This window comes from Georgenia sp. EYE_87 (assembly GCF_023148685.1).
Classification (GTDB): Bacteria; Actinomycetota; Actinomycetes; order Actinomycetales; family Actinomycetaceae; genus Georgenia.
The window spans coordinates 1-57,671 of the sequence record NZ_JAHXNL010000001.1; the positions used below are offsets into that span (position 1 = coordinate 1).

Below are 57,671 nucleotides of genomic sequence, written 5' to 3' on the forward strand. Positions count from 1 at the left end.
CGAGGCCCTGCGCTGCCTCAAGAGGCGACTCGCCCGAGTCGTCTACAACACCCTGAAAAACAAGCACAACAACCAGTCGACCGCCGCCGCAACCGCCTACGCGGCAGCGGCTTGACATAGGAGAAACCCATGACCTCTTCGTTGATCACCGTCGATCTGCCCGACTCCGTCACGCTCGCCGACGGCGAGGGCGGACTGCCCGTCCTGGGGGTCTCGACCCCCGTCGCCACCGGTGAGGTCTACCTCCACGGTGCTCACGTCGCCTCCTGGACACCGGCCGGCCAGGACCCGGTGATCTGGATGAGCCAGGCGAGCATGTTCGCGCCTCGCGAGCCGATCCGCGGCGGCGTCCCGATCTGCTGGCCGTGGTTCGGCCCGGGTCGCGAGCCCGGCCTGGCCCCGGCCCACGGCTTCGCCCGCCTCGCCGACTTCACGCTCGTCGGGGCGGAGGACGCGGACGGCGTCGTCACGCTCACGCTGCGTCTGACCGACGCCGACATCTCCGGGCTCCCGGGCGCGGACAAGTGGACCAAGCCCTTCGAGCTCACCTACACGGTGACCTTCGGCGCCGAGCTCACCCTCGCGCTGTCGGTGCGCAACACCGGCTCCGAGGAGTACTCCTACGAGGAGGCCCTGCACACCTACCTCGCCGTCAAGGACGTCACCGCCGTCACGGTCGAGGGGCTCGACGGCGCCCGGTACCTCGACAAGGCCCCCGGTGGGACCGGGGAGCTCTTCACGCAGGAGGGTCCTGTGACCTTCACCGGTGAGACCGACCGCGTCTACCGCTCTGTCGGCACCGCCACCGTCGTCGACCCGGCGATGGCCCGCGCCATCACCGCGGCGAAGGAAAACTCGGCCAACACCGTGGTGTGGAACCCGTGGACCGCCAAGGCCGCCGCGATGCCCGACTACGACGACGCCGAGTGGCCCACCATGGTGTGCGTCGAGACCGCCAACGCGCTCGATGACGCCGTCACCCTGGCGGCGGGGGAGACCCACACGATGACGGCGCGCTACGCCGTCGCCGCGCGCGTCTGACGCTGCGTTAGAGCCGGATCCGGCCGTCACGGCGGATCCGGCCCGCAGTTCGACCGCCCTCATCACGGTCGCGCGATCCGCTCACACGAGGCCACACCACGAACACCCGTTCCGCTCACACGTCGCGCTCCGCTCCGCTACTTTTCGGACGATGTGTGACGCGTGGACAACCGCGTCGTGATGCGCGGGGAGGCCGGAATGGACGGAAGGTGGCTGGTCGACGAGCTGGCGTACCTGATAGCTCGCGGCGATGTGGCAGCGTTCGACACGTGGTTGACCGCGCTCTCGTCGACGGACCGGCAGCTTCTGGGCAACGCCGTCGAGGCGCGCGTGGCGCCGCGCATGCCGGAAGGCGGGAATCACCCGAAGGTGAGTGAACCGCGGGTGCTGCTGTGCGCGCGGGCGGTGCTGGCGCTCGCGCCCACCGGCAGCATGGCGGCCGACCGGATGTTCTGGCGCGCGGTAGCGATCGACCCGGTGGTTCTCCTGGCGACTGTGGTCTCGCGCGGCAATCAGTGGGCGGAGCAGTTCTTCCACGCGGCGCTCTCCGCCGAGAGCAGCTTCCCGTGGGACCGGCGAGAGGTGCCGGTCCTCTGCCTCCCGCTCATCCTCCATCTCGGGATCCGGCCGCCCGTCACCCCCGGGCTGATCCAGGCCTGGGGCGAGTACTACAGGATGTCGGTCGCGAAGTGGGACGGCACCTTCGTCGAACGACGCACCACGCAGGGGTTCACCCAGCCTTGGATCTCGGCGGACGGCGACATCCAGGTGCGCGACTACCGGGCCGAAGGTCTCGACTTCACAGCCGTGTGCCGGCTGGACCCGCTGTTTGCCCAGGTGGCACCTCACTTGGTCTCCCGCCCGTTGTTCGGACCGCACGAGGATCTTCGTCCGGTCGCCCAGCTCCCACCGGTGCTGGCGGCCCTGGTCGACGAAGGCGTCGTGGCGCGGGACGAGGCCGTCGACGAGGCGCTGACCCGGCTGGCGCGGAACCCGCGTGCCTCGGAGCAGCAGTACCTCGCGAACGTGCTGCGTGCGTTGCAGATCGGGCCGGCGGACCTTGCCGACCGGCATGCCCTGGCACTCAGCATCATCTCCGCCGGGCACGGGTCGGCCTCCGCGGTGATCCTGGGGCCGCTGCTCGAGTCCGACCTGGCCGACGAGGACCTGGAGGAGCTGGCATTCGTCGTCTTCGCCAGGAAGGAGAAGAAGCAGCGCACGCAGCTGATGTCCTACCTCGCGCGGGCGGTGAAGGCGGCGACGGCGGAGCAGAGCGCCGCCCGCGCGACCACGTCGGTCCACGCCCGGGAAACACTGGTCACGGCGCTCGGTGCCGCGACCGAGCTCGACGACCTGCGGGTCAGTCAACGTGCGGCCGAGCTGCTGGGTCAGCTGAGCGGCGGTGCGCAGCCGGTCCGGTCCGGCGCGTCGGGCCTCGACTTGCTGGATCTGTGGAACTCGCTCCCGCCGGCGTCCCCGGTCGGGCGGCAGCCGCTCTTCGGCGCGGGCGTGGAGGCGTTCACCGCGGCGTTCTCGGCGGTCGAGGCGAGGCCGGGGGCCGCGGGGGAGGAGGCGCTGCTCGCGTGCTACGTCGCGTCGGTTCCCCGCCACCGGCGGGAGATAGGGAAGTTCTTCGCCGGCCTTCGCCGAGAGCGTGCGTTCGATGCCGGGCTGGTCAGTCGCGCCCTCCTGGACCGGTTCCGCTGGAGCCAGGCGGACCATGAGCAGCTGATCCGGGAGCTTCTGGAGACCCTACCGATGCCTGGCGAGCCCCGGTCCCGGTCCTCCAGGTGGACAGGCCTCACACCCGCAGGTGCTCTTCTCATGGCCCGGCTGTCCGAGGCCCAGCTGCTGGCCCGCCACGTGCCGTGCCTGCTGAGCACGCCGAGCCTCGAGAACGGCGTGGTGACGGTCGAGGACCTGGTGGGCCGCCTGCGGGCGTACAGCAGCGCCCGCGCCCGCTACGGCGAGCTGGACCTGCTGCTCGCCCTCCTCCGGCTGGAGCCCGTACCGGCGGAGCGGGCGACGGAGCTGACCGGCTTTGCCGTGCCGAGGGCCACCGAACCGCGGGACACCCGGCTCGACGGTGTAGCCCTGGCGCATGCCTGGGTCGCACGGGGCGGGCTCCCACCGCTGCGCTCAGCACTGTGGGAGGGCCCACCCGTCCCGGACCCGTACGGCAGAGACATGGGCCGGATTCACGGCACGCCGACGGTCGTGCGCGTGAGCGGCCCCGCCGTGACCCTCCCCGTCCATCCGAGCTACTTCCCCTCGGCCCCTCCGACGCTGTTTCTCGGTGTCGGGGACAGCGAGCGACACGTCGTCACGACGTGGAACCTCACGGCCGACCTCGCTGCCTCGGCCGTCCCTTCGTGGAGGGACCTCTCCGCGGCCTACTGGCTGGAGAGCCATCGCGCTCACTCCAAGGACGGGCCGCGCCTGCTCGGCCAGGTCGCGCGGTGCACGGGAGCCGGCGGACCGGCCACGCACCTCGCCCTCGCGCACGGGCTCAGCGCCCCCGCGCCGGACTCGCGCCAGCGGGCCGTCGACGCCGCGCTCGAGATCGCCGGACGGGGCGCCTTCAGCGCCGAGCATCTCCGGGAGGCGACGCTCGCCCTGCAGCGAACCGGCGAGCTGACACCCGGCAGGTTCGCCGCCGCCTGCGAGCAGATCGCTCTGGCCGGCGCGCTCGGCGCCGTCTGGCCCGCCCTCAGCGCAGTCGCCACGGCGCTGATGGCGGAGGCGAAGGTCCGCACCGGGACCGCCGACGTGCTCGCCATCCTCCGCCGGCACTGCGCGGCCGTACCCCCGGAAGAACGGCATGTCGAGGGGCTCGAAAACTTCGTCGGTCGCCGGGGGAGCAGCAAGGCGCTGACCGAGGCCAGGGCACTCCTGGCGGTTCTGGGGGACCTGGGTCGAGCCGGCGTGCTCGTCAACGCCGGGCTGGCGACGGTGCCGAACGTCCCACCGGGTGCGGCGTCGTGACGGGCTACCTGGTCCCCTCGCGGCTCCTCGACCGGGGGAACGACCGCGAGCTCGCCCTCGCGACCGCGCTCGGGGTCACCCCGGGCGGCGTCGTCGACCATCCGCGGTTCTTCTCGGGATTTCTGGCCCGCCCGGAGGTGGTGGCGGCGGGTCTCCTCGCGCTTGCCGACGTGGCAGCCGCCCGGTACTTCGACCCCAACTTCAGCCTGCTCGCACTCGATCCTGTCATCACGGCAGGGGGCACCATGCTCCGCGCCGAGTCCTTCTCCGCGTGCAACGGCGTGTACGCCCGGCTGGACCTGGGCGGGGATTCGTTCGACACCGGCGAGATCGGCTTCGGCACGACCAACGTCGATCTCAACGACCCGCTGCGGTCGGCGCTCGCGGCGCTGCGCCGCACCGAGTTGGTGCACCTCGAGGTCGGCGCCGACGGGATCAACGTGGCAACTCCAGAGCAGGCGCACGTCGAGCGCAAGGTCAAGCTCCCCGACCGCTGGGTCCGCGGCCTCGCCGAGACGCCGGTGATCGCCGCGGCCATGCGCCACGTCGCCACCCTGGCGCGGCCCCAGGCGACCAGCCTCCTCGTCGGCCTGCCGGGTGGCTCACCCGGACCGACGCTCCACCTAGGACCGACGCACGGCGGCCTGCGCCCGGTACCACGCACCGCCGCCGGCGCCGTCCGGCTCGCCGGGAGCGGGCGTCTGACCGCCTACCGGCGCCTGCTCCGGTTCTTCACGCGCCTCGACATCTACGCGCACGACGGCGGGGCGAGCGCCTGGGTCTTCGCCATCCCGGGCGGCGCCCTGACCCTCATGCTCTCGCCGGAGCCCTACCGCGGCTTCTCCGGCGAGGGCGGACTTCTCCATGACCTCGCCCGGGCGGGTCGCGCGACGGACCAGGACGACGTCGAAGGCGAGCTGGTCCCGCTTCTCGCCTGGCAGCAACAGCTCGACCCGGACGAGCTAGCCACCCACGCCGGAGTCCCGGTCACCGCGGTTCGTCACGGGCTCGGCGTCGTCGCCGCGTCGGGCAGGCTCGGGTTCGACCTCACGGCGGGGACGTACTTCCACCGAGAGCTCCCGCTCGACGCCACGCGGGCGGAGAAGGACAACCCGCGGCTCAGGGCGGCACGGGCGCTGGTGGCCGAGGGCGCCGTCGTCGCCACGGCCGGTGGCTGGCGCGTGACCGGGTCCGGGAGCATGCACTCGATCCGAGGCGACGCCTCTCGACCGACCTGCACGTGCACGTGGTGGGCCAAGTACGCCGGCAGTCGGGGACCCTGCAAGCACGTCCTTGCGGCGCAGCTCCTTACCGGACGGTGAACGTCACCTGAACTCGTTCCGTAACTTGAATGATTCCAGAAAAGGTGTTTTGATGACACCATGTCCGTTACCCACGCAGAGCTCCTCCGCGAGGCGCAGCTGCGAGTGACGGCGCCGCGTCTGGCGGTGCTGGCCGAGGTCGCCGCACACCCGCACGCCGACGCCGAGACCATCCGGGCCGCCGTGCACGAGCGCCTCGGAACCGTCTCCACCCAGGCCGTCTACGACGTCCTCCACGCTCTGACCGGCGCCGGCCTGCTGCGCCGCATCGAGCCCGACGGCTCGCCCGGCCGCTACGAGCTGCGCCGCGGCGACAACCACCACCATGCCGTCTGCCGCCAGTGCGGCGCCGTGGCCGACGTGCCCTGCGCCGTCGGGCACGCCCCGTGCCTCACGGCGAGCGAGGACCACGGCTTCGCGATCGACACCGCTGAGGTCATCTACTGGGGCACCTGCCCCTCCTGCCTGTCCGGAACCGCATCAACGAAGGAGATCTCTTGAGCGAGACCAACGGCGCACACGCGCCCTCGACCACCCAGTTCGGCGCCCCCGCCGTCTCGGACCGCAACTCCCTGAGCCTCGGCTCGAACGGGCCGCTGCTCCTGCACGACGTCCACCTGGTCGAGACGCTCGCCAGCTTCAACCGTGAGCGCGTCCCGGAGCGCAACCCGCACGCCAAGGGCTCCGGCGCGTTCGGCACCTTCGAGACCACCGAGGACGTCACCCGCTTCACCAAGGCCGCCCTGTTCCAGCCGGGCGCCAAGGTCGACATGCTCGCCCGCTTCTCCACGGTCGCCGGCGAGCAGGGCTCGCCCGACACCTGGCGCGACGTCCGCGGCTTCTCGCTGAAGTTCTACACGCCCGAGGGCAACTACGACCTCGTCGGCAACAACACCCCGGTCTTCTTCCTGCGTGACCCGATGAAGTTTCCGCACTTCATCCGCTCGCAGAAGCGCCTGCCCGCCTCCGGCCTGCGCAGCGCCGACATGCAGTGGGACTTCTGGACGCAGAACCCCGAGTCGGCGCACCAGGTCACCTACCTCATGGGCGAGCGTGGTCTGCCCAAGACGTGGCGCCACATGAACGGCTACGGGTCCCACACCTACATGTGGATCAACGCCGCCGGTGAGAAGTTCTGGGTCAAGTACCACTTCCACACCGACCAGGGCATGGAGTTCCTCAGCAACGAGGAGGCCGAGCGCCTCGCCGGCTCCGACGCCGAGTACCACCGCCGCGACCTGTTCGACGCCATCGAGCGCGGCGAGCACCCCAGCTGGACGCTCTTCGTGCAGGTCATGCCGTACGAGGAGGCGAAGACCTACCGGTTCAACCCGTTCGACCTGACCAAGGTGTGGTCCAAGAAGGACTACCCGCTGATCAAGGTCGGCAAAATGACGCTGAACCGGAACCCGGAGAACTTCTTCGCCGAGATCGAGCAGGCCGCGTTCGCGCCGTCGAACACGGTCCCCGGCATCGGCGTCTCCCCGGACAAGATGCTGCTCGGCCGCGTGTTCGGTTACGCCGACGCCCAGCGCGCCCGCATCGGCACCAACTACCAGCAGCTGCCGGTGAACAAGCCGATCGTCCCCGTGAAGTCCTACACCTTCGACGGCAACATGACGTTCGAGCACTCCGGTGACGCCCCGGTCTACGCGCCGAACTCCTTCGGCCGCCCGTGGTCGGACGAGACCGGCCCGGTCGACGACGGCTGGGAGGCCGACGGCGAGATGGTGCGCAGCGCTTACGCGCTGCACGCCGAGGACGACGACTTCCGTCAGGCCGGCACCCTCGTCCGCGAGGTGTTCGACGACGCGCAGCGCGCGCAGTTCGTCGAGACCGTGGCCGGCGCCCTCGCGGGCGTTCAGCACGACGTCGTCCTGCAGAACGCCTTCCAGTACTGGAAGAACGTCGACCAGGAGATCGGCGACCGCATCCAGGCCGCCGTGCTGGCCGGCAAGGGTGACCCGCAGGTCGGCCTCGACAACGAGGTCGTCGAGGAGCCCGTCGCCGTCCGCTGACCGGCCCTGAGCGCAGCGCGAGACGTCAGCTTCGCGCCCAGCACCACGAGGCCCGGTGACCGTTCCGACGGTCACCGGGCCTTGCGCTGTTCAGAGGCGTTCGCGCTCCCAGCCGTTGCTCGCCCATGTGGTCCGGGCGCGCTGCCTGTCTGCCGCGAGGATGCCGTGCTTCACCCCCATGCGGATGATCCAGTACTGGATCAGCAGGCCCAGGATGGCAGGTATGACAAGGAGCACGAGGGTTAGGGCGCCGAACCAGGCGAACGGGTCCGGCGACAAGGTTGAGCTCATCAGCAGCATTGATGTCGACCTCCGACCGAATTAGCGTGTTGTGGTGGACGGTAGCGACCGTCGCCCGCCACGTCCGGAGAAGTGTGCTCAAGATTGCGCAGTGCCTTGGATCGACGACGGCGGTACGGTCGGTGACGGCACCGACGAAGGGATCCGGCATGGCGGAGCTCGTCCACCTCGACGTCGACGGTGGGATCGGCACCCTCACGCTCGACTCCCCGGAGAACCGCAACGCCCTGTCGGCGGGCCTTCGACGGGACCTGAGCCGGCACCTGGCGAGTGCGATAGCCGACGACGCCGTCCGCGTTCTCGTCCTGACCCACACCGGGACCGTCTTCTGCGCGGGCGCCGACCTCAAGGAGGCCCGCGGCGCCGACGCGGACTCGCAGGGCGTCGCCGAGCTGCCTGACCTGCTCGTCGCCCTCATGGGCTCACCCAAGCCGACGGTCGCCCGACTGGCGGGCACGGCTCGCGCGGGCGGGATCGGCCTGGTCGCCGCGTGCGACCTCGCCGTCGCCGCCGACGACGTTACGTTCTCCTTCCCTGAGGTCCGCCTCGGCCTCGTCCCGGCGGTCGTCTCGGTCCCGCTGCGCCGCCGCGTCCAGCCCCAGGCGCTGCGCGCGCTCTTCCTCACCGGCGAGGTCTTCGACGCCGCACGCGCCGAGCGCATCGGCCTCCTCGACGCCGCCGTTCCCGCCGACCGGCTCGACGACGAGGTCGCCCGGTACGCGGACGCACTCCTGCGTGGGGCCCCTCGCGCGCTCGCTGCCACCAAAGCGGTGCTCGCCGACCCACCCGACGACGACGCCCGCGAGCTCGAGGTGCTGGGCCGGCTCTCGGCCGCCCACTTCGCCTCGGCCGAGGGGCAGGAAGGTCTGTCCGCGTTCTCGCAGAAGCGGCCGCCGTCGTGGGCGCCGTCGAACTAGCTGGCGGAAACCGGACACCGACGGCACCGCGTCGCTAGGGTCACGCTGATGACCGGAGACAGATCGAGGCGCCCGTGAGCCGCAGGGACCGACGGGACGAGGCGCCAGACGAGCTGGACTCAAGACTGCGCTCGGCCGCCATGCACCAAGGGATCCGGATGGTCGAGGGCAGGCAGTTTCGCGAGGCCGCGCTCGAGCAGCTGCAGGTCAACCTCCCGGGCTTCCCTCCGGAGCGCTACGGCACGGAGCTTGACGACGCGCTGGCCCGGATCGACGAGGACCAGGTGGTGGTCCTGGTGCGACGCGAGCAGATGATCGCCGAGGCTCGCGAACGGGACCTGCTCAACGCGGTGTTCTCCATCTACTACTTCAACAGCCGCTACTCCCGACACGACTCCGAGGTCGGTCTCGGGCCGATCAAGCTCGCCGACGCTCTCGGGGACCTCTACACGCATGAGCAGCTCTCCGAGGCCGCCGCGCGTGCCAACGCCCTGATCACGGACGGCATCCGCATGGGGTACGGACACTTGGACTGGAACGCCGACATGGACCACCTGCGCCGGTCCCACCCCGGCTTCAGCGACCGAGCTCTCGGGGACGCCCTGGACTGGGGTCGCTTCTTCGGGCGTTGAGGCGGCCACTCGCCGCGGCGTGATGCCAACTACACAAGGACGTCCCTCCCGCGCATGCCATACCCTTGCGGCAGGCGGCCGGGTTGTTCTCCCGACGATGAAATTGCTCTGAGTGGAGGACCCCTGCTTACCGACGACGCCACTTCCGACGACCGCACCGGCCGCGCGCCCGGCGCATCCGGGCTTGACCGGGCTGCTCTGGCTGCCGACGAGCTCGCCCTGACCGGGATGGCGAAGGCCGGCATCGGTGCGTACCGCATGGATCTCTCCGCCTCCGTCGTCTGGCTGGACGGGCAGGCTTCCGCGGTGCTCGGGACCCCCCACGAGCCCGGGCCCCTTCGGGCCACCGCGCTGGCCGAGCAGATCCACCCCCACGACCTGCCACGGCTCAGCCGCGTCGTGACGACCGCCATCGCGGAGAGTGTCTGGTTCGAGGACGAGTTCCGCGTGCTCGACGGGCCCGACCGGTGGATCACGACCCGGGGCCAGGTGATCCGCGACGACGTCACCGGCCTCGTCATCGGCCTTGTCGGCGTCGTCCTCCCGTCGCTGCGCGCCGGCCTCCACCGGGCGGCCGAGCTGCTCGAGGCCCTGCCGACGGCGTTCTTCTCCCTGAGCCGGGACTGGCGGTTCACCTACGTCAACGCCGAGGCGGAGCGGGTGCTCGGGCGGTCCCGTGGGGAGCTGCTCGACGGCGACATCTGGGAGCTCTACCCGGCCGCGCTCGGCATCGCCTTCGAGACCTACTACCGCCGCGCCATGAGGTCCGGCGAGCCGATGAGCTTCGACGCGCACTACCCGCTGCCGCTGAACGCCTGGTACGAGGTCCGCGCCATGCCGACCTCCGAGGGGCTCTCGGTGTACTTCTTCGACGTGACCGAGCGGCGCCGGCTCCAGGAGCAGACCGAGCAGGTCGCCCGTCGCGCCCAGCTCACCGCGGCGGTGACCAGCTCGCTCGCGCAGACCCTCGACGCGGAGGAGGCCGTCGCCGCGCTCGCCCGGACCCTCGTGCCGGGCCTCGCGGACTGGTGCGTCGTCACGCTCGCCGATGCGGACGTCTCCGTCGGCGCTGCCGGACTCCCCACCCCGGCGACCATGCGCGACGTCGGATGGTGGCACGCCGACCCTGCCGCGCGGCCGCTGGTCGAGGAGTACTGCCGCCACCGGATGGGGGCACTGACCGACGAGTCGTTCCTCCTGCGCACACTGCGCACGACCGACGTCGTGCGCGTCCCCGACGACGCGGCCGCCCGGATCCGAGGCGTGCTCGTGCCCGGGCGGGCGCACGAGCTCATCACCGAGCTGGCCCCCGAGTCGGCGACCGTCCTGCCGCTCCGCGGCCGCGGCCGCACGCTCGGCGCCATCAGCCTGTTCAACGGCCCAGGCCGCCCCCCGCTCGATGGGCAGGACCTCGTCACCGCCCGGGACATCGCCTCCCGTGCCGGACTCGTGCTGGACAACGCCTACCTCTACGCCAGCCAGCGCGGCGTCGTCGAGGAGCTGCAGCGCTCGTTCCTCACCGCGCCGCCGCAGCTCGACGACCTCGACGTCGCGGTGCGGTACGTGCCGGCGGCGCAGGCGGCCAAGGTGGGCGGGGACTGGTACGACGTCTTCAAGCACCCCGACGGGCCGACCGTCGTCGTCATCGGGGACGTCTCCGGCCACGACCTGCAGGCCGCGGCCACGATGGGACAGCTCCGCTCGATGCTCCGCGGCATCGGCGCCACGACGCCACCGCACCCCGCCGCGCTCCTCGCCCAGCTCGACCGGGCCATGGACGCCGTCGCGAGCGAGTCGGTCGCGACCGCCGTCGTCCTGGTCCTCGAGCCAGCGGGACACGACGGCGACGTGGTCGTGCGCTGGTCCAACGCCGGTCACCCTCCGCCGGTGCTCCTCAACGGCGACGGCGCCGTCGTCACCCTCACCGGGACGAACCTGCTCCTCGGGTTGCGTCCCGGAACCGTGCGCACGGAGCAGACGCTGACCGTGGCGCCCGGGGACACGCTGGTCCTCTACACGGACGGGCTCGTCGAGCGACGGGACTCGGGCGGGCTCCGCGACGGCCTCGACCGGCTGCGCGCGACCCTCGGGGACCTGCGCGACGAGCACCGTATCGAGCGGCTGTGCGACCAGCTCGTCCGCCGCCTGCTGCCGGACGCCCCCGAGGACGACATGGCGCTCGTCGCCGTGCGGCCGCGGCCGGCGCGCTGACCGGCGCTAGGTAGCCAGCAGGGCTCGCAGGGCCATCTCGCGCAGCAACGCGGCCATCGCAGCCCGGCCGAGCCGCGCACTGTGCGGCGTGGAGTTGATGAGCCCGAACGTCGCGTGCGCGGCGGCGTGGGCGGTGGGCTCGTCGACGTCGGAGCTCACGGCACGCAGTGTCTGGGCCCATAGCTCGACGTACTCGCGCTGGAGCCGGCGCACGTGCTCCTGCTCCGTGCGGGGGAGGCGGTCGAGGTCGCGCGACTGGATGGTGATCAGCGCCGGGTGCTCCAGCGCGAAGGTGACGTGCCCGTCCACCAGCGCCTCCAGCGCGTCGCGCGGCGGCCGGGTGGACACGACCTCGCGTGCGCCGGCGACCAGCTCCTCGCTGATCCCGACGAGGAGCTCGCTCAGGAGCGCCTTCTTCCCCGGGAAGTGGCGGTAGAGCGCGGGGCCGGAGATGCCGACCGCGGCGCCGATGTCGTCCACCGACACCCCGCCGAATCCCGAGCGCGCGAAGAGCTCGGCGGCGGCGCGCAGGATCTGCTCGCGGCGGGGGACCGCGATGTCGGCCGGACCTGGAACGGTCATCCCGTCATGGTAGACAGCGAAGGTTAACGATGGCTAACCTCCGAGTGGGTCGACGACGACCACCGAGCCGTGGAGGTGCGCATGCCCGCCGGAGCGAGCCTCGGGCAGCTCGGCCTCGCCGAGCTCACCGAGGACCTGCGCGAGCGTCTCGCCGCCGCCCGCCTCGGCGGCAGCGACAGCGCCCGGAAGCGGCACGTCGACCGCGGCAAGCTGCTCGTGCGCGACCGCGTGGACCGCCTGCTCGACGCCGGGTCGCCCTTCCTCGAGCTCTCACCGCTCGCCGCGACCGGGATGTACGACGACGAGGTCCCAGCCGCCGGCATCGTCACCGGGATCGGGCGCGTGGCCGGGCGCGAGTGCGTCGTCGTCGCCAACGACGCCACCGTCAAGGGCGGCACGTACTACCCGGTCACGGTCAAGAAGCACCTGCGCGCCCAGGAGATCGCCGCCGAGAACCGGCTGCCGTGCCTGTACCTCGTCGACTCCGGCGGCGCCTACCTGCCCATGCAGGACGAGGTGTTCCCGGACCGCGACCACTTCGGCCGCATCTTCTACAACCAGGCCCAGCTCTCCGCCCGCGGCATCCCGCAGCTGGCCGCCGTGATGGGCTCGTGCACCGCCGGCGGCGCGTACGTCCCCGCCATGTCCGACGAGTCCGTGATCGTGCGCGACCAGGGCACGATCTTCCTCGGCGGGCCGCCGCTGGTGAAGGCGGCCACCGGCGAGGTCGTCACGGCCGAGGAGCTCGGCGGTGGAGACGTCCATGCCCGCCGGTCCGGCGTCGTCGACCACCTCGCGGAGGACGACGCGCACGCGCTGGAGATCCTCCGCTCCGTCGTCGCCACGCTGGAACGGCCCACGGAACCGTCCCTGCGCCAAGCACCGCGGGAGGAGCCGGCCGAGGACCCGGCGGGGCTGTACGACGTCGTCCCCACCGATACCCGCACGCCCTACGACGTGCGCGAGGTGATCCGGAGGATCGTCGACGGCTCGCGGCTGCAGGAGTTCAAGGCCCTCTACGGCGAGACCCTCGTGTGCGGCTTCGCCCGCATCTGGGGGTACCCGGTGGGAATCGTCGCGAACAACGGGATCCTGTTTTCCGAGTCCGCGCTCAAGGGCGCCCACTTCATCGAACTGTGCAACCAGCGCGGGATCCCGTTGGTGTTCCTGCAGAACATCGCCGGGTTCATGGTGGGCAAGGATTACGAGACCGGCGGCATCGCCAAGGACGGCGCCAAGCTCGTCACCGCCGTCGCCACGTCTGTGGTCCCGAAGCTCACCGTCGTCATCGGCGGTTCGTTCGGTGCCGGCAACTACGGCATGGCCGGCCGCGCGTACGACCCGCGGTTCCTGTGGATGTGGCCCAACGCCCGCATCTCCGTGATGGGCGGCGAGCAGGCCGCGTCCGTGCTCGCGACCGTGCGCCGCGACGGCCTCGAGCGCGCCGGCCAGGAGTGGTCCGCCCAGGACGAAGAGGCCTTCAAGGTCCCGATCCGCGAGCAGTACGAGCGCCAGGGCTCCCCGTACTACTCCACCGCCCGGCTGTGGGACGACGGCGTCATCGACCCGGTCGACACCCGCCGCGTCCTCGGCCTGGGCCTCGCGGCCGCCGCGAACGCGCCCGTGCCCGAGCCCGTCGCCGCGATGTACCGGATGTGAGCGCCGTGTTCACCTCCCTGCTGGTCGCCAACCGCGGCGAGATCGCGCTGCGGGTGCTGCGCGCCGCCCGCGCCGCCGGGCTGCGCACCGTCGCCGTCTACTCCGACGCTGACATCGGCGCCCCGCATCTGCGCGCCGCCGACACCGCCGTCCGCCTCGGCCCCGCGCCCGCCGAGGACTCCTACCTCTCCATCCCCGCGCTGCTCGACGCCGCCCGCCGCACCGGCGCCGAGGCCGTCCACCCCGGGTACGGGTTCCTCTCCGAGAGCGCCGCCTTCGCCCGCGCCGTCGAGGACTCCGGCCTGGTGTGGGTGGGGCCGCCGTCGGGGGTCGTGGCCCGGATGGGCCGGAAGGACGAGGCGCGCCACCTCGCCGTCGAGGCCGGGGTGCCGGTGCTCCCCGCGGTCGAGGGCGACGACGACGCAGCCCTGGTCGCGGCGACGGCGGATCTCGGCCTGCCGGTGCTGGTCAAGGCCGCCGCCGGGGGCGGTGGGAAGGGCATGCGAATCGTCCGCGACGCCGCTGCGCTGCCCGACGCGCTGGCCGCGGCCCGGCGAGAGGCAAAGGCGGCGTTCGGCGACGACACCCTGCTGGTCGAGCGGTACGTCGAGCGCGGGCGGCACGTCGAGGTCCAGGTGCTCGCCGACGCCCACGGCACCGTGCTGCACCTGGGGGAGCGTGACTGCTCCGTGCAGCGGCGGCACCAGAAGGTGGTCGAGGAGGCGCCGGCGCCCACGATCTCCGACGCGGTCCGCGAGAGAGTGACCAGCGGGGCGGTCCGGCTGGCCCGCGAGGTCGGCTACGTCGGGGCCGGGACCGTGGAGTTCCTCGTGGCGGGGGAGGAGGCGTACTTCCTCGAGATGAACACCCGGCTCCAGGTGGAGCACCCCGTCACCGAGCTGATCACGGGGCTGGACCTCGTCGCGCTGCAGCTGTCGGTCGCGCAGGGGGTGCCGCTGCCCCTGGCGCAAGGCGACGTCGTGGCGCGCGGGCACGCGATCGAGGCGCGGGTCTACGCCGAGGACCCGGCGAGCGGGTTCCTGCCCCAGGCAGGGACCGCGACCACGGTGCGGTGGCCGACGCGGGCGCGCGTCGACGCAGCCCTCGAGAGCGGCCAGGAGGTCACCACCTGGTACGACCCGCTGCTCGGCAAGATCATCACCCACGGCCCGACGCGCGAGGTCGCGCGGCGCGCCATGGTGGCCGCCCTGGACGACACGGACATCCTCGGGCTGACCACCAACACCGGCTTCCTGCGCCGGCTCGTGGCCTCCGACGAGTTCCGCGACGCCGCGATCGACACCGCCTGGCTCGACCGCACGCCCGGGGCGTTCCCGGTCCCTGCCGACGACGCCTCGCTCTGTGCGGCCGCGTGGGCGCTCGCGGACCGCTCGCGGAAGGTGGAGCCGGCGCACCCGTTCGGCGCCTGCGACGGCTGGCGGCTCGGCGGCCCGCCCGCCCCGGTGTTGCTCGAGATCGAGCACGACGGCGTCCGGGACGAGGTGCGGGTGGACCGCGCCGCGGGGCGGATGTCGGTGGGGGACCGGAGCTGGTCCGTGCGGGCGCTCGCGGCGCCGCTCGTCGCGTCGTGGCTCTTGGAGGTGGACGGTGTGACCCATCGCGTCGTGATCGACGCCGGAGGAGATATGGGCGCCGGTGCGGTCTGGGTGGCACACGAGGGGCAGGCCCGCCGGTTCACCGTGCCTGACCGGCGCACCGACGAGCGCGCGATCCTCAGCGACGGCCTGGTCACGGCGCCGATGCCCGGTCTGGTGCGGGACGTGCGGGTGCGGACGGGGCAGCACGTCGAGGCGGGCGACGTCCTCGGGGTTCTGGAGGCGATGAAGATGGAGACCGCACTGACGGCGCCGCATACGGGGGCCGTCGAGGTGCGGGTGCGGTCCGGCGACCAGGTGACGCTCGGGCAGATGCTCTTCACCGTGGGGGAGGAGCCATGACCGCGACGTCACGGCCCACGACCTTCCCGACGCCGATGGCGGTTCCGCTAGCCGGGCTTCCGGCGCGGGTGGACGTCTATGAGGTCGGCCCGCGCGACGGGCTGCAGAACGAGGCGGCCGTCGTGCCGGTCGAGGTGAAGGCCAAGCTGGTGCACCGACTCGTCGGCGCCGGACTGCGCACTGTCGAGGTCACCAGCTTCGTCCGGCCCGGGCTCGTGCCTCAGCTGGCGGACGCGGAGGAACTTCTGGCCGCTATCGACCGGGTCGACGGCGTGCGGTACCCCGTTCTCGTGCCCAACGAGCGCGGGCTCGACCGCGCACTGGCGAGCGGCGTCCGCGAGATCGCCATCTTCGGGTCGGCGACCGATTCGTTCGCCCAGGCGAACCTCGGCCGCTCCGTCGACGAGTCGCTCGCGATGTTCGCGCCCGTCGTCGCCCGTGCCACGGCCGAGGGGCTGCCGGTCCGGGCGTACCTGTCCATGTGCTTCGGCGACCCCTGGGAGGGGCACGTCGCGATCCCGCAGGTGGTCGCCGTCGCCACCCGGCTGATGGAGCTCGGCTGCACCCAGCTCTCGCTCGGCGACACCATCGGCGTCGCCACCCCGGGCCACGTCGTCGCCCTCCTCGACGCGCTCGGCGAGGCCGGGCTCGGCGTCGACCGCCTGGCGGTGCACTTCCACGACACCTACGGCCAGGCCCTCGCCAACACGCTCGCCGCCGTGCAGCGCGGCGTCACGACTGTCGATGCCGCCGCGGGCGGGCTCGGCGGCTGCCCGTTCGCCAGGAGCGCGACCGGCAATCTCGCCACCGAGGACCTGGTCTGGCAGCTCCACGGCCTCGGCATCGATACCGGCATCGACCTCGCCGCCCTCGTCGGCACCTCGGTGTGGCTGGCCGAGCACCTCGGCCGCCCCAGCCCTTCGCGCGCCGTCCGGGCGCTTGCGAGCTCATCCACCGCGGCCTCGGCCGCACCGTCCAGCGAGGAGTGACCATGCGTACCGCGTTCACCGAGCTTGTCGGCGTCGAGCACCCGCTCGCCGGGTTCAACCGCACCCCCGCCGTCGTCGTCGAGGTCTCCCGCGCCGGTGGGCTCGGCGTCCTCGGCGCCACCATGTACACACCCGAGGAGCTCGACGCCCAGCTGACCTGGATCGAGGAGCAGCTCGACGGGCGGCCCTACGGCGTCGACCTGCTGGTCCCCACCAAGACCACCCAGAGGGACGTCGGGGAGCTCGTCGCCGACCTGCGCCGCCAGATCCCCGAGGGCCACCGACGGTTCGTCGAGGGGCTGCTGGAGAAGTACGGGATCCCGCCGGTGAGCGAGGACGACGCGCTCGACCGCCTCGGCCGCATCGACGCCAGCCTCGAGACCAACATGGACGCGGCGATCGTCTCCGAGCTGCTCGACGTCACCTTCTCCCACCGCATCGCGCTGGTGGCCAACGCCCTCGGCACCCCGCCGCCGGCGATGCTCGAGCGCGCGAAGGCGCGGGGCGTGCCCATCGCGGCCCTCGTGGGCAAGCGGGAGCACGCGGAGAAGCAGCTGGCCGCCGGAGTCGACCTGATCGTCGCCCAGGGCACGGAGGCCGGCGGGCACACCGGCAACGTCGCCACGATGGTGCTGACGCCGGAGGTGGTCGAGATCGCCGGAGACGTGCCGGTCCTTGCCGCAGGTGGGATCGCGAGCGGGCCGCAGCTCGCGGCGGCGCTCGCGCTCGGCGCTGCCGGCGGGTGGGCCGGGTCGGTGTGGCTCTCGAGCCACGAGGACGCGGCCAGCCGGGTGATCAAGGAGAAGCTGCTGGCGGCTTCGAGCTCGGACACCATCGTCTCCCCGACCCGCACTGGGAAGTCCGCCCGACAGCTGCGGAGCGCCTGGCTCGACGAGTGGCAGGCGGAGGGGGCGCCGTCGCCGCTGCCGATGCCGTTGCAGTCGATGCTCGTGCGCGAGGCGTGGGAGCGGATCGACGTCACCGCCGAGAAGGGCAGCGAGCGGGCCCGCGAGCTGGAGTCGTTCTTCATCGGGCAGGTGGTCGGCAGCTTCCGTGACCTGCGGCCGACGGGGGAGATCGTGCGGGACATCGTCGAGGGCTGCGAGGCGCGCCTGCGGGAGATCGGTCGGCTGGTGGAGCCCGTCCGCCGCTGACGTGGCCTGGCGTTTCGCCGTCGCGATGGCGTTCGGGACCGCCGGGCGGCCCCGCGGTGGGACGATTTCTGCATGGACGTGGTCGAGACGCTGCTGCCCGGCGTGGGCATCAAGTACGAGCTCAGGACCCGTACCGACCTGCTCATCGGGATCGTGGTGAAACGGGAAGGACCTGTCGAGATCGCGGTGTACGACTCGGACGATCCCGACCAGGCGCGGACCGTCGTCCACCTCGACACCGACGAGGCGGACGCCGTCGCCGACATCCTCGGAGCGCCGCGGATGGCGCACCGACTCGCCGACCTCTCCCGTGAGGTGCCCGGCCTCAACTCCGCGCGACTGAGCGTGAGGCCCGGCTCCCCGTATGCGGGGAAGCCGTTGGGGGAGACGCGGGCACGCACGCTGACGGGCTGCTCGATCGTCGCGGTCGTCCGCGACTCGGAGATCGTCCCGGGTCCCGGTCCTGACGAGCCGCTGCTCGAGGGAGACGTGCTTGTGGCAGTGGGGTCGGAGGCGGGCCTGGAGAAGCTCAGCTCGCTCCTCAGCGTGCAGGGCTGAGGAGAATGCCGTGGAGGGCGCCGCCGTGCTCCTGCTGGAGCTCGGTGTGGTCTTCCTCCTGCTGTCCTTTCTCGGCATGCTCGCACGCGGCGTTGGCCTCTCCACCATCCCGCTGACACTGCTGGCAGGGCTGACCCTGGGTGAGGGTGGGGTCGCCGCACTGACGGAGGCGGGGCCGTTCATCGAGGGCGCCGCTCAGATCGGGCTGGTGCTTCTCCTACTCGCGCTGGGCCTGGAGTTTTCGTCCACGGAGCTAGTGGTGTCCTTGCGACGCCATGCGCCGTCGGGGCTGATCGATCTTGTTCTCAACGCCGCGCCAGGGTTCGTGGTCGGTCTGGTCATCGGGCTGCCCTGGGAAGGGGCGATGGCGCTGGCGGGCGTCACGTGGATCTCGTCCTCCGGCATCGTCGCGCGCCTGCTCGACGACCTCGGTCGGCTGGCCAACCGGGAGACGCCGGCGGTGCTGTCCGTTCTCGTGCTCGAGGACATCGCAATGGCGCTGTTCCTGCCGCTCCTCGCTGTCGCCCTGGCGGGCACCGGTCCGCTGCGGGCGGTCGCGGCGGTCGCGCTGGCGGCCGGGACGGTGCTGCTCGTGCTCGCCGCAGCGCACCGGCACGGCCACCGGCTCGGGAGGTTGCTCGCTCATCCGGACGACGAGCAGGTGCTGCTTCGGTTGTTCGCACTGACGATGTTGGTGGCGGGGCTTGCTGAGGCCGTGGGTGCCTCAGCCGCCATCGGGGCGTTTCTGGTCGGCATCGCCGTTCCGGCGTCGTTCGCCGACCGAGCTCGCACGATCCTTCGCCCGCTACGCGACCTCTTCGCCGCCATCTTCTTCTTTGCCTTCGGGCTCTCAGTCGACCCCGGCGGGCTGTGGCCGGTGCTGCCGGCGATTCTCGTGCTCGTGGTGGTCACGACCGGGTCGAAATTGCTTACCGGATGGTACGCCGCCCGACGCGACGGTGTGGCACGGCGTGGTCGTCTGCGCGCGGGCACGGCGCTGGTTGCACGTGGGGAATTTTCCATCGTGATCGCTGGCCTGGCCACGTCGGCCGGACTGACCGAGGTCGGCCAGGTCGCTGCCGGTTATGTGCTGGCTCTCGCTGTACTTGGACCCGTGCTCGCTCGAACAGCGGTGGGCCCAACTCCGGCGCGAGCAGGCCATGGATAACCGGTCAGCCGATTCCGGGGAAGACGACCGGGCCCCACGCCGCACCGACCGCAGCGCCGGCGATCATCGGCGGTCCGAACGGCACGTCGGACTTCAGTGTCGCCTTCCTCAGTGCGAGCAGGACGACCACGACGATTGCGTTGATGGCGAAGGCAGCGAACGTGCCGAGGAGAAGGTGGGACCAGCCGAACCAACCGAGGAAGAGCCCGAGGACTCCTGAAAGCTTGACGTCGCCGAGGCCGAGGCCGGCGGGATAGGCGTACGCCATTGCGAAGTACACGGTGAGCAGTACGCCTCCTGCGACAGCGGCGCGGCCTAGATCATCCCATTGCGTCTCAACCGCGGCGGCGAGGGTTAGCAGGACCAGCATGGCCGGGTACATCCGCAAGACGATCACGTCGGGGAGCCGATGTTCGGCGAGATCTATGACGATAAGCACGGCACATGCAGATGCCAGGGCGGAGAACGCCAGCACCTCGGCCCACGTCGTTCCGAGTACCGCAGCCCCCGCACCGCCGAGAGCCGCGAGCCCCACAGCGAGTGGCGAGAACCAGGGCGACGACCTGCGTACTGGAGCGCGGCGGAGGGAGTTCTTGAGAGCGAAGGCCCCGCCCGCGCTGGCGAGAGCGGTCGTGGCGGCGAGCAACACGCCACTCACGCGCTGAACGCGTCGACGATGTCCATGGCCGCCGGACCCATGAGGACGATGAAAAGCACCGGAAGGATGCACATCATCAGGGGGAAGATGACCTTGATCGGGATCTCCATGGCCTTCTTCTCGGCGCGCTGACGTCGCTTCCGGCGCATCTCCGAGGCCTGAGTGCGGAGGACATCCGCGATCGCGATGCCGTAGGCGTCGGCCTGGATCACCGCGCGGATGAACCGTCGGAGGTCCTGGACGTCGGTTCTGCTGGCCAGCGACTCGAAGGCCCGCCGACGGGACTGACCCATCTGGATGTCCTGCAGCGTCCGCACCAGCTCCTCGGCCAGCGGGCCGGTGCCGTTCTTGCCCGCGCGGGCCATGGCGGCGTCGAAGCCCAGCCCGGCCTCCACCGCGATGGTCATCTGGTCGAGGGTGTCCGCGAGCTCGAGCGTGATCTTCTCGCTGCGCTCGATGCCACGGCTGTACAGGAGCAGCTCGGGCAGGAAGTAGCAGACGATGGTTGCAAGGCTGCCGATCAATACCATAAGGGGGCTCGCTGACGAGCTGACCAGCAGCAACGTTACGAACGCTGCGAGAAGCGCGGCCACGGGCTTAAGGACGAGCAACCTATCTACGGACCAGGCGGCCGGGCGGCCGGCGCGCGCGTGTAGCTTCTCCAGCGAGCGCACCATCCCAGGAGCGGTCAGGCGTCGGGCGAGAGATTCGAGCCCCGTCCTGGCCTGAGGCGCGACGTCACCATCCTGTCCGAGGACGACGTGGTTCAGCCCTCGGTTAAGGTTGGACAGCGCGCGCTGGCGATTCCGGTCGGGTCCCACGACGAGTGTCCAGACCAACAGACCCAGCGCCACGCTGATGACGGCGATGCCGACGGCTACGGAGACCGGCACGAATGATCCTCCTCGTTCCGGATCCGTCAGAACTTAATCTGGACGACTTTGCGCATCCAGATTCCACCGACGACGAGGAGGACGACCGAGATGACGATCAGTATATATCCAATGAAGCTCTCGGTGAATTTCCCGATGTACTCAGGATTGGCGAAGGTGAGGAAGCCAGTGATGCCGAACGGCAGCGCCATCAGCACGTAGGCGGAGAGCTTGCCTTCCGCGGCGAGCGTCTTGACCTGTCGCCGGATGTCGTTGCGTTCGCGGATCGTGTTCCCGACGCCGTCGAGCACTTCCGCGAGGTTGCCCCCGACCTCCCGGTTGATCGCGACGGCCTGGGTCACCCAGACGAAGTCCTCGCTGCCCATCCGTGCCGCCGTCTCCTCGAGCGCGGCGTTCACCTCACGACCGAGGCGTGTCTCGTTGATGATTCGGGCAAACTCCTCCGAGGTTGGTTCTTCGGCCTCTCGAGCCACGGAGTCCAGAGCCTGGAGCATGCTGTGCCCGGCGCGCAGCGAACTTGCCATGAGCTGCAGGGAGTCGTCGAGCTGATCCGCGAATGCCGCGCGACGGCGGTCCGCCTTGACCGAGAGCACGATCCGGGCGCAGACCGGGATGATCGCGGCGAACAGCACGCCGAGCAGGAGGCCGCCGACCAGAGTGCCGAGGGCGCCGGCAACCAGGCTCGCGACCACGACGAGGAAGATAAAGTCCTGGAACCGGGTCTTGACGCCGGCCTGCTCGAGCACGGAACCAATCCCCGACGCACGTACGCCCATCAGCCTGCCGATGGCACTTGTGGCTACACTCGCGCCCAGGGCCAGCGCGCCCGACGACTCGTCGGCGTACGGGCGTCGACGGTCAGCCGGTAGCCGCACCGGTCGGGGGGCAAGCAGCAGGTAGACCGTGACGGCGATGGCTAGTACGCCTGATCCCAGACCGACGACGGCGGCCGGTGGAAGTTGGCCGATCATCGGAAGGTCCCGGTGGGGGTGCCGAACACCCGGGGAGACAGGTGAATCCCGAGCTCCTGGAATCGGTCGGTGAACCTGGGGCGGATTCCGGTCGGAACCGGAGTCCCGAGAAAGCGACCGTTGGTGTCCACGCCGGCCGAGTAATCGAAGAGGAACGCATCCTGGAGGGTGACTGTCTGCCCTTCCATGCCCTGGACCTCTGTGACGGCGGTGACGCGGCGGGTCCCGTCCCGAAGGCGAGTGAGTTGGACAAGGACATCGACGGCAGAGGCGATCTGCTCGCGGATGGCGCGCAGCGGCAGGTCCATGCCGGCCATCAGAACCAGGGTCTCCAGGCGCGCGATCGCGTCCCGTGGAGAGTTCGCGTGCACTGTGGACAGCGAGCCGTCGTGACCCGTGTTCATCGCCTGCAGCATGTCGAGACTCTCGCCGCCTCGGACCTCGCCGACAACGATACGGTCGGGTCGCATACGCAAGGAGTTTCGCACCAGGTCACGGATGCTGATCTCGCCCTTGCCCTCAATGTTGGGGGGCCTGCTCTCCAGCCGGACCACGTGCTCTTGCTGGAGCTGGAGCTCGACCGCGTCCTCGATCGTGACGATTCGTTCGTCGTTGGGGATGAACGACGAGAGCACGTTTAGGAGGGTCGTCTTACCGGTACCGGTGCCCCCGGAGACGATGACGTTGAGCCGTGCCTCCACGCACGCGTGCAGGAGCTCGGCCATCTCGGGCGTGAGGGTGCCGAAGTTGATGAGGTCCGCCACCTTGAAGGGATCCTTCGAGAACTTGCGGATGGTCAGCGACGAGCCGGAGAAGGCGAGAGGCGGGATGACGGCGTTGACGCGTGAGCCGTCGGGGAGGCGGGCGTCGACGAGCGGCGAGGACTCGTCGATGCGGCGTCCGACGCGGGACACGATGCGCTCGATGATGCGGCGCAGGTGCTCCTCGGAGGCGAATCGGGCATCGCTGCGGGTGAGCTTGCCCTTGTGCTCGACATAGACCATCTCGGGGCCGTTAACCATGATCTCGGTGATGTCGGGGTCGTCGAGCAGTCGCTGGAGCGGTCCGTGCCCCAGAACGTCGTCCTGCACGTCGCGGATGAGGCGCAGGCGTTCCTCGGCGGAAAGGGGAACCTTTTCTTCCTCTACCACCTGGTTCAGTTCGGTGCGCACGAGCTTGTGCAGCTGCTGCTCGCTAAGGGAGGTGTCGTTCAGGCGGGCACCCATGCGTTCGAATAGGGCGTTGGATGCGCGGTCCTTAAGTTTGGTCAGGGCGTCGCTACCCCTCCCGTCGGTCGGCGCAGAGGCGCCGGCGGTCGTGGAGGTCCCAGTCGAGGCAGCGCGCCGCCGATCAAGGGCCGACGTGAGCGACGGACGCGCCTCAGGGCTGTCCTGTGCGTCTGCCGGTACCGGCGGATTAATCGGCGCAGCCGGCGTAGGCATATCGGCAGATGGTGGGGCGACCACCGTCTCAGGTGACTGGGCGACGCGAAGGCGCTCGGACAGTTTCATCAGGCACGCACCCTCTTCAGTCGGCCCATCCCGGCGTGGCGACCACCGTTCTTGGTTGCCTCCGACGCGGTGAACTGGGCGACGATCTTCTCCAGCTTTCTGACCATGGGGTCTCTTCCGCTCTTCTGGAGCAGCGGGACGCCCTGATTGAGCGAGGGGAGGACGACCGGGGACACCGGAAGCTCGTGATCGACCGTCGTTCCGATCGTGGACGAGACGTCCGCGATGGTGAGCCCGCCGCGGGGATCGCAGAAGTTGATCACGACCGTGCGGGTGTCAGTCTCCAGGTCGAGCTCGGCGAGGATGTCGAACTCCTTGCGCAGCCCACGGACGCCCAGGACGTCCATGCTCGTAATAAGTATCAGGTCGGTGGTGCGGTCCATCGCGGCGAGGGTGTGCTCGGACAGGCCGGGCGCCGTGTCGACAACGACGTACCGAAACTGGGAGCTGAGCATCTCCAGGAGCCGACTGACCTCGTCGCCGCTGATGGTATCGGCGGCGGCGGGAGACTCCGGTGCGCAGATGGCGTACAACCCGGTGGGGTGCAGGGTGAGGAAGGTCTTCAGCGCCATCGTGTCGCGGCTGGCAGGACCGCGGACGGTGTCGAGCAGCGAGTAGTCCGGGGTGAGATTGAGCGCAGTGGCGACGTCCCCGAACTGGACGTCGAGGTCCACCAGGACTGTTGAGCCTGGTTCTGCGCGGGCAAGGCCCACCGCCAGGTTCGTCGCTACCGTCGTCTTGCCGACGCCGCCCTTGGGAGAGACCACGCTGAGGACACGGCCGGAAACTGGCGTGGGGGTGGGGGACAACGTGGCGCCGCCGGAGGGGCTTGCCGCCACGGTTGCGGCACGGTCCAGGGCGGCGCGAATTGCCATGACGTCGGACTGCGGGTGAAGCACGTCCCGGACGCCGGCGCGCAGGGCCGCCAGCCCAATCTCCTGCTCGGCATCACTGACGAGAATCACGGCGATCAGCGGGAACTCATCGCGAAGGCGTTCGGTCAGCTCGAGGGCAGGCAGAACAACGCCGCCGGGGTCGAGAACGACGACGTCCGGCAGGGGGGCGCCGTGGAGCATGGCGACGAACTGCCCGGGATTTATGGGAACCGGTCCGGGTGGTAGGAGGAGGAAGGCCCCGCCGGTCGCCTCATGGAAGCGCTGCTCGAACTCGGTTGAGCTAGCAGATAGGACGATGCGTGTCATTGGAAGACGTTCTCCCTCGTGACGGCACGAGTGCCGTCGGCGATAGCCTCGTCGTCCTCGAGCGAGAGCCAGATACTGGCGAACTCAGCCGCGTAGACCAACTTCTCGGCGTCGGGGGCGTTTAGCGCAAGCGTGACCATGATCTGCGACGTCGGGACGGCTTCGGCCGGTGCCTGAGCAGCTTCCGTCGCAGCCGCGGGAGCAGCCTCGTCGGAGTCTGCCTCCGGCGCAGGCGCGACCGCTCCTTGAACCCTGGTGACCAGGGCCCTGTGGAGGACCAGGTGGGTCTGGTTGCCGGCCGAGCCCGGCGCCGCCGCAGCTTCCTCATCCTCCGACTCGGCCGACTCCGCTGGGAGGGAAATGAAGACGCCTACGGCGTCCCCTTCCGTAAGGTGGCCGCCCAGCACTCTGACAGGATCCAGCTGGACGGTGACCTGGTGAAGTCCTGCGGGGACCTCGACCTCGGTCCGTGAAGCTGCCACCTCGGTGGTGACAAAGCGATGGCTGACGAGTTGCTCGCCGGGCACCAGCTCGCCCGCGGTGACCATGCCGGTCACGTCGTCGAGAGAGGTCAGGGCGCCCGGGGCGACGGCTGAGCCGGGGATGGTTTCCGTCGTCACAGAGTCGGTGAGCGCGTCTGCGCCCGTGCCCTCGCTGATCGGTGCCGAGACGACAAGCACCTCCACCGGCTCGAGAGCGGCGACGGCGCGGGCGTCAGCCTGGGCGACGTAGCCGAATAGGACGGCTCCCCCGACTACGGCTAGAAGAACGGCGGCGATGGCTGCCACGATGCGACGGTTCACAATAATCTTCAATCTGTGAGGTGCACGGACTTAGCGCCGAGGTCCGGAGCGTCTGGGTCGGACGAGGGGACGCCCGTAAGGTCGCCGACGTCAGTGAATTGGCCTGCGATGCACTGGCCGTTTCCGTTGTTGCATCCGCTGATGCCCGTGCCCACCTTGACCGTCTGACCGCCCTGGAACATCAGCCACATGCCGGAGACCTTGAAGCCCACGTAACCGTAGACGGTGTAGACGCCAGGTGCGCCGCCGCCCTCGGCGAAGTTGAAGACGGGCAAGGCGACGGTCTTTCCGATCAGGCTGGTGAGGTACTCCTCCGTGCACTCCGATGGACCGGGATTGCCAGGGTTGTTCGAGACGGGTTCGCCGACAGACGTGTACACGCTGCACACGCCCGAGTCGGAACCGTCCGTGATCCAGGAGAACCCGCCGGGCATCTTCAAGGCGCTGTCTGCACCTTCCGGTGTGCAGCTGTAGTCCTTCGGAGCACCGGTCGACGAGGGGTGGTCGAGGTAGATCCGTACGATTTCCGATGTGTTCTCGAACTGGTAGTGACCAGTGGTTTCGTCCACTGTGAATGTGCCACCGGCCGCCGTTACGAGTTTGTCGATCTCGCAGACGGAGAAGATGAGGGGGAGCGTGTCGGCGCCGCCGGCGACGTCCCAGGCCGCTGTGGCGCTTGCGACCACATCGCTCGCGTCGAATCCGAGGGCCGGCGCCAGCCAGTGCTCGCGGTTACTCGAGGTTTGAACGGTGACAGTGCCGGCACTTTGCTGAAAAGTGACAACGGGCTCTCTGGTGTCACCATCATTCTTGTTGGCGTCGGAGAATTCCCGCGCAACGGCGGTCGGGTCTGCGGCACAACTGCCCACGGCGCAGTCCTGTGCAATCGCGAGCGCGCCGGCGTCGGCGCCGAGCTGGAGTTGCTGACGGTCCGCGTGCAACGCGGCAACGTCGATCGCGATAGCTCCAAAGCCGAGCAGCGGGATCATCAGGAGCGCAACCACAACCGCGACCGCGCCTTTGTCACCTCTCAGCCGTTGCATCGCATCGTTCCTTTGCCCGTAAGTGTGACGTCGGGGAAGAAGATCAGGTCGACCGGGTGCTCGATCGACACTGTCGCCGGCTCTGTGGAGCCGTCGCATGTCGACGGCTTGACGGTGATTTGGTCGTCAGTAAGGACTACGGTCGTCGCCGCGTCCCTGGCGGACTTCTTCGCCTCAGTCACGTTGCTGTGAAGCGCCATGGTGCGCACGCCAGCGCGGGCGGCGTCGGAAAGTGTGGTTTGCACATGGTAAGCACGGCCAAACTCGGTGATGCCGATGATCAGCAGCAAGAGAATGGGCAGGATGAGCGCGAATTCGACCGCTGTGGCTCCTCGGTCATGGCGTCGAGCGTCCACGTTTCCGCCTCCGAAAGTAACGCCGATGCGGCGATCACGTGGCCGCCGCATCGGCGTGGACTGCTGCGAAGTCGGTTTGATCAGGCGGCGGGGGCCTCTGCGTTGGCTCCCTCGATCTCGGTAAGGACGCTGTCGAAGAGGGTGTCGAGCTCGTCGCCGAGCAAGCCGACGGTGACGATGATCGCAACTGCGATGAGTCCCACCATCAGGCCGTACTCAACGGCGGTGGCGCCCTTGTCCCTGCGGCCCTCGAAGCGGTCGCCGATGGCGATGAACATGGTCGTGAAGAATGCGGCTGCACGGTTCATTTCTGAACTCCCTATGAAGGTTGGTCAGCTCCGGAGGGGGTCCAGAGCCAGGGGACACACGTCCGGAGCAGGGGGATGAACCGGCGTGCTCAGTGAGATTCGCAGAACTTTTCGGATCCCGCAACCACTTTGGGCGTGTGAACTTGCGGATGAGGAACGGTCTGCTACGGACCTCACCCTCTTCTCACCCTCTATCACCCGCTCCGATCCGCCCGAAACCCGTGCGAATCCGCCGGTTCAGTAGGCAGACGAGGCTGCCCACGCTCTGCTATGAAGGTGTGTGGAAGGCCCGTGTGTAACGAACGCAACAGCGCCGTTATTGGGACATAGGGCCCTCTGGTCCCGGGGGAGACGCCCAGATCTGGGTGCCGAGGAGAAGTGCCGATACCGAAACTCCACCCGGGAGGGCCTCATGAGCGACTCCGCCGACCTGGGGCTTCGCGCGCTGAAGAAGCAGATGACCCACGAGGCCATCGCGGAAGCGGCGCTGAAGCTCACGCTCGATAAGGGGCTGGACCACGTCACCATCGACGAGATCGCTCGCCAGGCGTTCGTCTCGCCCCGCACGTTCTCCAACTACTTCTCCTGCAAGGAGGAGGCAGTGGTGGCCGCGGACGACCATTACACCGATGACGTCGTGGCCGACCTGGCCCGCCGGCCGGCGGACGAGCCACCGCTCGACTCGCTGCGGCACGTCCTGGTCGACCTCGCTCGGTCCCAGTCGCGTCAGCAGTTGCGCGCGTACGTCGAGCGGGTCCAGCTCGAGGACCGGTACCCGACGCTCCGTCCCTTCCGGATGGCGCAGTACGAACAGCTCGAGGAAGCGCTGCGCGGGGCGATCGCGGAGCGTACCGGGACGAAGGTCAGTACAGACCTCTATCCGTGGCTGGCTGCCGCCGCCGCGGTCAACATCATCAAGACCACCACCCGGCTGTGGGCGAAGCCCACCGCGGCGAGGGTCCGTCTGATCGAGAAGATCGAGGACGCCTTCGACCAGGTCGCGGCCGGGCTGCCAGCGCCGACCCCGAGAACCGGAAGCAAGAAGTAGGCAACTACAAAGCCCCTGACCGCGTTTCCGCAGGTCAGGGGCTGTGTCGTCGCTGTCTCAACGAGTGTCCGGAGGGGGACTCAAACCCTCAATGTCGAAGTCAGATGTATAGCCATGGAGGCCGACTAAACGGGATGTTTCCGAGGTCCACGGACAGTGCACGTAAACGAGGATCGGGTGGAGGTGGGCTGAATCGGTTGGTCGGGAGCGCCGCAAACAGCGCCACGGCACTCCGACGACGTCGATACGGGCACGCTGCGCTCTCGGCGTGTCGCGATGACCCGGCGTCCCGTTCGTGGTCGCACTCCCAGCGGCGGAGCTCAGCCGTTCCGTCGTGATCGCGAGACGAAGAGTCCTTCTCAGCGCTACACCGGGGGCCGGACGAGCCATTGGCCAGTCCCGACCGGGATCCCCGCGGCCTTCGTTCCTGTGCTGATGACCGCACGGTTGAACAGACCCTGGTCGGCGACGACGGTCTGCCCAGTCATGAGCGTGTTGCGCCGAGAGGCCAGGAACGCGTACAGCCAGCCGTACTCCTCGGGAGTAGGCAGGTGCTGGAGCGGTGCGAGCATCCGGAACTGCTCCAGGAAGTCCTCCTTGGGGATGTCCGACTGCTTCACCTTCTCCAGGCCCAGGGCGGCCGGTCCCTGGAGCTGGCTGTTCGCGATTCCCGACGGAGCCACACCGTTGACCCGGACCCGGGGTGCGAACTCGAACGCCAGCTGGTTGACCACGCTGCGGACGGCACCCTTGCTCGCCGAGTAGAACAGCCCACCGCCGTCGGCCGCGTATGCCGCCGTCGACGAGGTCAGGACGATCGCGCCGTCGTTCTCCTCGAGCAGCTCCACGAACACCCGGGCAGAGAGGATGTACCCCTTGACGTTGACGTGGAAGAGCTCGTCGAAGAGCGTGTCGATGCGGTCGACAGGTGTCTCCCGCAGCGGCAGGTTGCCGTCGAAAATGCCCTGGCAGCCGATGAGCGCATCCAGCCGGCCGTAGCGTTCCACGATCGCCGACTTCAGGGCCTCCAGGTCGGCGACGCTTCGGACGTCGCCCTGACGGACGAGGACCCGGTCCCCGAACTCTGCGACGAGCTGGTCTACCTTCTCCTGTGCGATCTCCATGATCGCGACCTCGGCGCCCTCCGCGAGGCACTGCCGGGCGACGCCAAGGCCGAGGCCTGAGCCGCCCCCGGTGACGAGGACGACGTGGTCATCAAGTAGTTGCACTGCTTCTCCCTGTTGGGTGGTGTGCTCGGAGTGACGTCGCGGGGGTTCGTGCTCCCGCGCACGCGACCTGGGCGGTGTGGTGGTCAGGCGTGGGCCGACTGGAGGTTGCCGCCGGCGAGTTCGAGCGCGTCCGCCCATGTCCCGCGACGCTCGAGGAGCTTGCGGTAGCCACGCAGCGACCTCTCGCGACCGGAGGAGAGCACGCTGTGGAACTCGCCGTCACTGCCGTAGAGCACGAGGTACTCACCCGAGGCGAGCGATCCCTCGGCGACGAACGCCTCGTCCTCGGGCAGCCGGCGGCCGTAGCAGTGGAACTTCCGGTCGTACTGGTCGGTCCAGTAGTACGGCACTGACGTGAAGGGGGTGGCGGTCCCCGAGAGGATGCCTCCGGCGACGTGCCGGCCCTGCTGTCCGGCGCTTGTCCAGTGGTCTATCCGCACCCGAGCCCCGAGCAGCGGGTGGTCGTAGGCGGCGACGTCGCCAGCCGCCCAGACCCCGGGCACGTTGGTCCGGCCAGCGGCATCACAGGCGACGCCGCCGTCCAGGACGACGCCGGAGCCGAGCAGCCACTCGACGTTCGGCTCGACGCCGACGCCGGCGACGACGAAAGGCGCGCGGTGCGTGGTGCCGTCGGAGAGGCGGAGCGTGTAGTCACCGGGTGCCCCCTCGACAGCCGTGACGAGAGCCCCCAGGCGCAGGTCCACGCCGTGGGCGTCGTGCAGGTCCCGGACGTCGGCTGCCACCTCGGGGCCGACGACGTTGTCCAGCGGCAGTTCCGCGGCTCCGAAGAGTGTGACGGGGACGCCGCGTCGCCTCAGACTCGCGGCGATCTCCAGGCCGATGAAGCTCGCCCCGACGAGCGTCACGCGCCCGTACCGGGCTGCCCCGTCGCGGATGTGGACGAGGTCTGCCATGGTCCGCAGCACGGGCAGCGGCGCGCCCGACGTCGTCAGCAGCGGCCGAGGTCGGCTGCCCGTAGCGATGACGACGGCGTCCCACGGCAGGGCCGCACCGTCGGAGGTCACCACGTAGCGCCGGTCGATGTCCAGGCCGGCCGCGGCGTGGCCGAGGCGCAGGTCCAGCTCGTGCGCGGCGTAGTGGTCCTGCGGGCGTAGCTCCACCGCTGCCGGCTCGCCGTCTGCGGCAAGCAGTTCCTTGGACAGCGGCGGCCGGTCGTACGGGACGGTGCGCTCGTCCGACAGGATGGTGATGGAGCCGTCGAAGCCGCCCTGCCGCAGCGCGTCCGCCGCGCTGAGACCCGCCACGGAGGCGCCCGCGATGACGACGTTGCGGAGCGTGGAGAGCGTGGAGCTCATGGCCCCTCCTCGACCGGGGCCAGCGAGATGGCTTGTGCGGGGCAGTTGAACACGGCCTCCTCGAGGTCGGCGAGGCCCTCGCCGGACGCGACGTCCCGGCGCAGCACCGCCACCGGGCTGCCCTTGGGCAGGTCGAAGACGTCGGGCAGGATGCCCACGCAGATGCCGTAGGCGCGGCACTTGGTGGTGTCGAGGCGGACGGCTACCTTCTCGGCGTTCTTCAGGTCGGTCACAGGAACACCGCCAGGTTCGGGGTGCCGAGCGTGGTCTCGGTCGTGAGCGCCCGGCGCGAGAGCAGCCGCGGTCCGTCAGCGGTGAGCCGGACGGTGTCCTCCCTCCGGACCGGGATGAGGTCGTTCCACGTGTCGATCCCACGCTGCCGGTAGAGGAGCAGGGCGCTGGCGACACGCACGACGTCGGCAGCCTCCGTGCCGTGGATCTCGATGCTGCCCACCACGCGCAGCGTGCGGGAGGGCGGCACCTCGGAGTAGGCGAGACCGGTGTTGAGCCGGTCGATCCGTGTGCGGATGTGTGCCTTCGTGTCCTTCACGCGGATGCCGCGCTGGGTAAACTCGTGCGAGCGCGGCTCGGTGGCCTGGCGGACCGGCACCTCGTAGACGAAGGCGTCGTCGAGAAGCTCGTACCAGTCCTCCTCGCGCCCCTCGTCCAGCAGGCGTGCCTCGGTGGCGAGGAACTGGGTGATGAGTGCACGGAGCTCGGGGTCCGACGCGACCGCTGCGGTGGTGGTGGTCTCGGTGGTGGTCATGGGTCAGTTCCCCTCGGTCGCGGTCGGTGCGGCGCCCTCGCCCCGCATGACCTTCAGCCAGTGGCGGTAGAAGGCGAGCTGCACGTGCTCTCCGTAGCCGGTGTTGCGCTTGATGCCCGGTCCGGTCCACGTCGGGTCGGGGGACTGGTCCACTGCGCTGTTGCGGCCCTGCTGGAAGTTGAAGGACATGCCGGCCTTGCGAGCCCACGGGCTGGCGCCGGCCTTGGCGATGCCCTCCCAGGCAACGGTGTCGTCCTGCTCGAACACGCCGGCCGAGCCGAAGACGAACTCGCCGGTGACGTAGTGCTCCTCGACCTCCTCCTCCGACATGAAGTCCCAGACGAACTGCCAGCTCCACAGCTCGATCTCGCCCGGGCCGACCGGTTGCCACTGCCGGAAGCTGGTGACGACGGACATCGGACCACCCGGGACGGCGGGGGTGTTGAACCGGATCATGCTGAGGTTGGGGAAGATCGTCCCGACCGTCGGGGGCTCGTGGTTGACCACGTGCAGCTGGGCCTCGTCGAGCCCGGACAGGTCAAACTGCGAGGTGATGTGCTCGGGGTAGCCCCAGAGCACGTAGCCGGGGTGGATCGCCTTCGTCCAGGCGTGGCCGGTGAAGTTGTGCCCGTTGCCGAACTCGTACCGGCGTGCGATCTCGCAGGACATCTGGAGTCCCTGGGAGACGTGAATCTCCTCGGTGCCCCAGTGCAGGACGTCGAGGTGGTAGACGTCGCCGGAGAAGTTCTCGGCCGCCGTCTTCCAGTCGGCCTTGACCAGGTAGCGGTCCGGCGGGCCGGCGACCCGCATTCCCTTGGGGTGGAGGCCGACGATCGCGTCGAGCATCCAGCCGGCCCCGCCCAGGTACTCGTCCAGCGGGGGCACGTCGGCGTTGAGCGAGGCAAAGATGAAGCCCTGCCGGGTGTCGACCTTCGGGGCCCGCATGAGGCTCCAGTCGTCGGGGTCGAGCCGTTCGCCGTAGGCGTCCTGCAGGTGCGGGGTCCCGATCAGCTGACCCTTGCTGTTGTAGGTCCAGCCGTGGTACGGGCACTTGAAGAACCGGGAGTTGCCCCGGTCGGTCTGGCAGACCTGGCTGCCGCGGTGCCGGCAGTAGTTCGACAGGACGTTGATGCCGCCCTGGCCGTCGCGGGTGACGATCACCGGGTCGATGCCGATGCGGCGCTGGACGAAGTCACCTGCGTTCGGGATCTCGCTCTCGTGGGCGACGAACACCCAGTTGTTGGTAAAGATCCGGTCGATCTCCGCCTCGAAGACCTCCTGGTCGTTGAAGATGTCGACCGGGACAAGGTCGTCCTCGAGCCCCGCCTCGACCTTGTCGAGGATCTCGTCGAGGCGGGTGCTGGTCGTCGTCGGACGGAAGGATTCGGTCTGGGTCATGTCCCGCTGTCTCCTTTGACTGGGTAAGGGGGTACGTCGTCGGGCCTACGGGTGGGGGATGGGCCCCGTGACCGGTGCGGCGGTTGCTCCTGGGCTCTTGACAATATGAGGGGGTCACATGCGGCGGAACGAAGGAATCTGGATGATGCGCATTGATGGGGTCGATGAGTCCGACGGTCAGAGGCTCGCGGGGGCGGTGACCAGGCGGAACGGCTGGTTGAGCAGGGCCTCGACGTAAGCCGCCTGTCCGGGCAGGTGCTCCCGCAGGTTGGCGGCGAAGTCGTCGAGGGTGTCGGCGGTGATGGCCATCTCCGTAGTGAGGATCCCGTGGGAGACGTCCTGGACGAGTTTCGTGCGAGCGAAGCGAGCGGCCGAGACCGCGGCGAGCGACTCCTCGACCACGCGGTCGCGCCGCAGCTCGTCAGCGAGGACGACGGCGTCCTCGAGGGCCATGGCGGCACCCTGGGTGAGGTTGGGTGCCGAGGCGTGGGCGGCGTCGCCAAGGACGATGATGCGGCCCTTGTGCCACGGCGCCGGGAGGTGCACCTCGCTGATCGGGCTGTACACGACACCTCCGTCGGGCAGCTGGTCCCGCAGGTGCGCGACGAGGCCGCCGTAGCCGGCCAGGCGTTGGCGGAGCAGGGCAGGCAGATCGGCCGGTGCGTAGCGGGCGTGCTCGGGCTCGGCCGTGACGTGGAGCAGGTACATGTGCTCGTCGGACAGGGGGATCACGCCGGTGTTGGAGCGGTCGCCGTGGAAGAGCATGGTGTGGGTGACCTCGGTCGGGCGGGGGAGAGTGACCCGCCAGACCGCGAAGCCGGTGTACTGCGGTTCGGCCGCGTCGCCGAAGAGGCGCCGGCGCACGGGGGAGCGGATCCCGTCGAAGGCGGCCACGACGTCGTAGCGCCCCTCCCGTCCGTCGTTGAAGGTCACGCTCACGCCTTCACCGTCGTCGACCACCTCTGCCACCGTGGTGCCGTACGTGAGGTTCGCGCCGGCCCGGTCGGCGGCGTCGCCGAGGATCTGGTGCAGGTCCGCCCGCGCGAGCGCGTTGTTCGGTGGCACACGGTCGGTGCCGAGCGAGCAGGGGGTGACCAGGATCTGGTTGCCCTGCCAGTCGAAGTACTCGTTGCGGTCGAACTGGTAGCCCGCGGCGAGGCAGTCCTCGAGCACCCCGAGCACGTCCAGGGCGCGCAGGGAGTTGCCGGGCTGGTTGATGCCCACGCCGACCACCTGATCGGCGGGCTTGATATCCACGACGTCGACGTCGATACCCTGTCGCCGCAAGGCTACGGCGGCCCCCAGGCCGCCGATCCCCGCACCGATCACCAAGCAGTTGCGAACAGGCGTCATTGCCATCCTCTCCTTCGCCAGATGCTCGGAAGATAGGTGCGGCCGCAGATTCGCGGAAACAGATCCTGGCGATGCGTCGCATCGACCGGATCGATGCACGCCGCTCGAGGAGGAGTCACATTGTCGGAGAAGCTGGCCAACGTCGATCTCAACGTGCTCGTGGCGCTGGACGCCCTGCTCGCCGAGCGGAGCGTCACGCGCGCCGCGGAGCGGCTGATGATCGGCCAGTCGGCCATGAGCTCGACGCTGGCCCGGCTTCGCCGACTCTTCGACGACCCGCTGCTGGTGCGCCAGGGCCGTGTCCTCGTGCCCACGCCGCTGGCCGAGTCGCTCGTCGTTCCGGTCCGTGAGGCGCTCTCGATCGTCGAGTCGGTGCTCGCGGTGCGCACGGACTTCGACTCGAGGACCGACCGGCGGACCTTCACGATCAGCGCGAGCGACTACATCGCGCTCGTTCTGCTGAGGCCCCTTCTGGAACGCCTCAACGACGAAGCTCCCAACGTGCGGGTCAACATCCTGCCGATCAACCCCGTGGGATTCACGGATGCGCTGCGCCGCAACGAGGCCGACCTGCTCATCCTGCCGCGAGAGCTGCTGGGGACCGACGTCGGCTACCCCCACAAGACGCTGTTCTCAGATCGCTATCTCGTCGCCGCTGACCGAGACCATCCCGGGGTCGGCGATGCGATCTCCGTCGAGGAGTTCAGTGCGCTGCCGTACCTCGCCTACCGTGCAGGCCCGATGATCGGCCTGCCGGAGAACCAGCTCGACCAGCAGCAGATCCCGCGGAACCTCCAGGTCACCGTGCAGTCCTTCGTGGTGGCGCCCTTCCTGCTGCGGGGCACCGAGCTGATCATGCTGATCCACGAGCGCCTCGGCCGCCTGCTCGCCGACGAGGCGCACCTGAAGCTGCTCGACCCGCCGGTGCCGATCGTGCCGCTGCAGGAAGTCATGGTGTGGACGTCCCGGCACACCGCCGACGCCGGCCACCAGTGGCTCCGGAGCCGCCTTCTCGAGCTGGCCGGAGAGGTGCCCGCCCTCGCCTGACGCTCGCCGCCGCCTCACATTGACGGCGTCGATGCCGCGCATCGCGAAACTCGGCTTCCGGGCGGGGCCGGCTCACCCCTAGCGTCCCGTCGGGAGGGTGCGGCCGACGTCGATCGCACCTCTCACCCGAACCTTCGCAGAGAGGCGCCTTCGTGTTCGAGATCTTTCCCGACAAGTACGTCTGGAACCTGTCCGCCAACATCGCGCTGAGCAGTGGCGGGGAGATCGAGGAGATCCTTGAGGCTTGCCGCCCGCTGCTCGCCGCGGCCGCGCGGGGAGAAGAACCGGGGACCGAGGACTTCTTCGCGTCCTGGTGCGCCGTCGCCGACCGGCAGGTGGAGATCGCGGACGAGAACGAGGCGGCCGGACGCGCGCTGAGTGCAGGTGCCCGCCTTCGTCGGGCAGCCATCTACTACCAGGTCGCCGAGCGCATGCAGGCCCACGACTTCGCGCCGCGGACCGAGGCGTACCGCAAGATGCTCAACGCCTTCGCCCGCTCGGTCCGCCTGGGGAAGGACAACTGCGAGCTCGTCGAGGTTCCGTACGAAGGCACCACGCTCCCTGCGCTGTTCGTCCGCGCCGAGGGCGCGGACGGCCGGGCACCGGTGATGGTGCACTTCAACGGCCTGGACAGCACCAAGGAGATGATCTACTGGTCCGGAATCGGCCAGGAGCTCGCGCGGCGGGGCGTCTCCACCCTGATGGTCGACCACCCCGGCACCGGTGGGGCGCTTCGGCTGCGGGGCCTGACCGCCTTCCCGGAGAGCGAGCGGTGGGGTGCGGCGTGCGTCGACTACCTCCAGGAGCGTGACGACGTCGACCGTGCGCGCATCGGGGTGATGGGCTGGTCTCTCGGCGGCTACTACGCGCCGCGCGCCGCGGCGTTCGAGAAGCGGTTCGCCCTGTGCGTGGCCTGGGGGGCCAACTACAACTGGGGCGAGCTCCAGCGTCGTCGCCGGGAGCGCGAGGGGGAGAATCCCGTCCCGCACTACTGGGAGCACGTCCGGTGGGTCTGGGGCCAGGACTCCCTCGAGGACTTTATGAACTTTGCGCCCCGGGTCAGCCTGGAAGGCGTCGTCGAGAACATCACCGTGCCGTTCCTCGTCACCCACGGCGAGAACGACCGGCAGATCCCGCTCGAGTACGCCCACGCCCAGTACGACAACGCCGTCAACAGCCCGAAGCGGGAGTTGAAGATCTTCACCCGACGGGAGGGCGGCGTCGAGCACGTCAGCGCCGACAACCAGCCCGTCGCCACCAACTTCATCGCCGACTGGGTGGCCGAGACTCTCTGACAAAGGAGCACCATGTCGACCCCCAGACGACTCACGGCGGCCGGCCGCGCCGCCGCACTCGGTCTCGCCGCACTCGTCCTCGCCGCCTGCAGCTCGAGCGCGGGCACCGACCCGACGGCCACGCCCGCAGCGACCACACCACCGCCTGCCACGGAGGAGGCTGAGCTGGTGCCGGTCACGATCGGCACCCTCCCCATCGTCGCGACGTCCGCCCTGTGGTACGGCGTCGACGAGGGCATCTTCGCGGAGCACGGGCTCGACATCACCGTCGACACCGGAGTGGGCAGCGAGGCGATGGTCGCCGCCGCGCTCGCGCACGAGGTCGACTTCGTCACCCTGAACTCCGTAGCTGTGATGGCCGCCCTCGACGCCGGCGTGCCCATCCAGGTCGCCTCCGGCTTCAGCCAGGCCGTGGAGGACGGAGACGAGGACATCTCCGCCGTCCTCGCCAGACCGGACTCCGGCATCGCCGACGCGGGCGACCTCGCCGGCCGCACCGTCGCCGTCAACACGGTGAACTCGGCGGGCACTCTGACCATCGAGGAGGCTGCGCGCGCGGCGGGCGGCGACCCGGACGCGATCGACTTCGTCGAGATCCGCTACCCGGACATGCTCCGCGCACTCGAGGCCGGTGACGTCGACGCCATCTGGGAGGTTGAGCCGTTCATCACCATCGCCGAGGGCAACGGCGCCGAGGTCGTCTCCTGGAACTTCGCCGAGTCCGCTCCCGGCCTCTCGACCCAGATCATGGTGACCGCGGCCGATCAGGATCCCGAGCTGCTCGAGCGCTTCACCGCAGCGTTGACCGAGGTGCTGGAGGCGGCGGGGAACGACGAGGGCGGGCTGCGGGAGATCCTCACCGACAAGCTCGAGATGGATCCCGCGCTCGCCGAGCAGGTGCGAATGGACCGGTTCTCCACCCAGATCAACCTCGAGGCGCTCGGCACCCTCGCGGGTCTCGCGCACGACGACGGACTCGTGTCCGAGCCCGTCGACCTCGCACTCTTCGACACCACGCGCTGAGACCGGGTCGGGCGGTGGTTTGTGCCGCAGGGTCTGCGGGTCGGAGCGGCCGGCGCGCGCCGACCCGGCAGGCAGCCTGAGGCGTTTTCGCGCCCTCCGGCGCCGTCCATGCCGGAGCGCCGATTCATTGACCTGATCGATCCGATCTATCCGGCATCGGCTCTTTCTCCGCCGTCGCCACCTGACCCACAGTTGAGAAGACCGCTCGAGGACGAGCGCACCTAGACAGCCCTTGGAGGCACTCCCGTGGAAAAGCTCCTGTCCCACCTCGCCCATCTCGAGATCGCGAGCCCCGACGTCGAGGCGTCGGCCGCGTTCTACGAGCAGCACTTCGGCATGAGGGTCGTCGACCGGAAGGACGGCGCCGCCTACCTGCGGTGCTGGGGCGACTACTACGCGTACAGCCTCATCGTCGTCGAAGGCCCCGAGCCTGCCTTGACCCGCATGGCCTGGCGGACCGAGAGCGCCGAGGCGTTGGAGGTCGTGGCCCGTCGGGTCCAGGATGCCGGCGTCGAGGGCACCTGGACCGACGGCGGCACCGGGTACGGCCGGGCGTTCGAGTTCACCGGCCCGTACGGACACCCGATCCGCCTGTTCTGGGAGCTCGACCGGTACGTGGCCGACGCCGCGCACGCCTCGATCTTCCCCGACCGACCCGAGCGGCGCTCCAGCCACGCCGGCGCTCCGCGCTTCCTCGACCACGTGACCATCGCGGCCACCGACGTCGACGGCTTCGCCGCCTGGCACCGCGACGTGCTTGGCTTCCGGCTCATGGCCCGCACCCAGCTCGACGACACCAACATCAGCGTGTTCTCGGTGCTCACCACCAACGAGAAGTCCCACGACCTCGGCGTGGTGCTCGACCACTCCACCCGGGCCGGCCGCGTCAACCACATCGCGTTCTGGGTGGACACCCACGAGGAGCTCCTCATCAGCGCCGACGTGCTCATGGAGAACGGCACGCCCATGGAGTCCGGCCCCGGCGTCCACGGCATCGGCGAGCAGCAGTACCTGTACTTCCGTGAGCCGAGCGGCCTGCGGGTGGAGCTCAACTCCGGCGGATACCGCAACTACGTGCCCGACTGGGAGCCGAACACCTGGACCCCCGGCCTTGGCGGCAGCAACTTCTACCGCAACGCCCCCATCCCGCAGTCCATCTTCGAATCGTTCCCGCCCGCGGACGGCCTCACCGCCACCGAGGACGGCATCCACCCGGACATGCGTGCTGCCCTCATCAACTCCTGAGCAGGGTCGCGTGACGCTCCCCGCCCGCACGCCGCGGGCGGGACAGCACCCTGTCGCGGTCCACTCCACGCCACCGTCCGCCGGTGGGGCCACCGGTGGGCCGACCGACCTCGCACCGCGCCGGGGTCGACGGCGGAGATGGGAGGATCGCGCGGGTGGACCTGAACCGGATCGACCTCAACCTGCTCGTCGCACTGGACGCGCTGCTTGCCGAGCGAAGCGTCACCCGTGCGGCAGAGCGGCTCTCGGTGGGGCAGTCTGCGATGAGTGCGACCCTGGCCCGGCTCCGCCGGCTCCTCGGTGACGAGGTCCTCCAGCGTCGGGGCCGCACGCTGGTGCCCACGCCGCTGGCGGAGGCCCTCGTGGACCCGTTGCGGGACATCCTCGCGCGCACGGAGGCGCTGCTCAGCGCGCGCGAGCAGTTCGACCCCGCAACCGCCGAGCGGACCTTCACCATCACCGCGAACGACTACGTGGTGACCATCTTCCTCACGCCGCTGCTCGTGCGGCTGGCCGAGGAGGCTCCCGGGGTGCACGTCAACGTGGTATCGATCCGAGACGACTACGTCGACCGGCTGCGCCGGCACGAGACGGACCTGCTGATCATGCCCAAGGAGGTCTTCCCGGGGCACACGCGGTACCCGCACCAGGCCCTCTTCGTGGACCGCTACGTGTGCGCCGTCGACGCCGACAACCCAGACATCGCGGTGGAGCTCGACCTCGAGACCTTCTCGAGGGTGCCCTACCTCGCGGTCAACATCGGCCAGCTCCCCTCCTCCGCCGAGCTTCGGCTAGATGCCCTAGGCATCCTGCGCAGCATTCACGTGACGACGCAGGCGCCGCTTGCCGCGCCCTTCATGCTGCGCGGCACGCGGATGCTCATGATGATCCAGGAGCGCCTCGGCCGGCTCATCCGCAGCCAGGCCGGGATCCGTCTCCTCGAGCCGCCGGTCCCGCTCGGACCGCTCACGACGGTCATGATCTGGGGCCAGCACCTCGATGCCGACCCTGCGCACGGCTGGTTGAGGGAGCGTGCCGCCGAGGTCGCCGCAGAACTGCTCTCCTGACGCCGAGGCACCACCTGACCGATGTGCCACGACTTCCTTAGTGCATCGATCTGATCGATTTGACCCATTGCTAAGTATTGTTGGAGTGGATCGAAGCGCGCTCCTAGTGTTCCAAGCAGAGCAAGGCGCCCCGGGCATCTCGCCCTCGCCTGCTGACGACGACATCACTGCAAAGGAGCACCCAGTTGAGTGCGATCACCGAATCACTTGCCGCCCCGACGGAGCAGCACGACGGCGGTTGGGTCGTCGGCACCGACGTCGGCGGGACCTTCACCGACCTGTGGCTCCGCGGACCCGACGGGCAGTCCTTCGTGTGCAAGTCCCCGACGACGGCCGACGTCGTGACGGGAGTCGTGGACGCCGTACACCTTGCGGCCCGGACCGCGGCCCTGACCACCGACGAGCTGTGCCGCCAGGTCACTCGCTTCGGTCACGGCACCACCGTCGGCCTCAACGCCCTCCTCACCGGTCGCACCGCCAAGGTCGGCCTGGTCACCACCCTGGGCTTCGGCGACGTGCTGGAGATCGGCAGGCTGCGCCGCGGCACGGCGGGCCTGCAGGGCCTGGATCTCGGCAACTACTTCCTGCGCGGCCGCACGGCCCCGCTGGTGCCACGCGAGCTCGTCGTGGAGGTCACCGAGCGCGTCAACCCGCAGGGCGAGGTCGTCACCCCGCTCGACGAGGCCTCGGCCCGGCGCGCGCTGGAACACCTGCGCGACGCCGGTGTCGAGGCCGTCGCGATCTGCCTGCTCTGGGCCACCGAGAACCCCGCGCACGAGACGGCCATCGCCCGCCTCGCCGCCGAGATCCTCCCCGGCGCGTTCGTCTCCGTCTCCCATGACATCGCACCGAGCGTGGGCGAGTACGCCCGCGCCTCCACCACGGTCGCCAACGCCGCCCTGGGCCCGATCGCCGGTGGCTACCTCGGCACCCTCGAGGACGAGCTGCGTGCCCTGGGCATGACCGCCCCCATCATGATGACCACCTCCGCCGGCGGCGTGGTGCCGGCCGCGACGCTGACCGCCACCCCGGTCCGCGGCCTGCTGTCGGGGCCCGCCTCCTGCGTCGTCGCCGGCCAGGCGCTGGGCGCCCGGCTCGGCCGCCCGAAGATCCTCACCCTCGATGTCGGCGGCACCAGCTTCGACGTCGGCGTCGTGGTCGACGGCGCACCTCTCCTGCGCGAGGAGGTCACCTTCGGCGGGGCCGACATGCGCGTCCCCAGCGTCGACATCGCCAGCATCGGCGCCGGCGGCGGCTCCATCGCCGCCGTGCGCGACGGCATCCTCAGAGTCGGGCCGCGCAGCGCCGGTGCCGTTCCCGGGCCGGTCTGCTACGGCAAGGGCGGCATCGAGCCCACGACCACCGACGCCGACCTCGTGCTCGGGGTGCTCGACCCCGACCGATTCGGCTCGGGCGGGATCCGCCTCGACGTCGAGGCCGCCCGCACCGCGCTGGCCGAGCAGGTGGGCGAGCCCCTCGGGCTGAGCCCGATGGAGGCCGCCCGCGCCGTGCGGGAGGTCTTCGACGCCGCCATGGCCGACCTCCTGCGCGCGGTGACCATCGAGCGCGGCCACGACCCGCGCGAGTTCACCCTCGTCGCCGGGGGCGGCTCCGGTCCGTCCCACGCCTGGAAGCTCTGCCGCGAGCTCGGCCTGGACGGCTTCGTCGTCCCCGCCACCGCCACGGCGCAGTCCGCCTTCGGCGCGGGCACCTCCGACCTGCGCACGACGGCGTCACGCACCAGCTACCAACGCCTCGCCCCAGGCGTGGAGCCCACCGACGAGCACGCAGCCGAGCTGACCGCGGCCCTGGCGGACGCGCGCGAACGGGCGCTCGGCACCATCCCGGACCCGGACCTCGCCGAGGTCAGCCACACCGCGGCCGTGCGCTACCGCGGGCAGGCCCACCACCTGGACATCCCGGTCGCCGACTCGCCCGACGCCGCCGCCGTCCAGGCTCTGCTGGCACAGTTCGAGACCGAGTACGAGCTGCTCTTCGGCAAGGGCGCCGGCTTCCGCGAGGCAGGCTTCGAGATCCTCTCGGTCCGTGCCGTCGCGGGCCTGCGCTCGACCACACCGACCTCCTCCAGTTCCGGTGAAGAACTGACCGTGCGAGAGGTGCGCCCCGTCGTCTTCGACGACGCGCACGCCCTCGAGGACACCGTTGTCTATGGCTGCGACTGGCCCGCCCCGGACCAGCACATCGCCGGACCGGCCCTCATCCAGCTTCGCGGGTGCGTCGTCGTCGTCCCGCCGAGCGGCAGCGCCACCACCGACGACGCAGGCACCATCCACGTGAAGGTAGGACAGGCATGAGCACCCTCGACCTCTCGCCCCAGGCGCCCACCACGACCGATCCGGTGATCGCCCAGGTGGTCCGCAGTCGCCTGGTGGCCATCACCGACCAGATGCGGCTCGCGCTGCAGTCGGTCAGCGGCAGCCCCACGGTCACCGAGGCCAGCGACTTCTTCACCGGCCTGTACCTGCCCGACGGCTCCTTCGCCACGATGGGTCACCAGGTCACGTTCGAGGCGCCGCCGGTCGGCTCCCTCATCCGGCACCTGCTGGCCTCCGGCCGGAAGCTCGGCGACGGAGACCGCATCATCGGCAACGACCCGTTCGTCGGCGCGCTGCACCAGAACGACGTGCAGATGTGCGCGCCGCTGTTCGTCGACGGCGAGCTGGTCGCGTGGGCCGGCGTCATGGCGCACGAGACCGACGTCGGCGGCATGGACTTCGCCTCCTGGTCGCCCAAGGCCAAGGAGATCTGGCAGGAAGGCCTGCGGATCCCCGCCGTCACCCTCGTTGACGGCGGTGAGCTGCGCGAGGACGTGCTCGAGATGGTCCTCTCCGCCTCCCGCCTGCCCGCCCAGCTCGGCCTGGACATCAAGGCGTTCATCGCCACCCTCAACGTGGCGGCCGAGCGGCTGGTCGAGCTGTGCCACCGCTACGGCACCGACGTGGTCCAGGGCGCCATGGCCGCGATGGTCGACGACGCCGAGCGAAAGCTCCGTGCGCGCCTGCGGACCATGCCCGACGGCGTGGTCCGCACCCGGGACTTCCTCGAGCACGACGGCCACACCGACAAGCTCTACACCGTCGACCTCGTGCTGACGAAGGAGGGCGACCACCTCACCCTGGACTTCTCGGGCTCCTCCGAGCAGGCGCAGGGGTTCGTCAACTGCTCACGCGCCGGCCTCGTCGGCGGGGTCGCCGGCTCGCTCATCCCCACCCTCGGCTTCGAGATCCCCTGGAACGACGGGCTGCTCCGCCCGGTCGACGTGGTCGCCCCCGACGGCCTCGTCTGCACGGCGATCCCGCCCGCACCCGTCGGAAGCGCCACGGTGGAGACGGTCTGGGTGGTCAGCAACGTCGTCTCCGCCGCCCTGAACCGGCTGCTCGCCGCCACCCCGCAGTACGCGCACCGTGCGCAGGCGGTCAGCAGCGGCACGATGGCCACGTTCAACCTCAGCGGCAAGAACCAGTTCGGCGAGACCTTCGGCCTCCACCTCATGGATCCCCTTGCCGGCGGCTTCGGCGCCTTCGCCGCACACGACGGGCAGGACGCCGCCGGTCCGATCAACGCCCCCTGCCCGTCGATCGCCGACGTCGAGGTCAACGAGCTCGTCACGCCCCTGGTGTACCTCTACCGCCGCCTGGCCCAGGACACCGGGGGAGCGGGCCGCCGACGCGGCGGTCTCGGCGCCGAGGTCGCCCTGACCGTGTCCGTGCCCGCCGCCGAGGCCCTCGTGATGACCCACGGCGCCCAGGTGCCCAACTCCACCGGTCTGTCCGGCGGCCTGCCCGCCGGGCTTATCAGGCAGTCCTTCGCCACCGGCATCATGACCGGCTCCGCCGACTCAGCCCGGCTGGCCGGCCTGCTGACCGGTCGCACCGAGCAGGACTCACGGTTCGTGGACCTGGGCTCCAAGCCCGGCGCCTTCCCGATCACCGACCGCGACGTCTTCGCCGTCACGTGGCAGGGCGGCGGCGGCATCGGCGACCCGCTCGACCGCAACCCGGCCGACGTCGTGGCCGACGTGCGCCGCGGCGTCGTCTCCGCCGCCGCCGCGAAGGAGACCTACAGCGTCGTCCTGACCGACGGCGGAACCGGGTACGACGACGCTGCGACCGATGTGCTCCGGCGCGGCGAGCGCGCCGCCCGCCTCGGCGTTCCGGTCGACGCCGTGCCCGAACGGGGCCGGCCCATCGACCCGGAGCTGCCGCCCGCCGGCCTGCGCGACGGGGAGACCTGGCTGCCGCTGTCCGACAGGCTCCGCGCCATCCGCGGCACCGACGGCGTCTGGCGGGTGGAGACAGTCGACGGCGCCGTGCTCGTCACCGGCTCCACACGGTGGCGCAGCGGCGCGAAGCCGGTGCCGCTGCCGCTGCCCGAGCGGGTGGGCTCGCACCTGCACCGCGACCTCGCCGTCACTGGCTGGCTCTGCCCCCTCAGCGGGCACCTGCTCGCCGTCGACATCCACCTCGCCGGCACCGAGCCGGCTGACGACCTCGACCTCGACCTCGCCCTCGGCAGCGCCGCCGAGCGGCTCGCCCTGCGCGCCTGAAAGGACCCCATCATGGCCACCACCACCGCCGCGGACATCAGGCCGCGCAAGGTCATCGTCACCATCGCCCCCACAGGCGGCATGGCGTCGAAGGAGCAGAACCCGAACCTGCCCACCCAGCCCGAGGAGATCGCCGACGACGTCGCCGCCTGCGTCGAGGCCGGCGCCTCCGTGGCCGCCATCCACGCCCGCCGGCCCGAGGACGACCTCGCCACGTGCAGCGCAGACGTCTACGGCCGCATCAATGAGGCCGTGCGCCAACGCACCGACGTCGTCATCAACATCTCCACCGGCGGCGGCATCTCCGGAGACATGATCAAGGAGAACTCCCAGGGCCAGCTGCGCATCGACTTCGCCGAGCGGCTGCGTGGCCTCGAGGCCCCGCACGTGGAGATGGCGACCTTCGACGCCGAGTCCTTCGTCATCACCACCGGCGGTCGCGAGATCATCAACCTCACCACCCCAGCCCAGTGCGACGAGCTGGCCGCGCGGATGACCGAGCTCGGGATCAAGCCCGAGTGGGAAGTCATGAGCACCGCCCACATCCGCCAGGACCCCAGCCGCCTGATCAACGCGGGCTTCGACGCCCAGCCTTACTGGGTCAACGTCGTCCTCGGCCTCGATCGCGGCTTCCAGGGCGCGCTGCCCTACACCCCGCGCATCCTCCACCAGATGGTCGACGAGCTGCCGGAGGGCGCCGAGCTGTGCGTCTCCGCGGTCGCCGCGAACCAGCTACCCGCAATCACCCATGCGGTCCTCCTCGGCGGGCACGTGCGCGTGGGCCTCGAGGACAACCTCTACTACCGCCGCGGCGAGCTGGCCACCAACGTCCAGCTCGTCGAGCGTGCTGTGCGCATCATCCGGGAGCTCGGCCATGAGGTCGCCACCCCCCAGGAGGCCCGGCAGATCCTCGGCCTGAAGAGCCTTGCGTCGGCCCAGCCGGTCCCGACGTCCGCCCGCTGACACGCCGCGCGGACGCCCACGCCCGCCGTCCAAACCCTCCGACGTGCCCGGTCGCTCCAGCCGCCCCTCCAACTTCCTCCGTGCCCGGTGGACCGAAAAGGACAACCCATGCGCACCACCCACACCGCGGCCAGCGCCGCAGCCGCCCTCTTCCTGCTCGCGGCGTGCTCGGGCGGCAACCCGGCGCCCGCCACCCCTGCGGGCACCGCCGAGGCAGCGTCGACAGCCGCAGCGGCCGACAGCGAGCTCGAGGCCGTCACCGTCGGCGTCATGCCCATCGTCGACACCGCGGGCATCCGCCTCGGCATCGAGCAGGGAATCTTCGCCGAGCACGGCCTCCAGCTCGAGCTCACCGAGTCCGGGCAGGGTGGCGCCGCCACCATCCCCGGAGTGGTGAGCGGCCAGGTCCAGTTCGGCTTCTCCAACACCCCGGCGCTCCTGAGCGCCCATGCCCAAGGACTGAACCTGCCGATCGTCGCGCCAGCCGCGAGCTCGACCGGGGTGGCGGGTGAGGACACCGCCTCGGTCGTCGTCCCCGCGGACAGTGACATCGAGGACGCGGCAGACCTCGCCAGTCGCACCGTGGCGGTCAACACGCTGAGGAGCATCGGCGACAGCACCGTCCGCGAGACGGTGGAGAAGGACGGGGGAGACCCCGACGCCATCGAGTTCGTCGAGATCGCCTTCCCCGACATGCTCGGCGCGCTCGCCCAGGGCCAGGTGGACGCCGCCTGGGTCGTCGAGCCTTTCTCGACCATCGCCCAGCAGCAGGGCAACCGGGTCCTCGCCTCGAACTACGTCGAGACCGACCCCGACCTGCTCATCGCGGCCTACTTCACCTCGGCCGAGCTGATCGAGTCCGACCCTGAGCTCGTCGAGCGGTTCACGGCCGCCATCACCGAGTCCCAGGCTTTCGCTGAGGCGAACCCGGACCGGGTCCGGGAGATCCTCGGCACCTACATGACGCTCGAGCCCGCCGTCGCCGAGAGCCTCGTCCTGCCCCGCTTCACCGACACCACCGCGACCGAGGACATCGAGTTCCTGGCCGAGTTCGCCCACCGCCAGGGCATCACCGACACCAAGGTCGACGTCGACTCCATGCTGCCCTGACCACGCCACACCCGACTACGGAGCCCTCATGACGTCCACCCCGACTGCCCCGCGCCTCGCGGCAGCCACGCTCGAGCCCTTCTTCGCGCCAGCCGGCGTCATGGTCGTCGGCGCCTCCGCCACGCCGGGAAAGCTCGGCGCCGTGATGGCGGAGTCCCTCCGCGGTCACGACGCGCCGCTCTACCTCGTCAACAACCGCGCCGCGGGCATGCACGCCACCATCAGCGACGCCCTGGCGGCGGCCGACGGCGAGGTGGACCTCGCGGTGATGTGCGTCCCCGCGCCGGCGACGGCGCAGGCGCTGCGCGAGTGCGCCGCCGGCGGGGTGCGCGCGGCCCTGGTGTGCGCCGGCGGCTTCGGAGAAGCCGGCCCGGCCGGTGAGGCCCATGAACGGGCGATCGTGCACGCTGTCCGGGAGACGGGAATCCGCCTTCTCGGGCCCAACACTTCCGGCTTCTTCGTGCCCGGTAGAGGGTTGCGGGCCAGCTTCGTCCCCGGCGTCGCGGCGGTTCGACCGGGCCCGGTGGCTGTGGTCGCCGCGAGCGGCGGGGTGAACCACGCGCTGGCGTTCCGGCTGCAACGGGCCGGGGTAGGCGTCAGCCTCGCGGTCGGTCTGGGGGCCTCGCTCGACGTCGGTGCCGAGGACGTGCTCGAGCACCTCGTCGGCGACGACGGCACGCGCGTGGTGGCGCTGCACCTCGAGACCGTCAAGGACGGACCGGCGCTGCTCCGGGCCGTCGAACGGCTCTCCGCGGTCAAGCCCGTCGTAGCCCTGGTGGTCGGCCGAAGCGACGTCAGCGAGTTCGCCACCTCGCACACCGGCGCACTGGCCACCTCCTGGCGCACCACGCGCGCACTGCTCCGGCAGGCCGGCGCCGTGCTCGTCGACGACGAGGAGGCGTTGGTGGACGCCGTCACCGCGTTCGCCGGGCGCCGGCTCACGCCGTCACCGGCCCCCGGCGTCGCCCTCATCACCGCGCAGGCGGGGCCGGGTCTCCTCGTGGCCGACGCCCTCCAGAGCGCCGGGGTGGCTCTGCCCCGCCTGTCCTTGCAGACCCAGGCGGCCGTCGCCGAGCATCTGCCTCCCATCACTTTCCAGGCCAACCCGGTGGACACCGGCAGACCAGGACCCGGGTTCGATCGGGTCGTCGCTGCGGTCGCCGGGGATCCGGCCGTCGACGCGGTGGCGGTGTACGGACTGACCGAGCCGGTGGTGGATCTGCCCGCCGCCGTGGCGCAGTCGGGAGCGGCCGACGTCGTCCCCGTGCTGGTCGGCGTGGACGGGCCCCAGGACGACCTCGATCAGGCACGGGCGTCCGCCGCCGAGCTGGCGCTGCCTCTGATCGCCGGGCCCACCGCCCTGGCGCGCGGGCTCGTGGCCCTTGTCGAGGACGCCAAAACACAGTACGCCCGCTCGGTGGGCGCGGAACCGGCGGCCGAGCCGTCACGGCTGACCGGGCCCTGGGACGAGATCCGGGCGAAGGAGCTTCTCGACCAGATCGGTCTCAGGACACCGCCACGACGGCGCTGCACCACCCGGGCGCAGACTCACGCGGCGCTCGAGGCGCTCGGCGGCGCGGTGGCCGTCAAGCTGGTCGACGCCGCGGTGCTGCACAAGACGGAACTCGGCGGAGTCCACCTGAACATCCGCACGGAGGCCGAGATGGACGGCGCGCTCGACGCCCTCGAGGCCGTGGGGGCCCGGGAGTTCCTCGTCGAGTCCATGGCACCGTCCGGCATCGACCTCATCGTGGGCGCTCGACGCGACCCCGTGTTCGGACCCGTCGTCCTGGTGGGAATCGGTGGCACCGCCGCAGAGGTGATCGCCGACGTCGCCATCCGGTCGGTGCCCCTTGGCGAGCGCGTAGCAGTCGGCATGGTGGACGACCTCCAGGGCCGTGCACTTCTCCTGGGGCACCGGTCCGGACCAGTGGTGGACCGCACGCAACTCGCCAACGTGGTCATCGCGCTGGGCAGCGTCCTCCGAGCGACCCCAAGCATCGCCGAGATCGAGGTGAACCCGTTGCGGCTGACGGCGTCCGGCCTGGTGGCGCTCGATGCAGTGGTCGTCCCGCGCGGGGACGTCACCACGGAGTAGCCGGACCGAGCTCTCCCTGGTCAGCCCTTGTCGAAAGCACAGGAACCTGTCAACAACTGGTGGCACCGGCTACGCTCACGCCGTAATCGGGTCGGACCTGGCGGTCGGTGTCGTAGACCTCGGCGTGGAAGACGGCTCGGAGGCCGAGCCACTTCCCGGCTGGTCTAGACATGGCCGGGAGTCGATGGGCCGGAGGTGACCATCTTGGCGCCACGACCGCGTACGACAAAGCCCCTGACCGCGTTTCCGCAGGTCAGGGGCTAGGTCGTCGCTGTCTCAACGAGTGTCCGGAGGGGGACTTGAACCCCCACGCCCGATAAAGGGCACTAGCACCTCAAGCTAGCGCGTCTGCCTATTCCGCCACCCGGACAGGTGGTGCTTCGCCTCGCGAACTCGGCCCTTCGGCGTCGTCCACCCGGCTGGGCAACGACGAAAAAGATAGCACGGTGGAGAGACGCCCATCGACCACGAAGGGCCGCTCCGGCGTCGTTCGTGAGCGAAGCCACACCTCAGAACACCGGCTTGCCCCCGGTCACCCCGAGCACGGTCCCGGAGACGTAGCTGGCTTCGTCGCTCGCCAGGTAGACGAACGCCGTCGCCACCTCGATCGGCTGCCCGGGACGGCCGAGCGGGGTGTCCATGCCGAAGTCCTTCACGCTGGGCTTGGTCGAGGGCTGCAGCGGCGTCCAGATCGGTCCGGGCGCCACGGCGTTGACGCGGATGCCGCGCGGGCCGAGCTCGGCGGCGAGGTTCACGGTCGCGTTGTTGATCGCGGCCTTGGTCGAGGCGTAGTCGAGCAGCGTCTCCGACGGCTGGAACGCCTGGATGGAGGCGCAGTTGATGACGCTCGCCCCCTCCTTCAGGTGGGGGAGCAGCGCCTTGGTGAGGAAGAAGATGGAGAAGATGTTCGTCTCGAACGTCCGGCGCACCTGCTCCTCGCTGATCTTCTCGAGCCCGTCCTGCGCCATCTGGTAACCGGCGTTGTTGACCAGGATGTCGATGCCGCCGAGCCCCTTGACGGCGGCTTCGGCGAGCTCGATGTTGGCCTGCTCGGTGCGCTGGTCGGTGGGGCACAGGACGCACGTCCGGCCCGCCGCCTCCACCTGCTTCTTGGTCTCCTCGGCGTCGTCCTGCTCCTCGGGCAGGTAGGCGATGGCGACATCGGCGCCCTCCTTGGCGAAGGCGATCGCCGTGGCGCGGCCGATGCCGGAGTCGCCGCCGGTGACCAGGGCCTTCTTGCCGGTCAGGCGCCCACGGCCGGTGTAGGAGGTCTCGCCGTGGTCCGGGACCGGCTGCATCGCGTCCGTGCGGCCGGGCCACTCCTGGTGCTGCTCGGGCAGGTTCTTGATCGACTCGGTGTCCGCGTTCATGCTTCCCAGGCTGGTGCAGCCCGCCGCGCTCCGCACGCCGGGCCGGGACGTCGGCGGCACGCAGTACGGTCGTCTCCCATGGACCGCTTCGATCTCCGCTCGGCCGACCGCACCCTCGTGCTCTCCGCCCCCACGTCCGCAGACATCGACCGCATCGCCGAGATCTGCGTGGACCCGGAGATCCAGCGGTTCACCACGGTCCCCAGCCCGTACACCCGGGGCGACGCCGCTAACTTCGTCGCCGGCGTGGTCCCGGAGGGCTGGCAGAAGGGCGCACCCACCTGGGCGATCCGCGCGGTGGCCGACGGCGAGAGCCGGCTCGTCGGCATGGTCGACCTGCACGACGTCGCCCACGGCCGCGGCGAGATCGGGTTCTGGATGGCGCCCGACGCGCGCGGCAACGGCCACCTCTCGCGGGCGATCGGGCTCGTCCTCGACGCGGCTTTCGGCCGGCTGGGACTCGTGCTGGTCCACTGGCGCGCCGACGTCGGCAACTGGGCCTCGTGGCGCGCGGTCTGGCGGCACGGCTTCCGCAAGGAGGGCACGGTCCGGGGCCTCAACGTCACCCGCGGCGAGCTCAAGGACGCCTGGGTCGGCTCCCTGCACAAGGACGACCCCCGCAGCCCGGTGGCGCCGTGGGACGGGCCGGAGACGACGGCGGAGCCGGCGGCCGCCGTCGGGTCGCCGTCGTCGCGCGACCCGGAGGCGCTGGTGCGCCAGTTCCACGACACCTACGCCCTCCCCGTGGTCACCGACCCGCCGAGCGTGGACCGCGACCGCGTCCACATGCGCATGGCGCTGGTGGCCGAGGAGCTCGCCGAGCTCGTCGAGGCCGTCTACGGCGAGGCGGCCGGCGCCGAGATCTCCGCGGCGTTCACCCGCGCCGTGGCCGCCGACGACGGCACGCGTGACACCGTCGAGGCGGCGGACGCCCTGGGGGACCTCACGTACGTCATCTACGGCATGGCGTTGGAGTGCGGTATCCCGCTCGAGGACGTCCTGGCCGAGATCCAGGCCTCGAACCTGTCCAAGCTCGGCCAGGACGGCAAGCCGATCTACCGCGAGGACGGCAAGGTCCTCAAGGGGCCGGGCTTCTTCCCGCCGGACATCGCCGGCGTGCTCGCGCGGCACGGGTACCGCCCGCCCTCGCGCGGCTGACTGCCCGTCCTTTCGGACGAAGCGGGTGACAGGCGGCACAATGTCACGCATGTCCGACGTCACGGCCCTGGCCGACACCCAGCTCGATCCCGCCAACCCGTTCGCGACGCCGTCGTCGCTGCCCTACGGGCTGCCCGACTTCGGCGCCGTGCGGATCGAGCACTTCCGGCCCGCCGTCGCGGCCGGCATCGCCGCGCAGCGCGCCGAGTGGGAGGCCGTGGCCACGGACCCGACGGTGGCGGACGTGGTCAACACCCTCGACGCGCTCGAGCGCTCGGGCGAGCTGCTGCGCCGTGTGCTGGTCGTCTTCCACACGCTGGCGTCCTCGGTCGGCGGGGACGAGATCCACGAGATCGAGTCGGAGATCGCCCCGCAGCTCGCCGCCCACGGCGACGCGTTCTGGCTCGACCGCCGCATCTACGCCCGGCTCGAGTCGCTCGCGAGCGCCACCCCGCTGCTCGACCTCGACGCCGAGACCACGTGGCTGCTGGAGAACTACCGCAAGAACTTCGTCCGGGCCGGCATCCGCCTGGACGACGCCGGCATGGACCAGCTCCGCGAGCTCAACTCCCGCCTGGTCACCCTGGAGACGGAGTTCTCCCAGCGGGTCGTCAAGGCGATGGAGGCGGGCGCCGTCGAGGTCGAGGACCCGGCCCGCCTCGCCGGCCTCGACGAGGGCACCCTCGCCGGGCTGGCCCGCAACGCCGCCGACCGCGGCGTCGCCGTCAACCACCTCATCACCCTCATGCTGCCGACGCAGCAGCCCCTGCTCGCGCGCCTCACCGACCGCGAGCTGCGTGCCCAGCTGCTGGCCGCCTCGGAGCAGCGGGGGACCGGCGTCGACGCCGACTCGGACACCCGCGCCATCCTCCTCGAGGTCGCCCGGCTGCGCGCCGAGCGCGCCCGGCTGCTGGGCTACGACCACCACGCCGCCTATGTCGCCGAGGACGGCACCGCCGCCACCACCCCGGCCGTGAACGAGATGCTTGCCCGGCTCGCCGCCCCGGCCGCCCGCAACGCCGGCAAGGAGGCAGCCGAGCTGCAGAAGATGCTCGACGCCGACCCCGACGTACCCGGCGGCGCCACCCTGCGAGCTGCGGACTGGGCGTACTACTCGGAGCGGCTGCGCAAGGAGCGCTACAGCATCGACGACTCCGTCCTCGCTCCGTACCTCGAGCTCAACCGGGTGCTGGACGACGGCGTCTTCTACGCCGCGAACCGCCTGTACGGCATCACCTTCCACGAGCGGGCGGACCTCGCCGGCTACGCCGACGGCGTGCGCGTGTGGGAGGTCAAGGAGGAAGACGGCACCGGCCTCGGGCTGTTCGTTGGCGACTACTACGCCCGCGCCGGCAAGCGCGGCGGGGCGTGGATGCACAACCTCGTCGACCAGTCCCACCTGACCGGTCGCCGGCCGGTGGTCGTCAACAACCTCAACCTCACGCCGCCGCCCGCCGGCGAGCCGACCCTGCTCACCTGGGACGAGGTGCGCACCTGCTTCCACGAGTTCGGGCACGCGCTCCACGGCCTGTTCTCGGACGTGCAGTACCCGACGTTCTCGGGCACGTCGGTGCCGCGCGACTTCGTCGAGTACCCCTCCCAGGTCAACGAGATGTGGATGGCGAACCCCGAGGTGGTCGGCCGGTTCGCGCGCCACCACGAGACCGGGGAGCCGCTGCCCGCCAAGCTGCTCGAGAAGGTGCTCGCCGTCGCGGGGTACGGCGAGGGCTTCGCCACCACCGAGTACCTCGGCGCCGCCCTGCTGGACCAGGCGTGGCACCAGGTCACGCCGGAGCAGGTGCCCACCGAGGTCGACGACGTCGCCGCGTTCGAGCGTGAGGCCCTCCAGCGCGCCGGGGTCGGGCTGGAGCTCGTGCCGCCGCGCTATCGCTCCACCTACTTCAACCACACCTTCGGCGGCGGCTACGACGCCGGGTACTACTCCTACATCTGGTCCGAGGTGCTCGACGCCGACACCGTCGAGTGGTTCACCACCGAGGGCGACATCGACGGCGACGGCGGCCTCAACCGCGCTGCCGGGCAGCGCTTCCGCGACGCGCTGCTCTCGCGCGGCTACTCGCAGGACGCGCTGCAGTCGTTCCGGGACCTTCGTGGCCGCGACGCCCGCATCGACCCGCTGCTCAAGCGGCGGCGGCTGACCGACTGACCGACCAGGACGACGGCGGCCTGGCGGCGGCGCGCCGAGGGCTCACCGAGGAGGCGCGCGTGCGGAGGTCCGGATCGCGGTCGTGGAGCCTGAGCGTCTCCGACGAGGCAACCCTCGACCAGGCGCTATATGTCCGAGACGCCCTGCGCCTGGACACGTCCGCCGACCTGCTGGCGCCGCCGACGCTGCGTGGCATCCCACCGGACCGGAGTCACCTGCTCGACGGGCAGACGCGGGCAGAGGTCGTTCGGCAGTGGACGGAATGGTGGCGGTCCTGACTCGCATTCGAGGCGCGGTGGCGCCGCACGCAACCCGGGCCCGACCTCAAGACATGGGTGCGTGCCCGAGAAGAGGAGAGGGCACGCACCGTCGGCGTGCCGGGGCGCGTTCGAGTCGGGCCCGGCGGGGCCGTTCGGACGCTGAACGGCCGGTTGACCTGCAGCGACGCTGCCGTTTAGGACGTTGAACGCTGGAAAGCCCGTGTAGGCGAATGTTGCGGCCTAGCGTCGGGATGCGCCCTACCTCCGGGCCCTCTCGACGACGAAGGACTCCCCCCCCATGCGCAGGACACGACGCCTTGTTGCCGCAGCCGCGGCGGTTCCCCTTCTCCTCGGCTGGATGGCAGGCTCCGCCATGGCCGACGACATCTCGAACAACCTCGATGCGAGCATCGATGCGACGGCCGAGACCATGACGTTGAACGTCGGTGGAGAGGCCGGTACCACCAGCTTGTACGTCACCCCAAGAAACGGCGACGGGAAGAACGGGTGCAACCTGACAGGAGGCACCGCTCTAGGTCTCGAGGTGACCTCCACCAACGCTGGGGTGGCCACGGTGTCGCCGGGCTCGATCACCTTCACCGCCTGCGGTGACGTCAAGACGCTGACCGTGACGCCGATCGCGCTGGGTACCGCCACCATCTCCGTCTCTCAAGTCAGCAACACCACCGAGGGAACGTTCAACCTCGCGCCCGCGACGTTCACGGTCACGGTCGCCGCACCCGCCAACACGGCGCCGCAGATCTTCGTCGAGGGAGTCACCGGCGGCGCCAGCTACGCCAAGGGCGCCGTCCCGGCCGCTACTTGCAGGGTCACCGACGCCGAGGACGGTTCGACGACGTTCGCCGCCACTCTGGGCGAGATCAGCGGGACGTACGCGGCCGACGGCATCGGCCAGCAGGCCGCCAGCTGCTCCTACACCGACGCCGGCGGGCTGACGGCAGCCGCCTCCGAGACCTACGGCATCGTCGACCCGAGCGCGCCGACGATCACTCCCGTGCTCACGCCCGCAACTCCCGACGGCAACGAAGGCTGGTACACCGGTGACGTCTCGCTCATCTGGCAGGTCGACGAGCCGGAGTCGCCCAACTCCCTGAAGCTCATCGGCTGCGAGGACCAGAACATCACCGCAGACCAGGGAGCCACCGACTACTCCTGCGCCGCCGCTAGCGCCGGCGGTGACGCGACGTCCAAGACGATAACGATCAAGCGAGACGCCACAGCCCCGACCGTCGCACTCGGCGAGGTCTCGGGCACGCTCGGAGACAACGGCTGGTACACCTCCGACGTCACGGCGGAGTTCATCGCCACCGACGCCACGTCCGGCCCCGCCAGCGCCAGCCAGACGGCCACGACGAGCGGCGAGGGCGAGGTCGTGCTCGCCAGCCCGGCATTCTCCGACGTCGCCGGCAACACCACCCCGTCGGGGGCGGTGACGCAGACCTACAACGTCGACAAGACCGCGCCGGCGACGCCAACCTTCGTCGGCGGCCCGACCGGGGAGATCTTCTACGGCAGCGACCAGGTTGCTCCCACCTGCACCTCCACCGACGAGATCTCGGGCCTGGCTTCGTGCGAGGTCACCGGCGGCGGGACGTCCGTGGGCACGCACACCTACACCGCGACGGCCGTTGATGTCGCCGGCAACACCTCCACCTCGACGCTCAGCTACGAGGTGCTGCCGTGGAGCCTCAAGGGCTTCACCTCGCCGGTCAACATGGGCGGCGTGTGGAACACCGTCAAGGGCGGAAGCACCGTGCCGCTGAAGTTCGAGGTGTTCGCCGGTACGGAGGAGCTGACCTCCACGACGGCCGTCAAGAGCTTCACCGTGAAGGCCGTCACCTGCCCCGGCAGCAGCGCGCCGGCCGATGAGGTCGAGTTCGTGACGACCGGCGGGACGAGCCTGCGCTACGACGCCACCGGCGGCCAGTTCGTGCAGAACTGGCAGACCCCCAAGAAGCCGGGCACGTGCTACGCGGTCACGATGACCACGCACGACGGCTCCGGGATCACCGCCAACTTCCAGCTGAAGTAGCGGACGGCCGCAGCGCGGTCTGCTGGGAGGCCCCCGCCGGTCGGCGGGGGCCTCTCTGCACGTGCGCCGGCAGCCCGCCGGGCAGCACATGTCTGCCGCCCGCACGGGCAGCGGCCGTCAGTCGCCGCGCAGCAACCTCAGCGCGCTGTCCCGATCGGTGACCCGCAGCTTCCGCAGTACGGCAGACACGTGAACCCGCACCGTCGTCGGGGAGAGGAACAGCCTCGCGGCCGCCTGCTCCGTCGTCAGCCCGTCGCCGAGGAGCTGCATGACCTCCCACTCACGGGCGCTGAGCCTGCCCGCCGCGGGGGAGTCGCGCCAGAACCGGCGCTTGGCCGGCGCGCGGAACTCGTCGAGGATGCGCGCGACGAGCCGCGGCGGCATAGCGGCTTCTCCGGCCAGCACCCCGCGCAGAGCGTCGGCGAGCGTGTGCGGGTCCGCGTCCTTCAGCAGGTAGCCGGCCGCACCTGCACGGAGGGAGTCGAAAAGGTCACCGTCCGCGCTGGAGTGCGTCAGCATCACGACGGCGGTCTCCGGCACGGTCTGGCCGATGATCTGCGCCGCCCGGATGCCGCTGCCCGGCATCTGGATGTCGAGAAGGGCGGCGTCCGGCCGGTGCTCCGTCACCAGGGCGACGGCACCGTCGGCCGACGCCGCCTCCCCGACGACGGTGCAGCCGCCGCCCTCGAGAGCCCGACGCACCGACGCCCGCGTCGGAGCATGGTCGTCGGCGACCACAACCTGGATCCGGCCGTCACTCACCATCTCACCGACACCTCCGTGCCCTTCCCGTGCCGGGACTCGATCGTCAAGGTCCCCGGCAGGGCCAGCGCCCGGTCATGCATGCTGGTCAGCCCGTAACCGCGGGACTGCCGGCGGGCCGCCTCGACGTCGAACCCGAGCCCGTCGTCACGAACCGCCAGCCGCTGGCCGCGTTCGCCGCCTGCAACCGTCAGCACGACCCGCTGGGCCCGGCCGTGACGTAGCGCGTTGGACACCGCCTCCCGAGTGATCCGGACGAGGGCGTGGCGCTGCTCGGCGTCGGCGGTGACGGACAGGTCCAGCTCGGTCTCGAGCCGGCCACCGTGCCGTTCGGACACCTGTCGCGCAGCCCGCTGCAGCATCGCGCCCAGCGGCTCGTCGACGCTGTGGCCCAGCGCGTCGATCGCCCCGCGCGCCTCGTCGAGCGCCCGGTCCGCCGAGGCGAGGATCCGGTCGGCAGTCCCGGGGTCGCGGAGCCCGCCGCACGCCTCGGCCCGGATGTAGCCGAGCTCCTGGACGACCCCGTCGTGCAGCTCACGCGCGAGCCGCCGGCGGTCCTCGAGCACCGCCGCCTGCGCCTGGGACGACCAGTACTCCCCGATCTCCCGGCCGGCGCCGACCAGGAGCAGCAGATAGCACCCCGTCCGAAGCAGGTCACCGGTGTAGAGCCAGTCGCTGTAGAGAGAGGGAAACAGCAGGTAGTTGATGCGGGCCCAGGCCCCGAGGGCCAGGGCGGGGCCGACCCATCTGAGCAGCTCGTCGTGCCGGCGCGAGGCATGGACGGCGAAGGCGACGGACGCGACCCCGAAGCACAGGGCGGCGAGCCCATGAGACACGAGCAGCAGCGCGTGGCCGGTGATGACGGGCCGCTGCGCCGACGGTGGAGGGCTGGCCGCCAGGGCCGGGGGCAGCAGCTCGTGGTTCGGAGCGAGCAGCCCGAACGCGGCGATCAACAGAAGCCACGGCACCGCGTGCCTCCAGACTGCAAAGCCGGGGCGGGCCCTGCGGTCGCCGGCGAGGGCCGAGGCCAGCACGAACAGCGCCCCCAGCAGCCGCAGGCTCAGCGGTAGCCAGACGTTGAGGGTGTCCGGGCGTGCGGTGGGCAAGGCACCGAGGAGAAGCGTCAGCCCCAGGCCA

At 70.5% G+C, this 57,671-nt stretch carries 48 protein-coding genes and 1 tRNA gene (1 of these 49 running past the window's edge); 28 read left to right on the forward strand and 21 right to left on the reverse strand.

Translation table 11 applies throughout. The features are described from left to right. Window positions 1-129 precede the first annotated feature (129 nt). The 5 genes from KZX45_RS00005 to KZX45_RS00025 all read left to right on the forward strand — a co-directional run bounded on the left by KZX45_RS00005 (window position 130) and on the right by KZX45_RS00025 (window position 7,366). Window positions 130-1,041, forward strand: coding sequence for a D-hexose-6-phosphate mutarotase (locus KZX45_RS00005; RefSeq protein ID WP_248255670.1), 912 nt, complete (start codon window positions 130-132; stop codon window positions 1,039-1,041). A 198-nt stretch (window positions 1,042-1,239) separates the two neighbouring features. Next, entirely contained in the window at window positions 1,240-4,026 is a 2,787-nt protein-coding gene (locus KZX45_RS00010) for a hypothetical protein (RefSeq protein ID WP_248255671.1), read from the forward strand. Continuing rightward, on the forward strand, window positions 4,023-5,348 hold the full coding sequence (locus KZX45_RS20135) for an SWIM zinc finger family protein (protein WP_248255672.1): 1,326 nt from the start codon (window positions 4,023-4,025) through the stop codon (window positions 5,346-5,348). Before KZX45_RS00010 ends, KZX45_RS20135 begins: the two co-directional genes overlap by 4 nt. Before the next feature lie 60 nt (window positions 5,349-5,408). Further along, a complete protein-coding gene (locus tag KZX45_RS00020; RefSeq protein ID WP_248255673.1) occupies window positions 5,409-5,849 on the forward strand; it encodes a Fur family transcriptional regulator in 441 nt (146 codons plus the stop codon). After that, window positions 5,846-7,366 carry a catalase gene (locus KZX45_RS00025; RefSeq protein WP_248255674.1) on the forward strand — a complete coding sequence of 507 codons (1,521 nt, stop codon included), beginning with the start codon at window positions 5,846-5,848 and terminating at the stop codon, window positions 7,364-7,366. The genes KZX45_RS00020 and KZX45_RS00025 overlap by 4 nt, the downstream gene beginning before the upstream one ends. A gap of 90 nt (window positions 7,367-7,456) precedes the next feature. Here KZX45_RS00025 and KZX45_RS00030 read toward each other — a convergent pair whose 3' ends face one another. Then, window positions 7,457-7,657 carry a hypothetical protein gene (locus KZX45_RS00030; RefSeq protein WP_248255675.1) on the reverse strand — a complete coding sequence of 67 codons (201 nt, stop codon included), beginning with the start codon at window positions 7,655-7,657 and terminating at the stop codon, window positions 7,457-7,459. Window positions 7,658-7,815: 158 nt separating this feature from the next. Here KZX45_RS00030 and KZX45_RS00035 point away from each other — a divergent pair, with 158 nt between their 5' ends. From KZX45_RS00035 to KZX45_RS00045, 3 genes are all read left to right on the forward strand, one after another. Continuing rightward, a complete protein-coding gene (locus KZX45_RS00035; RefSeq protein ID WP_248255676.1) occupies window positions 7,816-8,583 on the forward strand; it encodes an enoyl-CoA hydratase-related protein in 768 nt (255 codons plus the stop codon). Between the two features lie 140 nt (window positions 8,584-8,723). Beyond that, window positions 8,724-9,215 carry a hypothetical protein gene (locus tag KZX45_RS00040; RefSeq protein ID WP_248255677.1) on the forward strand — a complete coding sequence of 164 codons (492 nt, stop codon included), beginning with the start codon at window positions 8,724-8,726 and terminating at the stop codon, window positions 9,213-9,215. Between the two features lie 258 nt (window positions 9,216-9,473). After that, window positions 9,474-11,426 carry a SpoIIE family protein phosphatase gene (locus KZX45_RS00045; RefSeq protein WP_248255678.1) on the forward strand — a complete coding sequence of 651 codons (1,953 nt, stop codon included), beginning with the start codon at window positions 9,474-9,476 and terminating at the stop codon, window positions 11,424-11,426. A 6-nt stretch (window positions 11,427-11,432) separates the two neighbouring features. On the opposite strand, the gene KZX45_RS00050 is transcribed toward KZX45_RS00045, so the two are convergent. Then, complete coding sequence (locus tag KZX45_RS00050) at window positions 11,433-12,008, reverse strand: TetR/AcrR family transcriptional regulator (RefSeq protein ID WP_248255679.1); 576 nt, start codon at window positions 12,006-12,008, stop codon at window positions 11,433-11,435. Between the two features lie 81 nt (window positions 12,009-12,089). On the opposite strand from KZX45_RS00050, the gene KZX45_RS00055 reads away from it, so the two are divergent. The 6 genes from KZX45_RS00055 to KZX45_RS00080 all read left to right on the forward strand — a co-directional run bounded on the left by KZX45_RS00055 (window position 12,090) and on the right by KZX45_RS00080 (window position 19,494). After that, entirely contained in the window at window positions 12,090-13,667 is a 1,578-nt protein-coding gene (locus KZX45_RS00055; RefSeq protein ID WP_248255680.1) for a carboxyl transferase domain-containing protein, read from the forward strand. After that, a complete protein-coding gene (locus tag KZX45_RS00060; protein ID WP_248255681.1) occupies window positions 13,664-15,625 on the forward strand; it encodes a biotin carboxylase N-terminal domain-containing protein in 1,962 nt (653 codons plus the stop codon). Before KZX45_RS00055 ends, KZX45_RS00060 begins: the two co-directional genes overlap by 4 nt. Continuing rightward, window positions 15,622-16,614 (forward strand): hydroxymethylglutaryl-CoA lyase, encoded by a 993-nt coding sequence (locus tag KZX45_RS00065; protein WP_248255682.1) that lies wholly within the window; start codon window positions 15,622-15,624, stop codon window positions 16,612-16,614. Before KZX45_RS00060 ends, KZX45_RS00065 begins: the two co-directional genes overlap by 4 nt. A 2-nt stretch (window positions 16,615-16,616) precedes the next feature. Further along, window positions 16,617-17,768, forward strand: coding sequence for a nitronate monooxygenase family protein (locus KZX45_RS00070; protein ID WP_248255683.1), 1,152 nt, complete (start codon window positions 16,617-16,619; stop codon window positions 17,766-17,768). Window positions 17,769-17,840: 72 nt separating this feature from the next. Beyond that, window positions 17,841-18,326 (forward strand): cation:proton antiporter regulatory subunit, encoded by a 486-nt coding sequence (locus KZX45_RS00075; protein ID WP_248255684.1) that lies wholly within the window; start codon window positions 17,841-17,843, stop codon window positions 18,324-18,326. A gap of 10 nt (window positions 18,327-18,336) precedes the next feature. After that, entirely contained in the window at window positions 18,337-19,494 is a 1,158-nt protein-coding gene (locus tag KZX45_RS00080; protein WP_248255685.1) for a cation:proton antiporter, read from the forward strand. Window positions 19,495-19,498: 4 nt separating this feature from the next. On the opposite strand, the gene KZX45_RS00085 is transcribed toward KZX45_RS00080, so the two are convergent. The 9 genes from KZX45_RS00085 to KZX45_RS00125 form a co-directional block, all read right to left on the reverse strand. Next, window positions 19,499-19,969: an A24 family peptidase gene (locus KZX45_RS00085; protein ID WP_248255686.1), complete on the reverse strand. Its 471-nt coding sequence runs from the start codon at window positions 19,967-19,969 to the stop codon at window positions 19,499-19,501. 179 nt (window positions 19,970-20,148) lie between these two features. Then, window positions 20,149-21,045: a type II secretion system F family protein gene (locus KZX45_RS00090; RefSeq protein WP_248255687.1), complete on the reverse strand. Its 897-nt coding sequence runs from the start codon at window positions 21,043-21,045 to the stop codon at window positions 20,149-20,151. Between the two features lie 26 nt (window positions 21,046-21,071). Next, on the reverse strand, window positions 21,072-22,016 hold the full coding sequence (locus KZX45_RS00095) for a type II secretion system F family protein (protein WP_248255688.1): 945 nt from the start codon (window positions 22,014-22,016) through the stop codon (window positions 21,072-21,074). Beyond that, a complete protein-coding gene (locus KZX45_RS00100; protein WP_374112502.1) occupies window positions 22,013-23,242 on the reverse strand; it encodes a CpaF family protein in 1,230 nt (409 codons plus the stop codon). The genes KZX45_RS00095 and KZX45_RS00100 overlap by 4 nt, the downstream gene beginning before the upstream one ends. Before the next feature lie 284 nt (window positions 23,243-23,526). Then, window positions 23,527-24,729, reverse strand: a complete 1,203-nt coding sequence (locus tag KZX45_RS00105; protein WP_248255690.1) for a CpaE family protein — start codon at window positions 24,727-24,729, stop codon at window positions 23,527-23,529. Beyond that, a complete protein-coding gene (locus tag KZX45_RS00110) occupies window positions 24,726-25,517 on the reverse strand; it encodes an RcpC/CpaB family pilus assembly protein (RefSeq protein ID WP_248255691.1) in 792 nt (263 codons plus the stop codon). The genes KZX45_RS00105 and KZX45_RS00110 overlap by 4 nt, the downstream gene beginning before the upstream one ends. A 23-nt stretch (window positions 25,518-25,540) precedes the next feature. Further along, window positions 25,541-26,575, reverse strand: a complete 1,035-nt coding sequence (locus KZX45_RS00115; protein ID WP_248255692.1) for a TadE/TadG family type IV pilus assembly protein — start codon at window positions 26,573-26,575, stop codon at window positions 25,541-25,543. Next, complete coding sequence (locus tag KZX45_RS00120; RefSeq protein ID WP_248255693.1) at window positions 26,563-26,931, reverse strand: TadE family protein; 369 nt, start codon at window positions 26,929-26,931, stop codon at window positions 26,563-26,565. Before KZX45_RS00120 ends, KZX45_RS00115 begins: the two co-directional genes overlap by 13 nt. 80 nt (window positions 26,932-27,011) lie before the next feature. After that, on the reverse strand, window positions 27,012-27,239 hold the full coding sequence (locus tag KZX45_RS00125) for a Flp family type IVb pilin (protein ID WP_248255694.1): 228 nt from the start codon (window positions 27,237-27,239) through the stop codon (window positions 27,012-27,014). Window positions 27,240-27,651: 412 nt separating this feature from the next. On the opposite strand from KZX45_RS00125, the gene KZX45_RS00130 reads away from it, so the two are divergent. Next, complete coding sequence (locus tag KZX45_RS00130) at window positions 27,652-28,287, forward strand: TetR/AcrR family transcriptional regulator (RefSeq protein ID WP_248255695.1); 636 nt, start codon at window positions 27,652-27,654, stop codon at window positions 28,285-28,287. A gap of 365 nt (window positions 28,288-28,652) precedes the next feature. Here KZX45_RS00130 and KZX45_RS00135 read toward each other — a convergent pair whose 3' ends face one another. From KZX45_RS00135 to KZX45_RS00160, 6 genes are all read right to left on the reverse strand, one after another. Then, complete coding sequence (locus tag KZX45_RS00135; protein ID WP_248255696.1) at window positions 28,653-29,516, reverse strand: SDR family oxidoreductase; 864 nt, start codon at window positions 29,514-29,516, stop codon at window positions 28,653-28,655. Between the two features lie 83 nt (window positions 29,517-29,599). Beyond that, window positions 29,600-30,832, reverse strand: coding sequence for an NAD(P)/FAD-dependent oxidoreductase (locus KZX45_RS00140; protein WP_248255697.1), 1,233 nt, complete (start codon window positions 30,830-30,832; stop codon window positions 29,600-29,602). Continuing rightward, on the reverse strand, window positions 30,829-31,065 hold the full coding sequence (locus KZX45_RS00145; protein WP_248255698.1) for a ferredoxin: 237 nt from the start codon (window positions 31,063-31,065) through the stop codon (window positions 30,829-30,831). Before KZX45_RS00145 ends, KZX45_RS00140 begins: the two co-directional genes overlap by 4 nt. After that, window positions 31,062-31,598: an aromatic-ring-hydroxylating dioxygenase subunit beta gene (locus tag KZX45_RS00150; protein WP_248255699.1), complete on the reverse strand. Its 537-nt coding sequence runs from the start codon at window positions 31,596-31,598 to the stop codon at window positions 31,062-31,064. Before KZX45_RS00150 ends, KZX45_RS00145 begins: the two co-directional genes overlap by 4 nt. Window positions 31,599-31,601: 3 nt before the next feature. Then, on the reverse strand, window positions 31,602-32,996 hold the full coding sequence (locus tag KZX45_RS00155) for a Rieske 2Fe-2S domain-containing protein (RefSeq protein ID WP_248255700.1): 1,395 nt from the start codon (window positions 32,994-32,996) through the stop codon (window positions 31,602-31,604). 177 nt (window positions 32,997-33,173) lie between these two features. Then, on the reverse strand, window positions 33,174-34,355 hold the full coding sequence (locus tag KZX45_RS00160; protein WP_308221677.1) for an FAD-dependent monooxygenase: 1,182 nt from the start codon (window positions 34,353-34,355) through the stop codon (window positions 33,174-33,176). Between the two features lie 114 nt (window positions 34,356-34,469). Here KZX45_RS00160 and KZX45_RS00165 point away from each other — a divergent pair, with 114 nt between their 5' ends. From KZX45_RS00165 to KZX45_RS00210, 10 genes are all read left to right on the forward strand, one after another. Beyond that, on the forward strand, window positions 34,470-35,396 hold the full coding sequence (locus KZX45_RS00165) for a LysR family transcriptional regulator (protein ID WP_248255702.1): 927 nt from the start codon (window positions 34,470-34,472) through the stop codon (window positions 35,394-35,396). A 152-nt stretch (window positions 35,397-35,548) separates the two neighbouring features. Next, complete coding sequence (locus KZX45_RS00170) at window positions 35,549-36,691, forward strand: alpha/beta fold hydrolase (protein WP_248255703.1); 1,143 nt, start codon at window positions 35,549-35,551, stop codon at window positions 36,689-36,691. A 12-nt stretch (window positions 36,692-36,703) separates the two neighbouring features. Further along, on the forward strand, window positions 36,704-37,714 hold the full coding sequence (locus tag KZX45_RS00175) for an ABC transporter substrate-binding protein (RefSeq protein WP_248255704.1): 1,011 nt from the start codon (window positions 36,704-36,706) through the stop codon (window positions 37,712-37,714). Between the two features lie 246 nt (window positions 37,715-37,960). Continuing rightward, on the forward strand, window positions 37,961-38,959 hold the full coding sequence (locus KZX45_RS00180) for a VOC family protein (RefSeq protein ID WP_248255705.1): 999 nt from the start codon (window positions 37,961-37,963) through the stop codon (window positions 38,957-38,959). Window positions 38,960-39,114: 155 nt separating this feature from the next. Beyond that, a complete protein-coding gene (locus tag KZX45_RS00185) occupies window positions 39,115-40,026 on the forward strand; it encodes a LysR family transcriptional regulator (protein ID WP_248255706.1) in 912 nt (303 codons plus the stop codon). A gap of 185 nt (window positions 40,027-40,211) precedes the next feature. After that, window positions 40,212-42,341, forward strand: coding sequence for a hydantoinase/oxoprolinase family protein (locus KZX45_RS00190; RefSeq protein ID WP_248255707.1), 2,130 nt, complete (start codon window positions 40,212-40,214; stop codon window positions 42,339-42,341). Continuing rightward, complete coding sequence (locus tag KZX45_RS00195; protein WP_248255708.1) at window positions 42,338-44,593, forward strand: hydantoinase B/oxoprolinase family protein; 2,256 nt, start codon at window positions 42,338-42,340, stop codon at window positions 44,591-44,593. Before KZX45_RS00190 ends, KZX45_RS00195 begins: the two co-directional genes overlap by 4 nt. Window positions 44,594-44,605: 12 nt before the next feature. Further along, complete coding sequence (locus KZX45_RS00200) at window positions 44,606-45,556, forward strand: 3-keto-5-aminohexanoate cleavage protein (RefSeq protein WP_248255709.1); 951 nt, start codon at window positions 44,606-44,608, stop codon at window positions 45,554-45,556. Window positions 45,557-45,664: 108 nt separating this feature from the next. Then, on the forward strand, window positions 45,665-46,666 hold the full coding sequence (locus KZX45_RS00205) for an ABC transporter substrate-binding protein (RefSeq protein WP_248255710.1): 1,002 nt from the start codon (window positions 45,665-45,667) through the stop codon (window positions 46,664-46,666). 28 nt (window positions 46,667-46,694) lie between these two features. After that, window positions 46,695-48,764: an acetate--CoA ligase family protein gene (locus tag KZX45_RS00210; RefSeq protein WP_248255711.1), complete on the forward strand. Its 2,070-nt coding sequence runs from the start codon at window positions 46,695-46,697 to the stop codon at window positions 48,762-48,764. A 284-nt stretch (window positions 48,765-49,048) separates the two neighbouring features. On the opposite strand, the gene KZX45_RS00215 is transcribed toward KZX45_RS00210, so the two are convergent. Further along, window positions 49,049-49,134, reverse strand: a tRNA-Leu gene (locus KZX45_RS00215). A gap of 139 nt (window positions 49,135-49,273) precedes the next feature. After that, entirely contained in the window at window positions 49,274-50,134 is an 861-nt protein-coding gene (locus KZX45_RS00220; RefSeq protein ID WP_248255712.1) for an SDR family oxidoreductase, read from the reverse strand. A gap of 78 nt (window positions 50,135-50,212) precedes the next feature. On the opposite strand from KZX45_RS00220, the gene KZX45_RS00225 reads away from it, so the two are divergent. The 3 genes from KZX45_RS00225 to KZX45_RS00235 all read left to right on the forward strand — a co-directional run bounded on the left by KZX45_RS00225 (window position 50,213) and on the right by KZX45_RS00235 (window position 55,772). Beyond that, the gene (locus tag KZX45_RS00225) at window positions 50,213-51,292 is read left to right on the forward strand and encodes a bifunctional GNAT family N-acetyltransferase/nucleoside triphosphate pyrophosphohydrolase family protein (RefSeq protein ID WP_248255713.1); all 1,080 of its coding nucleotides are present in this window, start codon (window positions 50,213-50,215) and stop codon (window positions 51,290-51,292) included. Window positions 51,293-51,341: 49 nt separating this feature from the next. Continuing rightward, on the forward strand, window positions 51,342-53,459 hold the full coding sequence (locus KZX45_RS00230; protein ID WP_248255714.1) for a M3 family metallopeptidase: 2,118 nt from the start codon (window positions 51,342-51,344) through the stop codon (window positions 53,457-53,459). A 618-nt stretch (window positions 53,460-54,077) separates the two neighbouring features. Next, window positions 54,078-55,772 carry a PxKF domain-containing protein gene (locus tag KZX45_RS00235; protein ID WP_248255715.1) on the forward strand — a complete coding sequence of 565 codons (1,695 nt, stop codon included), beginning with the start codon at window positions 54,078-54,080 and terminating at the stop codon, window positions 55,770-55,772. A gap of 117 nt (window positions 55,773-55,889) precedes the next feature. Here the strand turns inward: KZX45_RS00235 and KZX45_RS00240 are convergent, their stop codons facing one another. Then, window positions 55,890-56,537, reverse strand: a complete 648-nt coding sequence (locus tag KZX45_RS00240) for a response regulator transcription factor (protein ID WP_248255716.1) — start codon at window positions 56,535-56,537, stop codon at window positions 55,890-55,892. Continuing rightward, window positions 56,531-57,671, reverse strand: partial view of an ATP-binding protein gene (locus KZX45_RS00245; RefSeq protein ID WP_248255717.1) — the 3' portion only. The gene runs 290 nt beyond the window's last position; 1,141 of the gene's 1,431 nt are visible here — the last part of the coding sequence; its start codon lies beyond the right edge, outside the window; it ends in the stop codon at window positions 56,531-56,533. Before KZX45_RS00245 ends, KZX45_RS00240 begins: the two co-directional genes overlap by 7 nt.

Coding starts and splice junctions, on each gene's coding strand:
- KZX45_RS00140 (WP_248255697.1), bottom strand. CDS start 30,832: ATGAGCTCCACGCTCTCCACGCTCCGCAACGTCGTCATCGCGGGCGCC.
- KZX45_RS00125 (WP_248255694.1), bottom strand. CDS start 27,239: ATGAACCGTGCAGCCGCATTCTTCACGACCATGTTCATCGCCATCGGC.
- KZX45_RS00160 (WP_308221677.1), bottom strand. CDS start 34,355: ATGGCAATGACGCCTGTTCGCAACTGCTTGGTGATCGGTGCGGGGATC.
- KZX45_RS00065 (WP_248255682.1), top strand. CDS start 15,622: ATGACCGCGACGTCACGGCCCACGACCTTCCCGACGCCGATGGCGGTT.
- KZX45_RS00240 (WP_248255716.1), bottom strand. CDS start 56,537: ATGGTGAGTGACGGCCGGATCCAGGTTGTGGTCGCCGACGACCATGCT.
- KZX45_RS00095 (WP_248255688.1), bottom strand. CDS start 22,016: ATGATCGGCCAACTTCCACCGGCCGCCGTCGTCGGTCTGGGATCAGGC.
- KZX45_RS00035 (WP_248255676.1), top strand. CDS start 7,816: ATGGCGGAGCTCGTCCACCTCGACGTCGACGGTGGGATCGGCACCCTC.
- KZX45_RS00230 (WP_248255714.1), top strand. CDS start 51,342: ATGTCCGACGTCACGGCCCTGGCCGACACCCAGCTCGATCCCGCCAAC.
- KZX45_RS00150 (WP_248255699.1), bottom strand. CDS start 31,598: ATGACCACCACCGAGACCACCACCACCGCAGCGGTCGCGTCGGACCCC.
- KZX45_RS00210 (WP_248255711.1), top strand. CDS start 46,695: ATGACGTCCACCCCGACTGCCCCGCGCCTCGCGGCAGCCACGCTCGAG.
- KZX45_RS00040 (WP_248255677.1), top strand. CDS start 8,724: ATGCACCAAGGGATCCGGATGGTCGAGGGCAGGCAGTTTCGCGAGGCC.
- KZX45_RS00220 (WP_248255712.1), bottom strand. CDS start 50,134: ATGAACGCGGACACCGAGTCGATCAAGAACCTGCCCGAGCAGCACCAG.
- KZX45_RS00055 (WP_248255680.1), top strand. CDS start 12,090: ATGCCCGCCGGAGCGAGCCTCGGGCAGCTCGGCCTCGCCGAGCTCACC.
- KZX45_RS00235 (WP_248255715.1), top strand. CDS start 54,078: ATGGCAGGCTCCGCCATGGCCGACGACATCTCGAACAACCTCGATGCG.
- KZX45_RS00010 (WP_248255671.1), top strand. CDS start 1,240: ATGGACGGAAGGTGGCTGGTCGACGAGCTGGCGTACCTGATAGCTCGC.
- KZX45_RS00105 (WP_248255690.1), bottom strand. CDS start 24,729: ATGACACGCATCGTCCTATCTGCTAGCTCAACCGAGTTCGAGCAGCGC.
- KZX45_RS00195 (WP_248255708.1), top strand. CDS start 42,338: ATGAGCACCCTCGACCTCTCGCCCCAGGCGCCCACCACGACCGATCCG.
- KZX45_RS00225 (WP_248255713.1), top strand. CDS start 50,213: ATGGACCGCTTCGATCTCCGCTCGGCCGACCGCACCCTCGTGCTCTCC.
- KZX45_RS00020 (WP_248255673.1), top strand. CDS start 5,409: ATGTCCGTTACCCACGCAGAGCTCCTCCGCGAGGCGCAGCTGCGAGTG.
- KZX45_RS00205 (WP_248255710.1), top strand. CDS start 45,665: ATGCGCACCACCCACACCGCGGCCAGCGCCGCAGCCGCCCTCTTCCTG.
- KZX45_RS00130 (WP_248255695.1), top strand. CDS start 27,652: ATGAGCGACTCCGCCGACCTGGGGCTTCGCGCGCTGAAGAAGCAGATG.
- KZX45_RS00050 (WP_248255679.1), bottom strand. CDS start 12,008: ATGACCGTTCCAGGTCCGGCCGACATCGCGGTCCCCCGCCGCGAGCAG.
- KZX45_RS00200 (WP_248255709.1), top strand. CDS start 44,606: ATGGCCACCACCACCGCCGCGGACATCAGGCCGCGCAAGGTCATCGTC.
- KZX45_RS00005 (WP_248255670.1), top strand. CDS start 130: ATGACCTCTTCGTTGATCACCGTCGATCTGCCCGACTCCGTCACGCTC.
- KZX45_RS00175 (WP_248255704.1), top strand. CDS start 36,704: ATGTCGACCCCCAGACGACTCACGGCGGCCGGCCGCGCCGCCGCACTC.
- KZX45_RS00030 (WP_248255675.1), bottom strand. CDS start 7,657: ATGAGCTCAACCTTGTCGCCGGACCCGTTCGCCTGGTTCGGCGCCCTA.
- KZX45_RS00115 (WP_248255692.1), bottom strand. CDS start 26,575: ATGCAACGGCTGAGAGGTGACAAAGGCGCGGTCGCGGTTGTGGTTGCG.
- KZX45_RS00045 (WP_248255678.1), top strand. CDS start 9,474: ATGGATCTCTCCGCCTCCGTCGTCTGGCTGGACGGGCAGGCTTCCGCG.
- KZX45_RS00075 (WP_248255684.1), top strand. CDS start 17,841: ATGGACGTGGTCGAGACGCTGCTGCCCGGCGTGGGCATCAAGTACGAG.
- KZX45_RS00100 (WP_374112502.1), bottom strand. CDS start 23,242: ATGGGTGCCCGCCTGAACGACACCTCCCTTAGCGAGCAGCAGCTGCAC.
- KZX45_RS00070 (WP_248255683.1), top strand. CDS start 16,617: ATGCGTACCGCGTTCACCGAGCTTGTCGGCGTCGAGCACCCGCTCGCC.
- KZX45_RS00155 (WP_248255700.1), bottom strand. CDS start 32,996: ATGACCCAGACCGAATCCTTCCGTCCGACGACGACCAGCACCCGCCTC.